We start from the raw sequence: 42221 nt of genomic DNA, 5'->3' as shown, positions 1-42221 counted from the left end.
ATAAATAGTCTTTAAAACCAAGCGTTGAAGCCCTCATCTCTAGCGAGGGACTTAAGTCCCTCGCTAGAGATAATTACCTGATTATTAATAATTTACAAACTTATGGGTAATCAGTAGGACTTAAGTCCCTCTCTATGGATGGATTTTTGATTTTCAAACAGTCTTATTCAGGCAAGTAAATTCACTTCATTAAAGCCCCTTACAGTTTTAGCAATATCTTTGATTAATTCTATCCGTTCTTCAATGGCATTGCCAACCACGATGATATCTGCACCCGCCCTTAAAGCATCGTGCGCTTTTTTAGCAGTATTTATTCCTCCTCCTACGATGAGGGGGACATCAACAGATTGCTGTACTGCGGCAATCATTTCTGGTGAAACTGCATTGTAAGCGCCCGAACCTGCATCCATATAGATTAACTTCAAGCCTAACATTTCGCCTGCCATAGCCGTACACGCAGCAATGCTTGGTTTGTCATGCGGAATGGGTGTGGTATTAGAAATATACGAAACTGTAGTTTGGCGACCGCTATCAATAATCATGTAACCCGTCGGTAATACTTCTATGCCACTTCTTTTCAGAATAGGCGCAGAAATTACTTGTTGGCCTATTAGGTAATCAGGGTTTCTACCCGAAATTAAGGACAGGAATAATACACCATCTACTTTATTATTAAGGTGCAGGCTATTGCCAGGGAATAGTACCACAGGTATATCGCTGTTTGCCTTAATATCCGTAATTACCTTTTCCATGATAGAGCTAGTAATTAAACTACCGCCCACAAAAAAGAAATCTACTGCTTGCTCTTTACTTAAGCTTATTAAATGCGAAAAGCTGTCTTCATTGACTTTGTCGGGGTCAATCAAGACAGCAAATGCTTTTTTGCCTTGAGCCTTCAGCTCATAAAATTTATTGAGAAGATTTCTCTGCATAATTTTCTTTTAAAATCGAAAGGGCTTCTATGATTTTATCTTTAGCAATGGCCATTAAAAATGACAACATGTACCCTTTGATTGATGAAACAAGCCACGATTCTTTCGCTTTTTCTTTTTTTACAATAACAGGTAAATTACCGTTTTCTGATATTTTGGCAGATACTTTTTTTTCATTATCCGAGGTCAAATAGCTAAATAGTAAATAACTAGTAGCTAAAACACCACCAATAATAAGGGCTCTCGTACCTATACGGGTAGCTTCTGATTTAAGGTTGCTAACCTGTCCATCAATCGTTTCTTTATATGCTTTCGCTTCTAAATGTAATTGTCGCTTACGTTCAGAGATTTTTTTGGGGCTAACTGTTGGAAACATAATCTTTACGTTATTCTGTTATTGTCCGAGTAAATTCATTGCACAAATCGCTGACACAATAACTGTGTATGTATGTAAAACTATTCAAAAGTAATAAAAATTGCTTTTTTGAGTAAAAATTTAAAGAAAGAATTATCTTTTAATTTTCTTGAAAAGTGGATTGAGTTTCTACTTCAATACTTTCTGTAATTGTATCGGGTTTTAGTAGTTTTTTTCCAAGATAAAAAACAAACGTTATTACAATGGCTAGTAACACTGTAACTACTAGAAAACCAAGGTATTCGCTTTTGAAAACATGGTTTAAAAATAATGCCAAAGTAAGAAGGAAGAATAAGAGAAGCAATAAGCCAGATAATACAAGTATTGCTCCGATAATCAACTTTTTAATCGTTTCCTGAACTCTTTCTTCTACTTCAAGTTTCGCAATTTCTACATACGTTTGTACATACTTATAGATGTTGTCAATCAATCCGTTTGTCTCTGGTATCTTCATGGCTTAGTTAATTTTGCAATACAAATAACTAAAAAATAGTATCCCAAAGCAAATATCCGTTTAATACAATGATGATAATTGCTACTATCCAAGAGCAAATTTTCATCAATTTGGAATTAACAAATTCGCCCATTTGGGTTTTATCATTTGTGAAAAGAATCAGAGGTACTACTGCAAAACTAAGCTGTAATGATAATATCACTTGGCTAAGCACCAATAATTCTCCCGTTCCTCTTTCTCCATAAAGTATCGTTACTATCAAAGCAGGAATCACTGCTATTAAGCGTGTTATTAGTCTTCTCAGCCAAGGCTTTAATCTCAAATTCAAAAAGCCTTCCATCACGATTTGCCCTGCTAAAGTTCCCGTTAACGTAGAGTTTTGTCCAGAAGCCAATAACGCTACAGCAAAAAATATTCCAGCAAACTTTACGCCCAAAACAGGGTCGAGCAAGTGATAAGCATCGTTGATATCTGCCACATTTTGATTTCCTGTATGATGGAACGTAGCCGCAGAAATAATTAAAATAGCAGCGTTGATAAAGAATGCTATTGATAATGATAAGTTTGAGTCTATCGTCGCAAAAAATATTGCGGAGCGTTTACCTTCACTATTTTTTTCAAAATTTCTGGTTTGTACAATACTAGAATGTAGGTATAAATTATGAGGCATTACCGTAGCCCCCAAAATACCAATGGCCACGTACAACATTTCAGGATTAGTCAGTATTTCGGGCTTAGGTAAAATATTCCCAAAAATTTCTTTGATGGAAGGTTGAGATACAAATATCTCATACCCAAAACAACAAAAAATCATAAAGATTAATCCTGCCACAATAGATTCTAGTGTCCTAAAGCCCTTTCCTTGGAAATATAACAGTACCAAGACATCTAAAACGGTAATCACTACTCCTACTGTGAGCGGTAAGCCAAAAAGCAAATTAATGGCTATGGCAGAGCCTATGACTTCTGCTAAATCGCAAGCGGCAATAGCAATTTCACACAAAACCCATAATGTTATGGCAACAGGTTTTGAATACGCATGTCTACAGGCCTGTGCTAGGTCTCGTCCTGTGGCAATTCCTAATTTTAAGGATAGATGCTGTAGGAGCATCGCAAAAATATTAGAAATAAGGATTACCGAAATGAGTGTATAGCCAAATTTTGCACCTCCAGCAATATCTGTTGCCCAGTTTCCAGGGTCCATATAACCTACTGCAACCATTAAGCCTGGCCCCGTAAAAGCCCAAAGTTTTTTGTAAAAAGAACCAGTTTTAGGCACCTGTATTGAACCATATACTTCTGGTAACGACTGATTTATAATTGTATTCTTAAGGTCCATGCTGAATATTGTATTAAATTGTAAGGTATGTCTCAGATATATGATGTAAATTTATTTTTTGTCAACTACAATTCAAAATATTTTTTTAGATTAATCTAAAATTTATTTTTTCGCTTATTAAATAATATCTTTGTCATAGAAACAACTACTATTATTGCCTTCAAAGAATATTCGTCATGACTTCATTTACGGAAGAAAACTACCTTAAAATAATTTATAAGCTTTCTGCGGAAACTGGCAGTGAAGTCAGCACCAATGCTGTGGCAGAACTGACGCTTACAAAGGCGGCATCTGTTTCGGATATGCTTAGAAAACTTTCTGAAAAACAATTGGTTAATTACCAAAAATATCAAGGTGTGAGGCTGACAGAGTTGGGCGAGGCCGTGGCATTAAAGGTGATTAGGAAACACCGTTTATGGGAAGTTTTTTTAGTTGAGAAATTGGGCTTTAATTGGGATGAAGTACACGAAATTGCCGAGCAGTTAGAACATATTGATTCTGAAGAGTTGGTTGAAAGACTTGACGAATTTTTAGGCTTTCCAAAGTTTGATCCACACGGTGACCCAATTCCAGATACTTTCGGAGTGATGCCTGAATTACGCTATCAAAATCTGTCCGAAATTGCAGTCGGACAGCATGTTGTAATGGTTGGTGTGTCTGAACACTCTCCTACTTTTTTACAGTACTTGGCCAAGATAGGGTTAACCTTAGGTTGCCATATTGTCGTAAAAGAATTGAATGAATTTGATAAATCGCTATGTGTTAGTCTTGGCGAAGCCTCTAGTCTTTTCATCAGCCACGAAGTAGCCAAGAATCTGTTAGTAAAGAGTATCAAAAATTGATTTTGAAGTAAAAACATAAAAAAAACCTAATAACGCCGCCACGTTATTAGGTTAAAAAATCTGCGTTCTAAGAACACATTACAAAGATAGAAAAAATGGAGTTTAAGTCAAGCATTTTTAAAGAAATCCTTGTATAAACTTATAAAATATTACACGAACCAAGAATATTTCTTTATGAACTCCACGAATTTGTTTACGAAACGCCAAAATCTTTCTACTTAAATTTTATAAATTAGTTTTTTTGATAATTAATTGCTAGCAAGCAACTCATCTTTACAAAACTATTTTTAGATTTAATATTATATTTTCTTGTTTGTAATATTAACCTATGTTAATTCATTAAAACAATCATGTTTATCTCTTTTTTTATCCCTTATTACCCGTCATAATTCTAGCTCCTACGCACCCCATAAAAATACTCAATTTTTTAAAGTATTTTATAATTAGCCATCTCGTCTTTTAGCTGTACACCGCTTATTTTTTTCCCTTTTATTTCATTTAACAAATAAAAAATCTTTTCTGAGGCTAACACATAGTTTAATCCTTCTGGACGAATATTAGAGACACAATTTCTACTTTCGTCGGTCAGTCCCACTTGAGGTTGGTAAGTAATATAAGCGCCCATACTATCTGCCGAAGTAAGCCCTGGGCGTTCGCCAATTAAAATAACTACGATACTTGCCTTTAATAAAAATCCTATTTCATCAGCAATGGCTACTCTCCCTTGTTCAACGATACAAATCGGTGCAATCTTCCAATTATCCGCTTGAAGTTTCGGAAGTAATAACTGTAAAAAAGGGAAAGAATGTTCATTAATGGCTTTCGCCGAGAGTCCATCGGCAATGACAAAACAAATGTCAGCTTCAGAAGCATCTTTTTTACTCAACGTTTCTCTGGATATTTGGCTGATAGTTCTTCCTAAGTCGGGACGTTGAAGATATTGTGAACGAGACTTTACTTCACTTTGCAAGGATAGGACTTCTATCTTAAAATTTGACATAAAAGCCTCTTGCAAACTGCTTATCTGAATTTCAGAATAAACGGCATCTCTTGCTTGAGCATGGTCAGATTGAAATTTCAATAATTCAGCCGTTGGCAAACTATGCCCAGCTCGCCCACGTGCGATGCGGGCAGGTGTATAGTTTTGTAAAAATTGCCATTGGTCGGCAGATACTGTTCTATTTATTTCCATTATCCTTCAATAAATCCAGTTACACTGCTGATTAATTGCTTATTTCCTGATTTTAAGCTCATTTTTTCATCAAAAATATTCATTTTCATGAGCCAAGCTTCAAACTCTGGGGCAGGTCTTAAACCCAACAAATGTCGGATATAAAGCGCATCGTGAAAAGATGTACTTTGGTAATGCAACATCACATCGTCGGCACCGGGAACGCCCATGATAAAATTACAGCCTGCTGCCCCTAACAGGGTCAATAACGTATCCATATCGTCTTGGTCGGCTTCGGCATGATTGGTATAGCAAACATCTACACCCATGGGTAGCCCTAACAGTTTTCCACAAAAATGGTCTTCAAGTCCTGCCCGTATAATCTGTTTGCCATTATACAAATACTCAGGGCCAATAAAGCCTACTACCGTATTGACCAATAAAGGATTGAAATGCCTTGCTACTGCATACGCACGGGTTTCGCAAGTTTGCTGGTCTAAGCCATGATGAGCATTTGCCGAAAGCGAACTCCCCTGTCCTGTTTCAAAGTACATTAAATTATTGCCTACTGTACCTCGTTTCAAGGAAAGCCCAGCCTCATATCCTTCTTGCAAAATATTCAAGTTTACACCAAACGAAGTATTGGTTGCTTCAGTGCCTCCGATAGATTGAAAGACTAAATCGACAGGAGCATTTTGTTCTATCGCTTGAATGGTCGTAGTGATATGGCTAAGAATACAAGACTGCATCGGAATATCAAAGCGTTGACGAACACCATCCAGCATTTCGAGCAAGCGAATCACGGTTGGAACATTATCAGTAGCAGGATTGATGCCAATGACGGCATCGCCACTGCCATAAAAAAGTCCGTCAATCATACTGGCGGCAATGCCTTTAAAATCGTCAGTGGGATGATTGGGTTGTAATCGCGTTGAGAAATGTCCTTTTAGACCGATGGTATTTCTGAACTGCGTAATTACTTCACATTTTGAAGCAACGGTCACCAAGTCTTGAATACGCATTAATTTGCTAACTGCCGCTACCATCTCTGGCGTTAATCCTCTTTGTAAAGCTTGGAGCACCTTAGTGTCGGTAGTTTCTTCCAACAAAAAATTCCTAAAATCTCCTACGGTTAAATGACTGATTGGACTGAACGCTTTTATATCATGGGTATCAATGATTAACCGTGTAATTTCATCTTGTTCGTAAGGGACTAGGTGTTCAGTCAAAAACGTTTTTAGAGGCATCTCTGCTAAGGCCATTTGTGCTGCCACCCGTTCTTCAGCTGAATAGGCAGCAACACCTGCTAGTTCATCTCCAGAACGCAAAGGACTGGCCTTTGCCATCAAGGTTTTTAGGGTTGCAAAGTGATAAAGATGGTTTCGAATACAGGCTTGATACATAGGTTATCATTTTTAGCTTAGTCAATACAAAGAAACGTTTTTTTATCATTCACCCCATGATAATTTTTTTATATCAACCCCGTTATTCTACATAGGTAATGCTATCTTGCATTTTTATTAACTCAATCGAGTTTGTATTTATTATTTGTATAACCCCAAAATACAATAAACATTAAACAAGCACCCTCTCTAAGGGGTTAAGAGAGTCCTCTATTGCCATGAAAAAAGTTACTACCCTTATCGCTGTGGTAGCACTGAGTTTTATCTCGGGCTTTACAGTGATGGCTCAAGAAGATTTGAGTAAAAAGCTTCTTCCAATGGACCCAAAAGTAAAAGTTGGAGTTCTTCCAAACGGACTTAAGTATTATATCATGAAAAACGCTGAGCCTAAAAATAGAGCACAGTTGCGTTTGATGGTAAAAGCGGGTTCTGTATTGGAAAATGATGAGCAACAAGGCCTTGCTCACTTTATGGAACACATGAATTTTAATGGAACGAAAAACTTTCCGAAAAACGAGTTAGTTGATTTCCTGCAAAAATCTGGTGTCCGTTTTGGGGCAGATTTGAATGCTTACACAAGTTTTGATGAAACGGTGTATATGTTACCCGTTCCAACAGATTCGATAGAAGTATTCAAAAAGGGAATTCAAATTCTGGAAGACTGGGCTCATAACGCTACCTTAGACCCTACCGAAATTGATAAAGAAAGAGGAGTTGTATTAGAAGAATCTCGTACAGGCAAAGGAGCTCAGGCACGTATGCGTGATAAATTCTTCCCTATCATTTTAAACAATTCGCAATATGCCAAACGCTTGCCTATTGGTAAAGATGATATTCTAAAGAACTTCAAGTATGATGTGCTGAAACAATTTCATCAAGATTTCTATCGTCCAGATTTAGAAGCTGTGGCCGTAGTGGGTGATGTAGATGTAGCGATGGTAGAAAAAATGATTATCGAAAAATTTAGCGGTATTCAAAATCCTGCCAATGAAAAACCAAGAACAAAGTATAAAATTGACTTGAACGGTAGTACAGATGTAGCCATCATCACCGACCCTGAGCAACCTAATACGATTGTTCAGATTATGAATAAGCAGGAAAAACGCAAAGACGTTACTTATCAAGACCGTCGTGAAGGAATGCTTCGTTCATTGTTCAATCAAATGCTTTCTGGACGTATCCAAGAGCTTACGCAAAAAGCTGACCCTCCTTTCCAATATGGTTATGCAGGTTATAGCGGTTTTTTAGGTAACCTAGATGCTTTCAACACCGTGGTTGTAGCCAAAGGTGGTAACGTAGAAAAAGGCTTAAAAGCCATATTAGAAGAAGTAGCTCGTGCTAAGAAATTCGGCTTTAATGCTTCTGAATTACAAAGAGCCAAAACTCAGTACATGGTAGGTCAGGAACAGGCTTATAAAGAAAAAGATAAGACTGATTCGGAACAATTGGTAGAAGGATTAGTAGGCGCTTTCTTGGAAGATGAAAACCTCACTTCAACTGAATTTGGGTATGAGTTTACCAAGCAATATTTGGAAGGTATAAAACTAGAAGAAGTGAATGCGTTGGGTAATTTATTGATTACAGATACCAACCGTGCCGTAATTTTGATGGCTCCTGAAAAAGACAAAGCTACCTTGCCTACAGAAGCTCAAATCAGAGAATGGTTAAATTCTGCTGGAAAAGATGTGACAGCATATATTGACCAAACTGTCAACAAACCTTTGATTGCTAAATTGCCGACGGGCTCTAAAGTAATTGCTACTAAACTAATTCCAGAAGTGGGTTTAACTGAATATACTTTTGCGAATGGTGTAAAGGCTGTTTTGAAACCAACAGATTTTAAAAATGATGAGATTTTGATTGGTGGTTATAGCTTTGGCGGGTCGAATTTATATGGTGCCAAAGATGCTGATAATGCTCGCGTAGCTTCTGCTATTGCTTCTATTGGTGGCTTGGGGGATTTCTCTACAGTAAATCTCCGTAAAGCCTTAACAGGCAAAGTAGCGAGGGTTAGTCCATTTGTTTCAGGAACGACTGAAGGCATCTCAGGCTCTAGTAATCCTAAAGACTTAGAAACAGCATTGCAGTTATTGTATAGCTATTTTACCCAGCCTCGTTTTGATGCTGATGTAGTAAAAGGTTTCTTGGCAAATCAGCGTGATGCTTTGGCGAGTCAACAAAAAACTTTGACGCCCGAGAAAGTATATAGTGACTCTTTGACAGCGATTTTAAGTAACTACGCTCCTCGTAATTTACCAATGACGGTAGAAAGATTGGAGAAGATTGATGCTACTCGTGCTTTCCAGATTTATAAAGAACGCTTTGCAGATGCTTCTGACTTTACGTTTTTCTTTGTTGGAAATTTTAAAAATGAAGAAGTTAAACCTTTATTAGAAAAATATTTAGGAGGCTTACCATCAACTAAACGCAAGGAAACTTATAAAGATTTAGGTATTCGCCCACCAAAAGGAAAGGTTGAAAAAACACTTTATAAAGGTACAGAACCTAAAGCACGTGTAACATTGGTATGGTCTGGTGACTTTGATGGTACTGCCGAAAGCGAAACACAGGTTGAAGCTTTATCAGAAGTATTGGAAATCAAATTGATTGAGAAATTAAGAGAGGAAGAATCAGGAGTATATGGCGTAGGTGTAAGTGGCAGTACTGCTAAGATTCCTGCTAAACGTTATAATTTCCGAATTGCTTTTGGCTGTGCTCCTGAAAACGTAGAGAAGTTGGTAGCTCGTACGTTGGCTGAAATTGAAAAAGTAAAAGAAAAAGGTGCTGAACAAACAGACATCGATAAGTTTAAGGTAGAAACGAAGCGTCAGACGGAAACACAATTGCGTGACAATGGCTTTTGGATGGGTTATTTACAATCTCAGTATCAAGAAGGTGACGATGTAAAATACATCTTGAAGGAAGAAGAAGCCCTTAAAAAAGTAACTGTTGAAAGTACTAAGACGGCTGCTAAAAAATACTTTGGTGATAATGTCATTAAAGTAATTATGCTACCAGAGAAAAAGTAGTTTTTGAAGACTAAAAGATTGTGAGACGTGAGGACAAAGGAAGAAATTCTTTTGTCCTCATTTTTTTGTTTTAGTCAATTAACAACGTAATCTAAACTCCGACCACGCAATGAATCAATCCCTACTCTTAATCAGTTTTCACATCTTTCAAAAACAAATCTATTTGCCATCTTAATGCTGGAATATGAGGCTGGATTGCATTGACTGTTATAAGGTTGCCATTAGCATCAATAATTATATATCTTGGTATCCATAAAGGCATTTTTTCACCAATCCTACGGGTTAATAAAAATTGAATGAATTTATCTGACTGGCCTATCCAATAACTTCCTGAGCCTTCTTGAGATACTTCATAACGTTTAGATGCTTTTAACCACGCCTGTTTCTTTTTATCTATGGACAATGCTATAAAAGTGATGGGTTTTCCTTTGTAAAACTTAATATGTTCATTTAGGGGTTTCATTAGCATCAAACAAGGTGGACACCAACTTGCCCACATATCTATAAAAATCAGTTTCCCTTTGTTTTTATTGAGTAGTTCAGCCCATGTAATTGTACTTTTATCATCTTTTAGCAAGGTCTTTTTTAATACATAATCTGGATAAACGAAGTCCTTGTCATCTAATTTATCTTTTACATATTTTAAAAAGTATTCGTTTTTACAGAGGTTATAAAATGTAGCTACATTATCATAAAAATTAGCAGGGTTATATGGCTTGTTTATTCTAAGGATATAGGCCATCAAGAAATTTCGCTGATCGCCCTTGAAATTTCTAACAGCAGAATTGAATTGTACTTGGAAATCATTTTTACCATTCAAAGAATCTCTGCACAAAAATTGATTATAGGAAAATAATGCTCTTTTATATTCTACTCCCGCAACTGTTGTATCTAATCCAAAAATCTCGTGTTTAAACTTTGTCAAACTATCAGCGTACCATGTAGGGAAAAATTTCCATGATGTATTTCCATAAATGAAAGGTGATAGTAACTCTACCAAAGTAAAACATTTTATTTCTTGTTCTGTCGCTTGATAAAGTATAGTATTGGTGCTGTCCCTATACCTAGATAATACATTTAATTGTCGATGCATTTTGTTGAAAATACTTCCAATCAAAATTTCATATTCACTTTTTAATACATCCTGAACCTTATAGCCAGAATGTATTGCAAGTTCTAAGCCTACCTCCTTTTCTAAGGCCGTAAGAACACCAACCAATGAGTCTGGTTTATTTACACATTCATAGGATGTTTTATCGGCTCTTTCTTTAAAAATTAAACTATCGTTTGGAAAAAGTAAAAAAGGTGTCAGTTTCCTTTCCCAACCTATATAAACTTGAGTTGGATAGGATATATTAAAAGTAAAATTATTGGAACGACCTTTCCCAAGCGTTGTTGACATTTCTTCAAGTAGGTCATCATAATAGCGAACCTTATGATTCGAAGAGGTGTCTTGAATGATAACCTTTGTTGATTGCCCTACACAATCTGATAGACTTAAAATAGCAAGAATACAGGCAATAATTCCCTGACTGAAAAGAGTAGATTTCATTGTGTTAAATTTGGTAGATATTAATTAGATGTATTGTAAATATATTAAAAATAAATTGTAATAATTAGTAGCACGAGTTTTCAACTCGTGAAGGGACATCCCCACGAGTTGAAAACTCGTGCTACTAATCATTCATAATTATTACTTCATAACACAATCAAACAAAGTAAAACTATCTTATCTTTGTTTAGCTAATTATTTATTCAACTAAGTTCTATAAAAACCACATTCTATGCTTGCAAAAACCTTCGGTAGTGCCGTTCATGGTGTTGATGCTACCATTATCACTGTTGAAGTGAGCGAAGGCCAAGGACAAAACTTCTTTATTGTTGGGCTTCCAGACGGAGCAGTTAAAGAATCTACTCATCGAGTGGAATCTGCTATCAAACAAACAGATTTTTTCTTTCCTCGTACCAAAGTTGTTGTAAACCTTGCTCCTGCTGATATCCGTAAAGAAGGTTCTGCTTATGATTTACCCATTGCTTTAGGGATTATCCATGCTTCTGGACAAAGTAATTTAAAAAGCCTTGAAGACTACGTAATTATGGGCGAATTAGCCTTAGATGGTGCTTTACGACCTATCAAAGGAGTTTTACCCATTGCTATTGAAGCCCGAAAAAAAGGCTTGAAGGGATTCATTCTTCCTATTGAAAATGCTTCAGAAGCTTCTATTGTTAATAATTTAGACATCATCGGTGTCAATACGTTAAGAGAAGCTGTTGATTTTTTGAAGGGAACACTTCAGATAGAACCTTTGATTACTGATACACGCGATATTTTCTTTAACTCTCAGAACGACTACGATGCAGACTTTTCGCACGTGCAAGGACAAGAAAATATTAAAAGAGCCTTAGAAATAGCAGCAGCTGGTGGGCATAATGTTATCATGATTGGTCCTCCCGGCGCTGGCAAAACCATGTTGGCAAAAAGGATTCCTTCTATCCTTCCTCCGCTTTCATTACAAGAAGCCTTGGAAACTACTAAGATACATTCTGTAGCAGGGAAACTAGGCACGAAAGCTTCCTTAATTTCTACACGGCCTTATCGTTCACCACATCATACTATTTCAGATGCAGCCTTGGTTGGTGGAGGAGGAAACCCACAGCCTGGAGAAATTTCATTAGCCCATAATGGCGTATTGTTTTTGGATGAATTACCAGAATTTAAACGCTCGGCTTTGGAAGTAATGCGTCAGCCTTTAGAAGAGCGAAAAGTATCTATTTCTAGGGCAAGATGGGCAGTAGAATTCCCTTCAAGTTTTATGTTGATTGCTTCGATGAATCCTTGCCCTTGTGGTTATTATAATCACCCCGAAAAAGAATGCGTTTGTGGACCAGGTGTAGTCCAAAAATACCTAAACAAAATATCGGGACCATTATTAGATAGAATAGACCTTCATGTAGAGGTTACACCCGTGAAGTTTGAACAATTATCGTCTAACAGAAAATCTGAAAGTTCTGCTGATATTCGAGAGAGGGTAATTAAAGCGAGAGAAATACAAACTGTTCGTTTTAAAGACCATCCTGCCATTTATTGTAATGCCATGATGCCTTCGCAAATGGTAAAAGAAGTATGCGAAATTAATACTGCTGGCGTTGCTTTATTGAAAAAAGCGATGGAAAGGTTACAACTTTCGGCACGTGCTTACGACCGTATTTTAAGAGTAGCCCGTACAATATCCGACTTAGCAGGCTCAGAAGACATTCGTGCCGAACATCTAGCCGAAGCGATACAGTATAGAAGTTTGGATAGAGAGAATTGGGCGGGATGATAAAAGGCAACGACTGTAGTGTATATGTCGTCATTTGCTTTCATTACATAATATCATTGTAAATCTCTTTGATATAAGACCATTTCCAGTCTTTTTTCGCTTGGCATAAACCTGCTTTAACAGGATTATTTAATACATAATTCAAAATTCGATGAAGTTCATCTCTATTACGTACCAGTCTATCATAACTTTCTCTTTGCCAAAACTGGCTGGTACGTTCTAAAATTTTATTACATTTAAAAGCCGAATAACGTTTGACGGAATGCATAAAATCTTCTAAATAAAATGGGGTGTCAATTTCTGATTCATCAAATAAACGAACTACAATATGGACATGATTGGACATGATACAATACGCATATAATTCTATCTTTTTATTATCCCAAAAATGTAAAGAGTCTGCGACTATTTGAGCCATAGCATGACTTTTTAGATAATGATTCCCCCCTTTATAAGTATCATAAAAGGTATCTCGTTTAGCAAAGTCTAGTCTTCCTAGTTTATCTAAATCCTCTTCATAATTTTTGGGAAATTGAATAATATTAGCTTTTGCCCTAGCATATTCTTCTTTCCATTGTTCTAATACTGATTGAGGTATACTCCCATAGAGATTGTAGGTAACGAAGTATGTTCCACCAAGAGGTTGTAAATGAGGTAGACTTCTTCTATAGAACTGTTTTTTCATATTCTTTGAGTAGAACTGTATCTGTAGCACGAGTTTCCAACTCGTGCACAAAATACTATAAAGTGCACGAGTTGAAAACTCGTGCTACAGAATTGTTATAAACCCTTCACCATTTTCACAAAGGCTTTGGTATCACTATCTAAATCTGTTGAATTACTTAGCATTTTAATAAAAGCACTACCTATAATAGCTCCTGCAGCGTGAGAAGAAGCCTTTTTAAAGGTTTCATTATCCGAAATACCAAACCCAATCAATCGTGGGTTATTTAAATTCATATTGTTTACCCGTTCAAAATACTCTTCTTGGACATCCGAAATGCCTGATTTTGCACCTGTAGTACTTGCCGACGAAACCATATAGATAAAACCGTGTGATACTTCGTCGATATGTCTGATTCTACTTTCGCTAGTTTGTGGCGTAATCAAGAAGATATTCAGAATACCATATTTATCAAAAATAGCTTTGTATTCTTCTTCATACACACTAGCAGGCATATCTGGCAAAATCAAGCCATCAACACCTACTTCTTGGCATTTTTGGCAAAAAGCTTCTACGCCAAACTGTAACACAGGATTGACATAACCCATTAATAAGATGGGTACAGTAATCCCTTCCTGACGGATACCGGCTAGTTGTTCAAACAAAAGCTTTACAGTCATTCCATTGTCGAGCGATACTTGGTTAGCTTGTTGAATAGTTTCGCCATCTGCCACAGGGTCTGAATAAGGCATCCCTATTTCTACTAAGTCCGCTCCGCTTTCTTGTAATGATTTCAAAATCAATTTAGTATCGTTGATTTTCGGAAAGCCTGCTGTAAAATAAACGTTAAGTAAATTATTCTTTTTTACTGAAAAAAGTGCTGAAATACGGTTCATGATATGGTTTACCTCCCCCCCTCTCCTTTAGCGTAGGATTATTAAGTTCTTGTGTTATCTACCCTATTTGAGAAAATACTATGTAAAAAATGAAATAATATTTTCTTAAAACGTGTGTTTTGATAATATAATTTTGAAAATCATTTACTATTAGCGGGTGACTTAAGTCACCCGCTAATAGTAAATGATTAGAACTTAATAACTATCCTTCAGAGATGAAATGAGGTGTTATTTTTTATTTTAAAATTCCTTGAGATAATTCTTTAAAATCAAGTCCATCGAAAGTCCCTGATGACATCATTAACAAATTACTGTTACGCCATCGCTCTGATAATAGGAAGTCGTTGAGGGAAGCATTATCTGTGAAAACTAATAAATTAGGGTTATTGAAATGGGTTTTAATATCCTCTGGCATAATAGCTGGTAGTTTTTTATGTGCTAGCGTTTTCGGGCTAAAATACACGATGGCAACATCTGCCGCATTCAATTTGTTGGCATATTCTCCTAAAAAATCTTTGTTCAAACTACTAAAAGTATGTAGTTCTAAACAGGCTACCAATTTACGATGAGGAAATTGTGCTTTTACGGCCTTGGTCGTTGCTTCTACTTTTGACGGCGCATGAGCAAAATCTTTATAGATAATCGTTTCCGAATTTTCAGCGACCAATTCTAAGCGTTTGGCAGCACCTTTGAAAGACGGAATAGCTTGATAAAATTCATCCTCTTCAATACCAATCTGTGAAAGCACTAACTTAGCTCCATTCAAATTTTTAAGGTTATGCTCTCCGAATACTTCAATGGCTAACTCTTTTTTATCGGGCAAAATCAACAATGTTTTGCCGTCTTTTACTTTGTGTGGATGGGCTTTATAAGGAAACTTCTTAACGCTTTCGTATTCTTTTTCTCCAATTTTATTGACCAACTTATCTGTTTCATCATAAATAAAACTACCTGCCTTGGGAAGCAAGTCTGCTAGTAATTCAAATTGATGTACATAATCGTTAAAATCTGGATAGACATTGATGTGGTCCCAAGCAATACCCGACATTAATACTACATGGGGGTGATAATGCAAAAATTTAGGCTGACGGTCGATAGGTGACGATAAGTATTCATCGCCCTCAATCACAATCACAGGTGCATCCGAAAGGCTTGCCATCGTATCAAAACCTTCTATTCTCGCACCTACCATATAGTCGAATTTGCGATGATGGTATTTCAGTACGTGCAATATCATCGAAGTAATGGTCGTTTTTCCATGACTCCCCGCAATAACTACTCTTTGTTTATGTAAACTTTGGCTATAAATAAATTCAGGATACGAATAAATTTTTATGCCTAATTCTTGGGCTTTAGCTAATTCTGGATTATCTGCCCGAGCGTGCATTCCTAAAATTACACAGTCTAAATCTCTCGTAATTTTATCAGGAAACCAGCCTATCTCGGCAGGAAGCAAACCTTTTTCCCCCAACAGGGTTCGCGAAGGCTCATAGATTTCATCATCCGAACCCGTAATATGATAGCCTTTATTATGTAAATCAATGGCTAAATTGTGCATCGCTGCACCTCCGATAGCAATAAAATGTATTTTTTTCATGAAACCTGTTTACGGAAAGTACTCCCCGTAGAAACTAATTCTAAAAACGGAACGTTAAATATAGAATAAATCCAATTTTTATGCTTGCAAAGGTCATACTTTTATTGCACTTTTGCACGCTTTTTATGTAGCAGTTTCGTTAATAGTAAACAACAAAAATTTACCTTTACTAAAAAAAACTTCTGAGATTAAGTTTCACGAAGATATAAGTATTTTTAATCAAAACCCCGCATTTATGCTTTTCGCAGTAGGATGAAAAATTACATTGACCTAATTGACCAAACCATTGAATTCCCAACCTTGGAATTCAACATTGACCAAGACAATGAACTTTTGTTCAATAATGTTCCACTTATGGACATTATCCAGCAATATGGTACACCCTTGAAAATTACGTACTTACCCAAAGTTGGCGAGCATATCGAAAATGCCAAAAGGATGTTTAAGAACGCCATCAAAAAGTACAACTATAAGGGAAATTATACTTATTGTTATTGTACAAAATCATCCCATTTTAAGTTTATTGTCGAGGAGGTTCTGAGTCACAATGTGCACCTCGAAACATCTTCTGCTTTCGACATTTCACTTATTCGTGATTTGTACAGAGAAAATAAGATTTCTAAGTCAACTTATATTCTTTGCAACGGATACAAGCTACCTCTTTATACGCAGTATATCAGCGAGTTAATTAACGAAGGCTTTAATTGTATTCCAATTTTAGACAATCTTAAAGAGATTGACTTTTACGACAAATTTGTAACGACTGAAACCGTAAATTTGGGTATCAGAATCGCAACGGATGAGGAACCAGACTTTGCTTTTTATACTTCTCGTTTGGGTTTACGCTATTCAGATGTAATGGAATTGTACAAAAACAAAATCCAAAATAGCGAGCGTTATAAATTAAAAATGTTACATTTCTTCATCAATACAGGTATTAAAGATAGTGCCTATTATTGGTCTGAATTGAGCCGTTTTATCTATAAATATTGCGAACTAAAAAAGGTTTGTCCTGAACTAGATTCTATCGATTTAGGGGGTGGTTTACCTATCCAAACTTCGTTACAATTCAACTACGATTATCAGGCGATGATTGATGAAATTGTAGAGTCTATCTCATGGATTTGTAATAAAAGTAACGTACCCGTACCAAACTTATTTACTGAATTTGGTTCTTATACTGTAGGTGAAAGTGGTGCTGTTTTATACGAAATCATCGACCAGAAGCTACAAAATGATAAAGAATTATGGTACATGATTAATGGTTCTTTTATTACGCAATTGCCAGATTCTTGGGGTATGAACCAAAAATACATCATGTTGCCTGTGAATAACTGGGGAAGTCCATACCAAAAAGTAAATTTAGGTGGACTTACTTGTGACTCGATGGATTTTTATAATACCGAAGCCCATAGTTCAGATTTGTATTTACCAATCTTTGAAGAAGGACAAGAACGCCAGTTTGTTGGGTTCTTCCATACGGGTGCTTATCAGGAATCTTTGGGGGGCTATGGTGGTATCCAACACTGTTTGATTCCAGCACCAAAGCACGTAATTGTAGACCGCCTAGAAAACGGAACCATTACTACTCGCCTCTTTGCTGACGAACAAGGTAAAGAAGGTATGATGACAATCTTGGGCTATGGCGAAAAAGCTAATGCAGAAGGAGAAGAAAAAGTTTTTATTCTTAGCCAAGATGAATTGACATTGGCCGAAAACCTTTCGATGGTTGAACAGTAGCTTTCTAAGTGATGAGTTTTGAATGTGGAATGAGGAGTTCTTTCTTATAGTAATTTCAAATTCATACAAGACAAAAATCTCTAACGAGGGAATTAATTCCCTCGTTAGGAATAACAAAGATTGGGGTTGGGTTCAAATCCGTAATCTGATGACCGAAATCCGATTACCATACTCAATCCTTTGAAAATTAATCATTTGCGAAACAATATTTATTCTTTTTTTTCGTAATTTAACGTAAGAGTACCTTTATGTACCACTTACATTCAAATATTAATCATGAAAAAAGCTACTATTATTATTGGTTTTATGGCAGTTTTGTCTTTAGCATCATGTGCAAGGAAAAATAATTGCCCCGCATATGGAAGCACAAGTATTGATAAACCAACTTATAAAGGACGAAATTAATACTTTCCGCTAACGCATTTGAAGCAACAGTAGAGGTTAATCTCTTTACTGTTGCTTTTTCATTTATTGAAACTTTGCTCAACTCAATAAATCGTGTTAAGTTTACACGATTTATTTTTTCATAAGGTTTTCCCTTCCAAAAACATTATAATTTACTGTAAAACAATACGTATGCAAGCATTCATTTTTGATATGGACGGCACAATGGTGGACAATATGATGGTACACCACCGTGCATGGCAACTAAAATTAAAGGAATTAGGACTTGATCTAACGCTTGAAGAAGTAAAAGAACGTTGTCATGGAAAGAACGAAGAAATCATAGAAAGACTCTTCCCTCATAGATTTACAACTGAAGAACGCTATCAAGTATCTTTTGAAAAAGAAGAACATTATCGTAAAGTATTCAAAGATGAGTTGAAATTGATAGACGGACTTGCGAATTTCTTAGAAGAAGCAAAGGCTGCTAACATTCCTATGGGTATTGGTAGTGCTGCTCCTGCCGAAAACGTCGATTTTGTATTAGATAATTTAGGTATTCGTCATTACTTCTCGTCAGTAATCCATTCTGGTTTAGTAGATAAAGGCAAGCCAGACCCCGAAGTTTTTGAAAAAGTAGCAAAAGAGTTAGGCATTTTACTAGATAAAAGCCTCGTATTTGAAGATTCGCCAACAGGTGCTAAAACTTCTGAAAATGCTGGTTGTACAACAATTATACTAACAACAACGCATGATGAAGCTGAATTTGAACAGTTTTCGAACATTAAATTATTTTTGAAAGATTACCAAAACCTCACGATTGAACAAGTAAAAAATCTTTTTAACAACCTTTAGCATTATTACCTCACATGAAAAAAAGTTTCTTTTTATTAGTACTCCTTTTTACAATTGTTTATTCAAAAACACAAGCTCAAGACAAACTTTTGCTGTTCTCTTACTTTGTGGATAACGGCCAAGATGGACTACATTTTGCGGCAAGTACAGATGGTTTAACATGGAAGACCCTAAAAGCTGGTAAATCGTTCTTAAAACCAAACGTTGGCAAAGATAAATTAATGCGTGACCCATGTATCATTCAAGGGGCTGATGGCGAATTTAAAATGGTTTGGACTAGTGGTTGGAACGATAGAATTATTGGCTACGCTTCGTCTAAAGACTTAATCAACTGGTCTGAACAACAAGCCATTCCAGTAATGGAACATGAGCCAACTGCCAAAAACTCTTGGGCTCCAGAGGTTTTTTATGATGATAAAACTAAGAATTATTTGATTTTTTGGGCAACTACTATCCCAGGAAGACATTCAGAAATTGGAGAAACTGAGCGTGAAAAAGGCTTAAATCACCGTATTTACTATGTAAAAACACGTGATTTCAAGACTTTTAGCGAAACTAAGTTATTTTTTAACCCTACTTTTAGTGCCATTGACGCTACTATTCTGAAAGATGGTAAATGGTATTATATGTTTGTGAAAAACGAAAATCCTAAGCCAGCAGAAAAGAATATCAGGATTACACGTTCTAAAAAAGCTGAAGGGCCATATCCTACCGAGGTATCAGCACCCATCACTGGAAAATATTGGGCAGAAGGACCTACAAGTGTAAAAATCGGTGAATATACTTATGTATATTTTGATAAATATACTGAGCATAAGTATGGTGCTATCCGTTCTAAAGATTACAAGACTTGGGAGGATGTTTCTGACCAAATGACTTTCCCTAAAGGGCTTCGTCATGGAACAATCGTTGAAGTATCAAAAGCTGTTTTTGAGAAATTACAAGCTGAGTAAATTTTCAGTCAAAGTATTTGACTTATACAGACTACTCACAACATTATAAACATCTAGTAATCAAACCCTTATCCATATCCATAGCGAGGGACTTAAGTTCCTCGCTATGGATATGGATAAGGGTTTGATTACCTCCGTAGTGATAAATCCTATCTTTACGGTTTAGCTTTCACAATATTAACTGCTTCCAATTCTTTAATTCTCTCGGTAGCTAAAGAAATATAATCGTTATTCTTTTTGTTTTTAGATACCATATACTGCTTATACAGTTTCAGAACTTTCGACTTATCAGTTGATTTCCAGTCATTTACTCGCGCTATCAAATATAAATAATCTGCCTTTCCAGAATATTCCAATGCTTTTTGATAAGCTTCTAGTGCATTGTTGTATCTAGCATTCTTCTCATCAATAAAGCCAATTCGTTCATAGTACTTTGGTAAATCATCTGACAATCCTGCATTAATTGCTTGTTGAAAATATTGAATGGCTAAATCTTCTTTTTTCAGTTTAGTATAACATAAGCCAAGATAAAAGAAAGCAGGCTCCGACTCCATCTCTACTTTCAATACTCGTTCAAAACAAGCTATTGTTTGCGGAATGCTATCCAGATAAAAATAAGCATATCCTAACAGTTGCTGATACCCAACAGAAGAATCACCTAAAGCCATTGCTTTTTTGATGGAAGATACAACAGGCTTAAATTTGTTTTCTCGATAATTTACTCTGGCATTCAACTGCCAAAGGGCAATATAAGTTGAATCTAAAAGAAGACCTTTTTTGATTAATACTTTGGCTTCTGACAAGCTATCGGTTTTTACAAAAAGTTTTCCTAGTTCTGCAATACTTTCAGCATCTGACGGACTAATAGAAATAGCCTTCTTGAAATATATTTTGGCAAGAGAATCTTCTGTTAGCTTTAAACAAAGCATCGCATAGCTTTTATAAACAAATGCATTAGTAGAATCTATATTAAGTAAAGACTGATAGCTTTTCTTGGCTTGGTATAATTTATTTGTTTTTTCGTAGAGATTTGCCAAGCTAATCATCGCCAAAGTATTGTTGGGTTCTTGGTCTAAAATAGCCTGATAATTTTCTATGGCTTCTTTTAACCTACCAACCTTTACCTGACAAAAAGCCAAGTCTAAACGACAAGCAAGTGATGAACAGTTTTTTAAGCTTATAATTGCTTTTTCAAATTGATATTGGCGAATCAAGTTTTGGCTCTCTATTTCGGCTTGAGCCAAAACAGTACTCAAATTTATCACCATTAATAATAATACTAAGTAGCATGTCTTCATATTCATCTTTTAAAAACATAGTTATACAACTATAAATATAGTTTATAGTTTTGTCTTTTCAAAGAGAAAACTAAATTTTAAGTTGGTTTTTATCCTAATTTTTCATTCATTAAATCAAAAAATAGAAAGTCAGATTAATTATCATAAACTGCTGAATTTCAATATATTATAATAATATACACTTTAATTAAAGCTTCTGAGAAATTGATAAAATAAAAATGATGGATATTGGTACACAAATTTTACATTCTCATTCGCTTATTTCTTACCCTAAAAAGAAAAAAGAGCCCGTTTTTATTTGCAATAACGTTGCATTGTATTACTTTTGCAACATGATTACAACAATGGAACATACACATCGTCATACTTTAAAAATAGAGAAGGTTGGTTTTTACCTTTCTATCCTTTGTGCGATACATTGCATAGCTACTCCTTTATTAATTACACTGATTCCGTTTTTGGGTGGAAGCCTATTGGCTGACCATACTTGGGAACTATGGTTTATTGGTGGGAGCCTTGTTCTAGCAAATATTATCTTGATGATAGATTATAAAAAACATTTGAATGCTATTCCACTTTTGCTTCTAATGTTAAGTTTACTGATAAAGCTTAGTGAAATAGTTTGGTTTGCCGACAAATACGAACTTATCACTGGTGGCTTGGGCGGTTTATTAATTGCTTCTGCTTATTACATCAACTGGAAAGCTAAAGAAAAATCTTGTGACTGTTGATTTTAGAATATCTCAAAAAAAATCCCTTTCAGTTTAACACTGAAAGGGATTTTTTTTGAGAAGATTATTGAACTTAGAAATTCACGCCAAACCTTACTGCCATTCTATTTAATTCATATTCTTTTGTTCTGCTAGAAGGGTAATCATCCGTACCTGTATTGGTAGTTGTAGTAAAAGCATTATGCTTATACCCGATACTCAATACAAAGTTTGCTTGCCCGCCCGTTGGAATCAGTAATCCTAGTACTGGACTAATAGCCAAACCTCCTTTAGCAGTTTGGTTATCGGATGAATCGTCATTGAGCCACGTAAAACCATATCCAGCATCAACGCCAATGTATGGTTTTACTTTTTTAGATGCAGTTTTTCCATAAGTATTTCTTATTCCTAACGATACAGGAACAATCTGCATAGCATGAAACCAGTCTACCCCAACCGTAACTCCTACTGAAAGTTTATCCGAAATTTTATATCCATTGTACGATTGAATAGTAAAATTAGTTCGTCCCTCAACGGGAGTAGAATAAGACATCTGTGTAATTTGATATGACTTACCAAACAACCCTCCTATTTCTGTATAGTTTACGTATTTATCTTTCAAGAAACTTTTGCTCTCTTTTTCTTGTGTATAAGCCACAGAAAAGATGAGGCAACCTATTATTGTTAGTATACTTTTCATGTTCTTCAGGGCTTATTAGTTTTCTCGTTTTACCAATATCTTACTCAACAATTTCAAATTATTGGCATCTTTATAATCATATTGATATAAACCGTCCTTGCCAATGAGCATTAAAGTACCATTCAAAGGAATTACATCATAAGTATTCATATCTGTAAAATGCTGTATTTGTTTAATATCCATTGAATTGGTAGCATTAAAAGTCTTTAGTCCTCCTTTACCCTCGCAGATAAATAATTTCTTGTTATCAATTCCTAAACCATAAGGGCTATCCATAGGATACGACTTCAACAGAACGGGCGTAGCTGGATTTGAAACATTGATAACATCTAATTGATTGGCAACAGCAGCACCACAACGACTAAAATTATTTACTGAACGAAGGGTAACATAAGCGATATCGTCTTCAACCACTACAGGGTCGCAAGCACGCACATGGTCTAAACGAGATAAAAACGTTGGATTACTAGGGTTTTCATTGTTCCAGATTTGCATTCCTGTTGTTGTGCCCAAGAACAATTTATTTTTATAAGGGAAGATAGTCTCGATACCAAAACCAAGTTTTATACTAGCATCTTTGGTCGGTTTTTCAGGATTAGCCAAGCTAAACAGTTTCATTTCATCTTGCGTAACAGCATAGAGGTGGTTATTCGCAATCGTGAATCTTGCTGTCGATCCTCCAACTCCTGCTCCTTTAGCTGCTGAACCAGTAGAACTACTTGATGAAAGGCTTGAATATAGTGACCAACTATTATAATACGCAATTGGATAATAAGAAGGGTCGCATGATACCTCTTGAGTAGTGCTATACCATTTCCATTTATAGTCATAGATAGTCTGATTATTCGCATTATAACTCCAACTAATCCCATCCGCTACTCCATAAGTAAATACTTCGTTTACTCTCGAAACCTCTTTAATAGCCGCAGGATTACTAATATCAAAAGCTACAAAATCGGTGTAACTATCGGCATACAGGATATTATCTTGCACGGCTATATCAATATTCCCTAATACTTGAATAAAAGCAATGGCTTTGGGTGATGCTGGATTTGAATTATCTATCACATGGAAACCTTTCTTTATTTCATTGATAAACAGATAGTTATCTTTGACATAAATTTTCCCAGGATTCACTAAGTCTTGTGCAGGCAAAGCTTTTACACTGTTCCTGAGTTCATTGAGTGAGATTAACACTGATTCAGTTCCTCTGTAGGTATTGGTTTCTTGACAATGGTCTTTACAAGAAACAAAAGCAATTAACAAAGCAATGAAGTGAATTGCTCGGAGTAAAGTTTTTTTCATGAGCAAAAAGCCTAAAAAGGCGTTAAGTAAGAGTGATAAGTTGGAATTTTTGAATTGCGAGTTGCGAATTCTGAATTTAAAATTGTGTATATCAACAATTTTAAATCAAAATCCACAACTCTTTTTATGAGGTTAAACAGCTTTACTCAATCAGATATTATTTAGTTGTACAAAGTCCGTTTACACAGTCCACGGTAGGCATAAGTATCATAGAACAGTCAGAAACCCTGTTGTATTTTACATTCAATTCTTTTTGAAAATCTGTATAGCTTTTCACTTTCTCGGTCAATACTTTCTCATCTGTTTTGGATAAAGAATACACAATAAACTGTGTAGGACCACCACAAGCTTTGGCTCCCATTGGCATCACTCTACAGTCATCGCCAGCACAAGCCTTGTTGATAGCGAAAGCTTCAATGTCTGATGCCATTTGTGCTAACTTTGCATTATCCTCCTCTTCATTACCAAATACATCTTTATTCTTGCAGGCATAAAATAGTACAAAAGCAAGAATCACATAAATCATTTTAGATAATTTCATGGCTATTATTTATATTTTATACTTGTATACGCTGGCCCTAGTATCTTACCATACTTAGATAAATAAGTCGGGAAAGTCTGATTATTAACATCTGTTTCTCTATAAAAAACGCTATCATCTACTCTCCAAGTTTTAATCGCTTTGCCTTTTTCTTTTCTTTGTATTAATAACATCCCTCCGTCGGCACAGCCTGGGCAACCGAATGTTGTACTTGCTTGATTAGCTAAGTCCGCTGGGAATTCAGTTATTACGTTTTTCACCTTAGCATACTCACTATCAGGCAATTGGTATCCTACAAAAGAATATTTCTCTTGGTCTTTACAGAAATTACCACTTGTATCAGCATATACTTTTCCGCTATTCGTTACCATATAAATAACTGATGCTCTGCAACCCCAGCCTAAACCAACATGGCTAAAAACTAGGTAGTCATCTAGCTTTTCGGCACTAACATTTTCAGGATTATTGAGTGTTTCTAGTCCATTTTCTGAACATGATAGCATCCCTAATGTCATTAGAGAAACTAATAATAATGTGAGTCTTTTCATGTTAATTATTGTTGATAGGTTCCTACTCCAACTGATACTTTTACATTTTTAAAAATTGACTTTTTAGGAGGTTTTGGTTTTGTTGGTTCATAATATGGTGTTGTCTCTACTGGCACAACAATATTAGGCTGTTGCCAGGCATGATTAGTGTTTTTTGTTGATAACGGCGTTATCGTCTCAATACTATCTGCCAGTTTGGTTCTTTCTATAGGTTCTTCTGGCAAATTTTCCAAAGGTTGTTCTTCCGATAATTCTATCGGAAGAGGTTTTGCTTTAACAGGTAATTGTGGGTCTAGAGGTTGAATTTTTCTTACCTCTTTTTCATTGATAGTAGGCGTAGGACTTTTCACCAATATTTGTTTTTCTAACTTAATTTGTTCCTGCACAGCAGGTTCAATGTCTTTGGTAATGTCAGTGTTGGCAATAAAAACCCAATATCCTATCCCTAGTAATGTTACTAGAACAGTACCTATGTAATAGAATGGAAAAGTATTTTTAGGGACTTGAGGAGTCGCTGGTGCAGCCTCAATGCTCAAGCCTTGCTCTATCTTATCCCAAACGGCGTCAGATGGAGTCAAAGAGGCATCTTCAAAGGCTTTTTGCCATTGTTCCTCAAATGAATTATTTGTAAAATCGTTCATCATTAGCTATTTACGGATAATTGACTTTGTAAAATGGCTCTTGCTCTTGCATATTGTGACTTTGATGTTCCTTCTGTAATCTTTAGCATCTCAGCGATTTCTTTGTGTTGATATCCTTCTATGGCATAAAGGTTAAAAACAGACTGACAGCCCTTTGGTAATTTTCGAATCATCTCAATTAATTCTTGAAAATTAATGCCTTCAATACCTGTAAGTCCATCGCTAAATTGATTTTCATATTCCTGTACATTATCCATTCCTTGAAAATGCTGTTGTGCACGAATATGATTGATGGCTACATTGATAACGATTCGCTTAATCCAAGCTCCTAATGTACTCTCACCTCTAAACTTACTTAAATTCTGAAATATCTTAATAAATGCCTCTTGCAATACATCCTCGGCCTCTTCTTTATTTTGCATATAACGAGCACAGACCACCAACATTCTACCAGCGTAAGCATTGTATAGCTTTCGTTGGGCGTTACGGTCATTTTGCAGACAGGCCTGTATGAGCTGTTCTTCGTTTTCCAAAATTTATTGTTAATTAAAGAGGCTTATGTGTATTTTATTGTTGTTGTTTTTTTAGCCGAGGCTGGTGTCTTCACCAGACCTCATATAGTCTGGCAAATTGCTTTCGCATTGGTGGGCTGGTCAAGAGACCAGCCACGGGTGAAACCTCATTACACAAACACTTATTCATCTTTAGCCGAGGCTGGTGTCTTCACCAGACCTCATTCAGTCTAGTAAATTGTTTTCGCATTGGTGGACTGATCAAAAGACCAGCCACTGTTAACCCGATAACCTCATCACACAAACACTTATTCTTCTACTTACTTTATAACTAAGTTTTATAGAGCTTTTGTATAAAGACGTTTATTCTTATTAAACGGTTGGAAAAGAACTAAAAAAAATTATATTTTTCTCTGTCACCACTTACTTATCTGTTCTAAAGCCACTAACTATTTGCTTTTTATTATCTTTGCATTCTAAAATTTGAAATTGTACCTTCTGTGAATCAAGAAATAAGAGATAAATACGAAGTCGTTATCGGCTTAGAAGTACACGCTCAGTTGCAAACTGAGAGTAAAATTTTTGCAGCTGATGCTGCGTCATTTGGTGCTTCACCTAATACCCATATTTCACCAATTACCCTTGGGCATCCGGGCACGCTACCAAAGCTTAATAAAAAAGCGGTAGAGTTTGCCATGAAAATGGGCATTGCTTGCCAGTCTGAAATAACTAATAATCAGTATTTTGACAGAAAAAACTACTTCTATCCAGATCTTCCAAAAGGTTACCAAATCACACAAGATAAAACCCCTATTTGCATGGGCGGTGGTGTGCATGTGAAACTCTCGACAGGCGAAAAAACAGTTCGTTTTCATCATATTCACTTAGAAGAAGATGCGGGAAAATCATTACATGCTGATGGTTCAAGCGATAGTTTATTAGACTATAACCGTGCAGGAACACCATTGATAGAAATGGTAACTGAACCAGAAATCAAGTCAGCCGAAGAAGCCGCTACTTTTATGACTGAAGTACGTAAGCTAGTGCGTTACCTTGGTATTTGTGATGGCAACATGGAAGAAGGCTCGCTCCGTTGCGATGTCAATATTTCGGTCATGCCAGTGGGTAGTAAAGTTTTCGGAACAAAAGTCGAAATCAAAAACATGAATTCAATGCGTTTTATCCAAAAAGCCATTGAATATGAAATTGTCAGACAAATAGATGCCGTTGAAAATAACGAAAAAATCATTCAGGAAACCCGCAGTTTCGACCCTGCCACTGGACGAACATCGGGTATGCGTGAAAAAGAATCAATGAACGATTATCGTTATTTTCCTGAGCCAGACCTTGTCCCTTTAGTAATTTCGGAAGAATGGCTTTCGTCAGTAAAAGCATCAATGCCAACTTTGCCTTGGGAGTTATTAGAGAAATTCACGAAGCAATACGGCCTGCCAGAATATGATGCCCATGTATTAACGGATACAAGAGAAGTAGCAGAATATTTTGAAGCAACGTGCCAATTTACCAAACATTATAAAGCAGTTTCAAATTGGATAATGGGTACGGTAAAATCTTATTTGAACGACCATAATCTAGAAATCGGGCAATTAAGTATTACGCCTGAACAATTGGCTAAATTAATACAATTGGTTGATGATGGTAAGGTGAGTAACACAACGGCTGCGCACCAGATTTTCCCAGAAATGATTGCCGATACCACTAAAACGCCATTACAAATTGCCGAAGCCAAGAATTTGCTTCAACAAAGCAATACAGATACACTTCAAACGTTAGTTGATGAGGTTTTAGCCAATAATCCAGCGAAAGTAAAAGAATACAAAAATGGCAAAAAAGGGCTTTTAAGTATGTTCATGGGTGAAATCATGAAGAAATCTAAAGGTTCGGCTGATCCTAAAGTAACCACTGCTTTATTGCAAAAAACTTTAGACAATTTATAACTAGCTTATAAATTGAGTTATCATTCACAAAACATGAAAAAAATATCAATCATCATTTTATTTGTACTGACGAGTATCTATACTTTTGCTCAGGATAAAGTGGTTAATATTACGGGGAAAGTAATGAATGTAGTGCCTGATAAAAAGGTATTACTACAGGTAATTAACGGCCGAGGAAATGCCATCACGGTAGATTCTGCGGTAGTAGCTGCTGACAAATCATTCAAGTTTAATAGCAAAATACCTGATGGTGGTGGTTATTATTTAATCAATTTCTTTGGCATGGAACTCAGCCAGAAAGTATTGCTGATTCTGGAAGGTGGCGAAACGGTTAACCTTATTGCTGATGGATTGGATACGCCTGCCAAAAGAGGGAGTTTTCAATTGACTGGAGATTCTAAGAATATTGAATATTTCAATAGAATTCTGAAGATTAGCCAAGAGTTACAAACCAAAGTAGAATCTTGGAATCTACAGGTAACAGCAGCAAAAGCCAAGAATGATGATGCTACTATCCAAAAAATTCAGAATGAATTTCAGGCAGCCCAAGAAGCGAACCTTAACAAAATAAAAGCCCTCCTTCCTGAAATGGGTACTCATTTGGTGGCTTTGTGGACAGCTGGCAATTTCTTAGATCCTGTGAACGATATGGAAACATTATTACAAGTAGCCGAAAAATTCAAGATTGAAAAAGGCAATTCTGCTAATGTTCATATCAAGACTTTCTTGCAACAAGTAATGCGGTTGAAAGGTGTCAGTGTAGGTTCGGAAGCACCAGAAATTGCGATGAAAACGCCGAATGATAAAGTGTTGGCTTTATCGTCTTTGCGAGGAAAATATGTATTACTTGACTTCTGGGCATCGTGGTGTGGGCCATGTCGCAGAGAAAATCCAAACGTTGTAAGGATATACTATAAATTCAAAGACAGAAACTTCGATATTTTTTCAGTAAGCTTAGACCAAGAAAAAACATCATGGCTGACTGCTATCGAAAAAGATGGTATGGCTTGGAATCATGTTTCTGATTTACAATATTGGAATTCAGCAGCAGCCGTAGCCTATGGCGTTCAGGGCATACCAGCTACATTTTTATTAGACAAAGAAGGAAAAGTAATTGCAAAAAACCTGAGAGGTGAAGAGCTTGAAAAGAAATTGGAAGAGATTCTAAAATAAGCAATTCTCAAAATATTATTCTGCATATTTCAATCCCTGACATTTTTTATAAAACTGTCAGGGATTTTTCATGTAATTTTGTTCTTCCAAACAATCAAAACAGAATGTTGAGAAAAATATCTCAGAGATTCTATCACACAATCAATTTTTTGAAATGAAAGTAGCCATCATAGGAGCAGGAAATATGGGAATGGCATTTGCCAAATCGTTTATCCAATATGATTTAGTAAAAAAGGAAGACCTTTTTCTGATTGAAAAAAACTCAGAACGTGCCGAAGCATTACGACTGGAAAAAGCAGGAGTTGTTATTGACACCATTTCTTCTAAAATCGGAGAGTATGATTTAATTATTTTATCCGTAAAACCACAAGATTTTCCGTCTTTACAAGAAGAACTTCGTGCCGTAATTCAGCCTAAGCAATTGGTATTAAGCATCATGGCGGGAATTTCTATTGAAAAAATCATTAGCACCCTTAACCACCCATTGGTAGTACGTGCTATGCCTAATACGCCTGCTTTGCTAGGAATGGGTATGACTGCTTTCTCGGCTGCTGGCGATATTACTTTAAGTCAATTAAAAAAGGTGGAAAACCTCATTAATTCAACGGGTAGAGCGGTTTTCTTAGAAGATGAAAGTTTATTAGATGCCGTAACGGCATTGAGTGGTAGCGGGCCCGCTTACTTTTTCTACTTAGTAAAAGCGATGATTGAAGCAGGAAAACAAATGGGCTTTGAAGAATCTATGTCCGCTTTGTTAGTAAAACAAACCATGTTGGGTTCATTCCATTTAATTAATAATGCTGAAAAAAGTTTAGATGAATTAATCAAAGCGGTGGCATCAAAAGGGGGTACTACAGAAGCTGCCTTGAAACGTTTTGAAGAAGGACTTTTAGCACAAAACTTACAAGAGGGAATTTACGCTGCTCAGAAAAGAGCAACGGAATTATCGAAATAGATTTAAGCTTTAGGCTGTAAGCAATAGGCTTTAGGCTTTTTTAAAAAACAGTAGGGACGAATTGCATTCGTCCTTATTTGTTTAACAATATTATTATCAAATCTTTTATTATCACTAGCGAGGGACTTAAGTCCCTCGCTAGTGATAAGGCTTGAATGTAAACGCTTTACTTAATGTATTAAACCATTAATGATGCTAAATGGTTAGTCTATTTCCAAGCATTCTCACATCACAATTCTCCACAGATTTTAAACGACTGATTTTCTCAAATATCCAAAAGTCTATTTCCTAATACCAAAATCTGATGTCCAAAAGCTGAAAGTTAAAAGCCTTCTTCAATTACTTTCACTTTTAAATAAACTATTTCAAGCAAAAATATAATTTTATAGCTATCCCCTTCATTTTAACACTAATTTTCGCTTTTTTTACATAAATCATAAAACTAACGTTCAATTTCAATCTATATGTCGATAAAAGTTGCCATTTCTCATAAGACGAAATACAAGTTTGATAGAAGCGTCAGTCTATCTCCACACATTTTTAGATTACGTCCTGCGCCACATTCACGAACAGTGATTGAGGGATACTCGTTCAAAATATTTCCTGAAAATCATTTCATCAATTGGCAACAAGACCCATTTGGTAATTATCAAGCCAGAGTAGTTTTTCCTGAAAAAACCACGGAATTACATGTAGAGGTAGAAGTTATTGCCAAATTACAGGTAATCAATCCTTTTGATTTTTTTGTAGAAGAATATGCTGAAAAGTTTCCCTTCAAATATGACGAACAGTTAAGAAGAGAACTAGGACCCTATTTTGAAGAAAGAGAGTCTGGCGAAAAATTATTGAATTGGATTGAAAACAATAGAGTTTATACAAACATTAATACGGTTGATTTTTTAGTACACCTCAACCAAAGAGTATTTAATGGCTTACACTATAACATTAGAATGGAAACAGGTGTACAAACCTGTGAAGAAACACTAACTTCTCTAAGCGGTTCTTGTCGAGATTCGTCTTGGTTGTTAGTCCAAATTCTAAGAAAACACGGCATTGCAGCTAGGTTTGTATCTGGTTATTTAGTCCAACTTACGTCAGATATTAAATCTTTGGATGGACCTTCTGGACCCGTAGCTGATTTTACCGATTTGCACGCTTGGGTAGAAGCATACATCCCTGGTGCTGGCTGGATTGGTCTTGACCCTACTTCTGGACTTTTTGCGGGCGAAGGACACATTCCTTTGTCGTGTACGCCAGACTATGCAAGTGCTGCCCCTGTAACAGGCGCTACCGATGTTTGTAATGTTACGTTTGAATTTGACAATAAAGTTACCAGAATCCATGAAGACCCAAGGGTAACGAAGCCTTATACTGACCAACAGTGGGAAGACATCATGCAAGTGGGTTATGATGTAGAAAAGGATTTACAAGAAGGCGATGTACGCATGACTATGGGAGGCGAACCTACCTTCGTTTCAGTAGATGATTATGAATCGCCAGAATGGAGTTCTACTGCGGATGGCCCTTTAAAACGAAAATTAGCCTATGATTTAGCATTACGCCTAAAAAATCGTTTTGCTCATGGTGGATTATTACACTTCGGACAAGGTAAGTGGTATCCAGGCGAATTGATTCCACGTTGGCAATATGCCCTTTACTGGAGAAAAGACGGACATACCATCTGGAAAAATGATGCATTGGTTGCCAAAGAAAACGACCAAAAACTTACATTCCATGATGCAGAGAGGTTCACCTTTGAACTTACCAAATACTTAGGCATTAATACCAATAATATTATTCCTGCTTATGAAGACCCTATTTATTGGGCTTTAGAAGAAGGTAAGATTCCCGTTAACATTGACCCATTAAAAGTAAATTTAAAAGATTCGGTAGAAAGACGCACCTTAGCCAAATTGTTGGAAAAAGGACTGAATAATCCTACTGGTTTCGTATTTCCTTTGAAGTGGGATAGCGGTATCAATACTTGGACAAGCTGTGCTTGGAGCTTCAGAAGGAATCATTGTTACCTGATTCCGGGTAATTCTCCGATTGGTTATCGTTTGCCATTGGACTCATTGCCTGCATTATCAGACGATAGAAAAGAGTTTCCTGCCGAACGTAGCCCCTTTGAAGATTTAGCACCATTAGGTGACTTTAGTGGAGTTGTGGAAAAACGTTATGGTGCTGTTGCTCCAGACTATGAACTCCCTCCTGCTAAAAAAGTGAGCGAGGGAGAAAAAGAAAAAGGGAACGAAAAGCAGATTATTTTCGAAGTTCCTACGTTCACTACGGCTTTAACAATTGAAGAGAGAGAAGGTATTTTATATGCATTCTTACCTCCTACTGAGTATTTAGAGCATTATTTAGACTTGATTGCTTGTATTGAAGCAACTTGTGAAAAGCTTCAACTGCCGATTAGGATTGAAGGTTATCCTCCTCCGTCTGATTACCGTTTAGAAAAACTAAATGTTACACCAGACCCTGGGGTAATTGAAGTAAATATTCATCCAGCCAAAAATTGGCAGGAGTTAGTTGACAACATCACTGCTCTATACGAAGAAGCTTTCTTTGCTCGCTTGGGTACAGAAAAATTCATGGTAGATGGCAAACATACAGGTACTGGCGGAGGTAACCACGTAACGATTGGAGGTGCCAAACCAGCGGATAGTCCAATCTTACGTCGTCCAGATTTATTGCGTAGCTTGATTACCTACTGGCAACATCACCCTGTATTAAGTTATTTATTCTCTGGTCCTTTTATTGGTCCAACGAGTCAAGCACCACGTTTTGACGAAGGTAGAGAAGAGCGATTGTATGAAATGGAGATTGCATTCGACCAAATTCCAGAGGGAGAAGAAGTGCCATTCTGGATGGTTGATAGAATTTTCAGAAACCTTTTGGTTGACGTGACGGGCAATACACACCGTACAGAATTCTGTATTGATAAAATGTATTCTCCTGATTCATCAACGGGTCGTTTAGGAATTTTAGAATTCAGAGGGTTCGATATGCCTCCTCATAAACACATGAGCTTGGTTCAAACCTTATTGATTAGGGCTTTGATTGCTAAATTCTGGAAAGAACCATATAAGAAAAAATTAGTGCGTTGGGGTACAGAATTACACGACCGTTTTCTTTTGCCACATTACGCTTATTTAGATATGCTTGATGTTGTGAATGATTTGAAGGATGCAGGGTACAATTTCGACATCTCTTGGTTTGATGCTTTCTTTGAATTCCGTTTCCCTTATTATGGTGGTATTACCGTTGATAATACTCAACTAGAAATCCGTTCGGGCATAGAGCCTTGGCACGTACTAGGCGAAGAATTGTCAAACTCTGGTACTGCTCGATTTGTAGATTCTTCTTTAGAGAAAATACAGGTAAAAGTAACTGGCTTTATAGAAGGTCGTCATATCCTAACTTGTAATGGTTGTAGAGTACCGTTAAGAAGTACAGGTGTAAAAAGCGAATTTGTAGCAGGTGTTCGTTACAAAGCATGGAACCCACCTTCGGCATTGCACCCAACTATTGGTGCAGATGCTCCTTTGGTATTTGATATATTAGACACTTGGAATAACAAAGTAATTGGTGGATGTACCTACTTTGTAGCACATCCGGGCGGTAGAAGTTTTGATACTTACCCAATCAATAGTTATGAGGCAGAATCAAGGATGATTAGCCGTTTCTGGGGTTTTGGGCATACACCAGATGCTGCTGAAACACAAGAAGCCGAACCAATCAGAAATACGCCTTCGATTTCGAGGTTTGTGGCAGAGAACAAAAAGGAACTTAAGGCCGATACGCCAATAGAAGTAATCAATCCAGAATATCCAAATACTTTAGATTTAAGAAAGTATTGGAAAAGAAGGTAATATAAATTTCATTTTTTCAATCCTTCTAAATATGACTAGCGAGGGACTTAAGTCCCTCGCTAGTCATATTTAGAAGGATTTGAATTTAATCATAAATTGATTTTCTTCAAAGCTAATTTTCATTTCAACAACTCCTGCACCGCAAAAGGATAATCAGTAATTAATATATCTACCTGCTTCGTTTTTAGAAATTCCGTATAATATCCTTTATCAAAAGCATCAGGATGTTTTTGAACATTTTCGCTAATATCACTTGTTAACACTATCCCATTTTTCTTGAGTTTTTCAATTAATGACACAGGGGTTTGAGCATTAATATAGGCTACCAAATTCCTGAAAGGTATATTCAAGGCTTTAATTCTTTCCCAATCTTTCTCACTACTAATTAATGTTGAAATAGTAATCGTAGACGAAAGCTGATATACTTTCTGTGTATTGATGGGTGAAAACGTCAGGATTAAGCATCGGTCTTCTAGTCTTTTTTTCTTTATCTTTTGCACTGTTTTTTGCCATAAATCATCTTTTACATCTACCATCAGATAAACGTTTTTATGGGCCGATAACCATTTTAAAACTCCATCAAAAGTTGGAATACGTTCTTGTGTGGGATCACCCTTTTGTGCTTTTAGGTATAAGCTCTCTAAATACGTTGATGCCAATTCCTTAATAACACCAACACCATTAGTCGTTCTATCAATGGTTTCATCATGCATGATAAACAAATCTCCATCAGCGCTTTGTCTGATGTCTAATTCTAACATTACAGCTGATTTTTTGAAGGCATTAGCAATCATATTAAAACGAGCAAGACTATTCTCAGGTAAATTACTATCAAATCCACCACGGTGTCCACTAATAAGTGGCCCATTCTTCCATGATTTTTTAAAATGTTGATTAACGTAAATCGATGTGTCTTTTTTCTGGGCATGAATATTGTTTATACAAACCATGAATAACAAAATGCTAGAAAATAATTGAATTGATAATTTCATTTGATGATGATGTTTAAAAGATGGTAATAGTTACCAATTTAACAATGTATTCTAATGCTTACAATTATGAATGATTAAATATTGATAAAGGATTATTTATCGAAAACAGTAATGTAAAGCCATTGAATTGGAAATATTACAGGATAATACTAATATTTTATGACATTTTTTTTATTACTTTTATTTTAATAATAACCATTACTAACTGCTAATAATAAAGATGATGAAAACTCCATCTCTTAAAAAGGTTGTTTTACTGGTAGGAAGAGACGATTGGCACAAGGACACTCATTTGAACCATATCTTAAGAAACTACCTAAAAAAGAACAACTACAAAATAATGTGGGAACACCCCGCAGGAAGCTTTATCTATAAACTTCAGTCCATTGAAAGTCATCTAAAATGGCTACCAAAATCTATCAAAGCATTCAACATTAAGCTTGTTAAACTGTTGTATTTGGTTACTCACTGGAGTTATGCAGTGTATTTATACAACCGTCCTAATGAGTTTATCGAATTTAGATGTCCCAGACTAAAAAAACGGATACAAAACCTGAGTGCTAACAATGAATTAATTGTTTTTTCAAGGTCATCAGGAGGAAGAGCTATTTCTCTCATCGCAGATGAATTGAATATTAAACACATTGTGTGTTTGGGGTATCCATTTCAAAATCCTAATAATGGTGTAGAACCAGAAAGGTATTTACATTTAGCACACCTACAAACGCCAATGTTAATTATTCAGGGAATTAATGATGAATATGGAGGTATTGAGATTAAGGAAAAGTATCATTTAAGCCCGCAAATCAACTTATTTTTTGTAGATACAGACCATAATTTTAATATCGGCGATAGCACTTGGAACACAGTATATGCTAAAATTGATGAAGTTATCAAATGAGTAGTGCAAGGTTTTCCTACAAAAGCCTTAATTTTAATAAATTTTAAAATACTTCATTTTCAACCAATGAGCGATGATTACAGAAAAATCACCTAATTTACTTCAAGCATATCAGCGAGAAATTAACTCTTATGATGAAATCTTGGGAGCAAACGGTCAAGTAAAACCTCATTGGCAAACACTTTTTTCTACTTTAGAAAAAATAGGCATGAAGGAACTCCATTCTCGAAATTTTGAAATTATCAACAAGCTTCGTGAAAATGGTGTTACTTATAATGTTTATGAAAATTCAGGAAGCTTAAATCGACCTTGGCAACTAGACCCTATTCCGTTTCTTATCGAACAAAAAGAATGGAACGTTGTTGCGAAAGGACTTAAACAAAGAGCATTAGTCTTAGATTTGATGTTGAGAGACATCTACGGTCGTCAACGGTTAATCAAAGAAAACATCCTACCCCCTGAATTAGTATATGGAAATAGAGGCTTTTTTAGGTCTTGTAATGATATAAAGCTCCCTTCTGAAAATCAATTAACACTATATGCTGCCGACATCGCTCGTGGGCCCGACGGCAGGATGTGGGTAATAGATAATAGGACACAAGCACCCTCTGGAACAGGATATGCCCTTGAAAACAGAAGTGTAATGAGTAAAATATTGCCTGAACTTACTAATGGAATGTATGTAAGTAGGCTTTCTCCTTTTTTTACCAGTCTTCAACAAACAGTAGCTTCTTTGGCCGTCAAAGCAAAAGATTATCCTAATATTGTTTACCTAACACCTGGCTCAAATAACGAAACTTATTTTGAACATGCTTATTTGGCGGCTTATTTGGGATACACTTTAGTCCAAGGTGATGATTTATTGGTGCGCGATGGTTTCGTTTGGTTAAAGTCTATCGATGGTTTAGAAAAAGTAGATGTTATCATAAGAAGGATTGATGATGAATGGTGCGACCCTCTGGAACTTAGGCAAGATTCTCGTTTAGGAATTCCGGGGCTATTACACGCCATTCGTTCAGGAAATGTTTCAGTGATTAATCCTCCTGGCTCAAGTGTACTCGAAAACAATGGTTTATTACCCTTTATGAATGCCGCTTCTAGGTTTTTTTTAGGTGAAAACCTGATTATGCCTTCAGTGGCTACTTGGTGGTGCGGACAGGCCAAAGAGATGAATCATGTATTGGCGAATCTGCCGAAATTGATTATAAAAAGTACTAATCGTAAACAAAAAATAAGGTCGGTTTATGGAAAGTCATTAACGGAAGCACAATTAAATGATCTCCGTAAGCTTATCATTGAAAATCCTACTGAATTCGTTGCCCAAGAAGAAGTAAGCCTTTCTACTACGCCAGCCTTGGTTGATGGAAAAATTGAACCTCGTTTTGCAGCATTACGTGCTTATTTGGTTTCAGATGGCAAAGATTATCATGTGATGGATGGCGGTTTAACCCGTAGTTCAGCCGTAAGAGACCGCTTTGAGATTTCGCATCAGTATGGTGGCTTTTCTAAAGACACTTGGATTGTATCTGATACCGTTTTAATGCCTCCTCCGCGGATTATCATTCCTACGGCAGCATCTGTTCATCATCATCCGTCGTTACCTAGCCGAAGTGCCGAAAACCTGTTTTGGGTAGGAAGGTATTGTGAAAGAACAATGGCTACGACAAAGTTTTTGAAAATTACAATTAATGCCTTGCAAGAAAATGTCAACTTTGGTGGTTCTATTAAATCAGAGCACATTGATGTATTGCTAAAGTCTCTTACACACCTTACCCTCAGTTATCCTGGATTTATTGACGATGATAATCCTGAATTATTGAAAAACCCTTATCCAGGCATTCATGATTTAGTTTTTAATGCTAAAAAAGCGGGAACAATAGCTTATAGTGTAGAGTATTTTTTGAGGGGCGTAATTACAGTAAGTGATAAATGGAGCCATGATACATGGAGAATCATTAATTTAATTGAAAATAGCTTAAAAAAGATTAAAAGCTCGGATCCTGATGCTAACAATCCGAACATGATTCAAAAGATTTTAGACAAGTTGCATACTCGTCTATTTACTTTCTATGGAATCATTTCAGAGTCTATGCCACGCGACAACGGTTTTTATTTATTAGAAGCTGGGAAACTAATTGAGAGAATTTTATCAAGAATTAGCATTATTCGTTCTACTTTTAGTTTTAAAAATGACCTTAACGTAGAAAATGATTTGGTTGAGGCCGTATTAATCAATCACCATTTATTAGTTCATTATCGTTTATTGTATAAATCGCATATAAGTTTAGAGGCCATGCTTGATATGGTTCTGTTGGAAGAAAGTTTGCCTTATTCACTCAGCTATCAATTGGATGCCTTAGCCGAATGTCTTTCTAAACTGCCTAAAACATCAAGCAATGAAAGGCTAACCAAAGCTGAAAAAGCGGTGTTGGAAGCTTCAACCAAAATTAAGCTAACAGATATTGCTACGCTTGGAACTTATGATGCAGAAACTTTATATCGAGAAAATTTAGATAACTTACTCGCTAATGTTTTTAGTTTGATTTCGTCTGTTACTGTTTGTCTGACAGATGTGTATTTTACTCATACTGTGATTCAACACTCATTAATGGAAAATCCAGAAAATAGTGATACCAATGAAATATAAACTCACTCACCAAACAAAATATAAATATCATGATTCTGTAAACAGCTATCATAGTTTAGTGTGTTTAAAACCCCTGAACATATCTACACAGATATGTCATAGTTTTTCGTTGTTAGTTAGTCCAAAGCCTTCTGAAATTGTAGAAAGAATCGACTTTTTTGGTAATACAATTCATTATTTTTCTATACAATCGGCTCATCAAGAATTGATTGTTAAGACTGAAAGTAAAGTAGAAACCTTTCCTAAGTTTTTAAATATTAATTTTTCGGTATCTTGTAAAGAAGCCCGCGAGGCATTTAAAACCAATAATGCTTTAAAAATAGAGTTGTTACAGTATTTATTACCTAGCCCGTTTATTCATTGGGACGAAGAAATCCATGCCTTTGCAGAAGCTTCTTTCCCTGAAAATCAATCACTTTACGAAAGCATCAAGAACCTTTGTCATAAAATATTCACAGAGTTCGACTTTGTTTCTAATTTTACCAATATCAATACGCCTATTAAAACTGTGTTGAAAGAACGCAAGGGCGTATGTCAGGATTTCTCTCATTTAGCCATTGCCTGTCTGAGAAGTATGGGTTTTGCTGCTCGATATGTAAGTGGCTATTTAGAAACCTTGCCTCCTCCGGGCAAGAAAAAACTGCAAGGCTCAGATGCCTCTCATGCTTGGATTTCAGTATTTATTCCCAACATTGGTTGGTGCGAATTTGACCCTACCAATGATTTAGTTCCTCAAGAAAGGCATATCATTACAGCCTATGGACGAGATTACAGCGATGTACCTCCGCTAAAAGGCATTATTTTTAGCTCAGGCAAACATACTTTATCTGTTTCTGTAGATGTAATACCCTTATTTGAACCATGATACATAAATATAGTATTATTGCTATTCCTGAGAATTCGGGTTGTTTTTGCGTATATTTGAGAAAAACATATTAATTGCTAAATGATTAAACCAAAACAATCTAAAGAACAAACTTTTCGCGATAGGATAAAAGAAGAAATTCTTGAGTTCTTTCGCCTAAATGAAGATACAGCTTGGTCGCTAAACCAAGTACATAAAGCCTTTGCCGTTCGTGACCGTAGTACAAAAACTTTATATGGAGAATTGCTTGAAGAGCTTCATAAAAACAAAAAAATCATTCGCCAACAAAACGGAAGTTATATAGTAGATACTGTCACAGAATTTGTAGTCGGTAGAATCGACCATGTAAATGCTCGTTTTGCTTTTGTAGTGGTTGAAGACAGAGAAGATGATATTTGGATTAATACCCGTGAACTAAACGGAGCCATAGATGGCGACACCGTAAAAGTATTGGTATTCCCCAAAAACAAAAAAGGAACAACTCGTGCGGAAGGCGAAGTAGTAGAAATTATTGAAAGAGGCAGAAAAGAATTAGTAGGTACTATCGAAATTTTACCAAACTATGCTTTTGTGACTCCTGATGCTAAGAAAATATTCCAAGACGTTTTTGTTTCAAAGTATGATACTAGCGATGCTCAGAACGGCGATAAAGTAATCGTGAAGATTACGAATTGGGCAGAAAAAGAGCGCAAAATGGAAGGCCAAGTAATAGAGGTCTTAGGAAAAGCTGGTGAGAATAATACTGAAATGCATGCTATTTTAGCAGAATTTGGCTTACCAATCAGTTTTCCTAAAAATATTGAAGAAGAAGCCGAAAACATTCCTGTAAAAATATCAGCAGCAGAAATCAAAAATCGTCGTGATTTTAGAGGAACTACAACTTTCACGATTGACCCCGTAGATGCCAAAGATTTTGATGATGCCCTCAGCTTTGCCTTCTTAGAAAATGGCAATTACGAAATTGGTGTACATATTGCAGATGTTACTCATTATGTGCTACCAGAATCTAATCTTGAAGCGGAGGCTTTTAAAAGAGCTACTTCGGTGTATTTGGTAGATAGGGTTGTTCCGATGTTACCTGAGAAGTTATCTAATGGGTTATGTTCTCTTCGCCCTAATGAAGATAAATTGACGTTCTCGGCTGTTTTTGAAATCACTCCCGATGCCAAAGTGGTTGGCGAGTGGTTTGGTAGAACTATTATCCATTCTGACAGAAGGTTCTCTTACGAAGAAGCCCAAGAGGTTTTAGATGCAGTAGAAGGTGGAAATATTGCTATAGAAGATGCAAAACCTGTTGAAATACCCGAAGAAGAACCTAAGAAAAAAGGGCGTAAAAAGAAAACGGACGACGTTGCTTCCTTACCGACTTTCCCAAAAGAACTTTTAACGCTGAATCAATTAGCACATAAACTTCGTGACGAACGTTTTGCAAAAGGAGCCGTAAATTTTGAAACTGTTGAAGTAAAATTCAATTTGGATGAAAACGGGAAACCGCTAGGGATTTATCAGAAAATCAGAAAGGATTCTCATAAGCTTATTGAAGAATTTATGCTATTGGCTAATAAGAAAGTAGCAGAATATGTATTCAATTTGCGTAAAACAGAACCTAGAAATACGATGGTGTATCGTACTCACGATGCCCCAGACCCAGAAAAACTGAAAAACTTCTCGACATTTGCCAAACGTTTTGGTTACAATGTGCAAACGGAAGTATCGCAGATAAGTACTTCGTTTAATGCTTTGATGCATGATGTAGAAGGAAAACCAGAACAGAATATTCTGGAGAACTTGGCAGTAAGAACTATGTCTAAAGCAAAATATAGCACCGACCCAATCGGTCACTTTGGTTTGGCATTTCGTTTTTACTCACATTTTACCAGCCCTATTCGTCGTTACCCAGATATGATGGCGCACCGAATGCTCCAACATTATTTAGATGGCGGACAGCCTTTAGAACGTGCACCTTGGGAAGCCCGTTGTAAGCATAGTTCTGAGATGGAGAAAATGGCGGCTGAAGCTGAACGTGCCTCTATTAAATACAAGCAAGTAGAATTTATGAGCTTGATGGAAGAAGGCAAAGTATGGGACGGTATCATTTCGGGCGTTACTGAATTCGGAATTTTTGTAGAGATTACCGAAACTGCTTCGGAAGGCTTAATCAGAATGAATGATTTGAAAGATGATTTCTATGATTTCGACCGCGATAACTACAGAATTGTTGGACAGAGAAATGGTAAAGTATTTACTTTTGGAGACAAATTACAAGTAAAAGTAAAAGAATGTAATTTAGGTCGCAGAAGTATGGATTTGACTTTAGTAGGCAATGACAGTGATGGTAAAAGAAAAACAAAGCCATCGCATCGTGGAGACTCAAGACATAAATCTAAAAATGCTAAATCAGCACCAAGAGGCGATAGACGCACAAAGGGTAGTGGAGGAGAAAGTAGAGATAGAAAGAAAAAACGATAAGATGATTGACAAAGCAAAGAGGCTGTCCAAAAAGTAATTGGCAGTCTTTTTTTGTTATGTTATTGATATTTAGTATTTTAGCTATGTAAATCTTCAATCATGGCAAAGGCACTTTTCAAACCTCTTCCGCTAAA

At 36.2% G+C, this 42221-nt stretch carries 33 protein-coding genes; 15 read left to right on the top strand and 18 right to left on the bottom strand.

Annotated features, from left to right (window positions below):
* Positions 1-167: 167 nt before the first annotated feature.
* The 4 genes from VB264_RS20565 to VB264_RS20550 all read right to left on the bottom strand — a co-directional run bounded on the left by VB264_RS20565 (position 168) and on the right by VB264_RS20550 (position 3140).
* Positions 168-932 (bottom strand): phosphoglycerol geranylgeranyltransferase, encoded by a 765-nt coding sequence (locus VB264_RS20565; RefSeq protein ID WP_323252496.1) that lies wholly within the window; start codon positions 930-932, stop codon positions 168-170.
* Positions 910-1308, bottom strand: a complete 399-nt coding sequence (locus VB264_RS20560; protein WP_309922968.1) for a hypothetical protein — start codon at positions 1306-1308, stop codon at positions 910-912. Before VB264_RS20560 ends, VB264_RS20565 begins: the two co-directional genes overlap by 23 nt.
* A 139-nt stretch (positions 1309-1447) precedes the next feature.
* Entirely contained in the window at positions 1448-1801 is a 354-nt protein-coding gene (locus tag VB264_RS20555; protein ID WP_309922970.1) for a phage holin family protein, read from the bottom strand.
* Positions 1802-1829: 28 nt separating this feature from the next.
* The gene (locus VB264_RS20550; RefSeq protein ID WP_323252493.1) at positions 1830-3140 is read right to left on the bottom strand and encodes an Nramp family divalent metal transporter; all 1311 of its coding nucleotides are present in this window, start codon (positions 3138-3140) and stop codon (positions 1830-1832) included.
* A 176-nt stretch (positions 3141-3316) separates the two neighbouring features.
* Between VB264_RS20550 and VB264_RS20545 the strand changes: the two genes are divergently transcribed.
* A complete protein-coding gene (locus VB264_RS20545) occupies positions 3317-3982 on the top strand; it encodes a metal-dependent transcriptional regulator (protein ID WP_323252491.1) in 666 nt (221 codons plus the stop codon).
* Between the two features lie 427 nt (positions 3983-4409).
* Here VB264_RS20545 and eutC read toward each other — a convergent pair whose 3' ends face one another.
* Positions 4410-5174, bottom strand: coding sequence for an ethanolamine ammonia-lyase subunit EutC (gene eutC / locus VB264_RS20540; RefSeq protein WP_323252489.1), 765 nt, complete (start codon positions 5172-5174; stop codon positions 4410-4412).
* On the bottom strand, positions 5174-6499 hold the full coding sequence (locus VB264_RS20535) for an ethanolamine ammonia-lyase subunit EutB (RefSeq protein ID WP_407654668.1): 1326 nt from the start codon (positions 6497-6499) through the stop codon (positions 5174-5176). The genes eutC and VB264_RS20535 overlap by 1 nt, the downstream gene beginning before the upstream one ends.
* A 275-nt stretch (positions 6500-6774) precedes the next feature.
* Between VB264_RS20535 and VB264_RS20530 the strand changes: the two genes are divergently transcribed.
* Positions 6775-9585: a M16 family metallopeptidase gene (locus VB264_RS20530; RefSeq protein WP_323252485.1), complete on the top strand. Its 2811-nt coding sequence runs from the start codon at positions 6775-6777 to the stop codon at positions 9583-9585.
* A 127-nt stretch (positions 9586-9712) separates the two neighbouring features.
* Here VB264_RS20530 and VB264_RS20525 read toward each other — a convergent pair whose 3' ends face one another.
* Positions 9713-11137, bottom strand: coding sequence for a TlpA family protein disulfide reductase (locus VB264_RS20525; protein WP_323252483.1), 1425 nt, complete (start codon positions 11135-11137; stop codon positions 9713-9715).
* A gap of 232 nt (positions 11138-11369) precedes the next feature.
* On the opposite strand from VB264_RS20525, the gene VB264_RS20520 reads away from it, so the two are divergent.
* On the top strand, positions 11370-12908 hold the full coding sequence (locus VB264_RS20520) for a YifB family Mg chelatase-like AAA ATPase (RefSeq protein ID WP_323252480.1): 1539 nt from the start codon (positions 11370-11372) through the stop codon (positions 12906-12908).
* A 43-nt stretch (positions 12909-12951) separates the two neighbouring features.
* On the opposite strand, the gene VB264_RS20515 is transcribed toward VB264_RS20520, so the two are convergent.
* The 3 genes from VB264_RS20515 to VB264_RS20505 all read right to left on the bottom strand — a co-directional run bounded on the left by VB264_RS20515 (position 12952) and on the right by VB264_RS20505 (position 16065).
* Positions 12952-13593: a transposase gene (locus VB264_RS20515; RefSeq protein ID WP_323252478.1), complete on the bottom strand. Its 642-nt coding sequence runs from the start codon at positions 13591-13593 to the stop codon at positions 12952-12954.
* Positions 13594-13688: 95 nt separating this feature from the next.
* Positions 13689-14468, bottom strand: coding sequence for a tryptophan synthase subunit alpha (gene trpA / locus VB264_RS20510; RefSeq protein ID WP_323252476.1), 780 nt, complete (start codon positions 14466-14468; stop codon positions 13689-13691).
* A gap of 235 nt (positions 14469-14703) precedes the next feature.
* A complete protein-coding gene (locus VB264_RS20505) occupies positions 14704-16065 on the bottom strand; it encodes a UDP-N-acetylmuramate--L-alanine ligase (RefSeq protein WP_323252474.1) in 1362 nt (453 codons plus the stop codon).
* A 252-nt stretch (positions 16066-16317) separates the two neighbouring features.
* On the opposite strand from VB264_RS20505, the gene VB264_RS20500 reads away from it, so the two are divergent.
* The 3 genes from VB264_RS20500 to VB264_RS20490 all read left to right on the top strand — a co-directional run bounded on the left by VB264_RS20500 (position 16318) and on the right by VB264_RS20490 (position 19997).
* Positions 16318-17805, top strand: a complete 1488-nt coding sequence (locus VB264_RS20500) for a type III PLP-dependent enzyme domain-containing protein (protein WP_309923000.1) — start codon at positions 16318-16320, stop codon at positions 17803-17805.
* A gap of 576 nt (positions 17806-18381) precedes the next feature.
* Complete coding sequence (locus VB264_RS20495) at positions 18382-19044, top strand: HAD family hydrolase (RefSeq protein WP_323252473.1); 663 nt, start codon at positions 18382-18384, stop codon at positions 19042-19044.
* A 14-nt stretch (positions 19045-19058) separates the two neighbouring features.
* Complete coding sequence (locus tag VB264_RS20490) at positions 19059-19997, top strand: glycoside hydrolase family 43 protein (protein WP_323252471.1); 939 nt, start codon at positions 19059-19061, stop codon at positions 19995-19997.
* A 155-nt stretch (positions 19998-20152) separates the two neighbouring features.
* Here VB264_RS20490 and VB264_RS20485 read toward each other — a convergent pair whose 3' ends face one another.
* A complete protein-coding gene (locus tag VB264_RS20485; RefSeq protein WP_323252469.1) occupies positions 20153-21295 on the bottom strand; it encodes a tetratricopeptide repeat protein in 1143 nt (380 codons plus the stop codon).
* Positions 21296-21639: 344 nt separating this feature from the next.
* On the opposite strand from VB264_RS20485, the gene VB264_RS20480 reads away from it, so the two are divergent.
* Positions 21640-22026: a MerC domain-containing protein gene (locus tag VB264_RS20480; protein WP_323252467.1), complete on the top strand. Its 387-nt coding sequence runs from the start codon at positions 21640-21642 to the stop codon at positions 22024-22026.
* A 73-nt stretch (positions 22027-22099) separates the two neighbouring features.
* On the opposite strand, the gene VB264_RS20475 is transcribed toward VB264_RS20480, so the two are convergent.
* From VB264_RS20475 to VB264_RS20450, 6 genes are all read right to left on the bottom strand, one after another.
* A complete protein-coding gene (locus tag VB264_RS20475) occupies positions 22100-22705 on the bottom strand; it encodes a hypothetical protein (RefSeq protein WP_323252465.1) in 606 nt (201 codons plus the stop codon).
* Positions 22706-22720: 15 nt separating this feature from the next.
* Positions 22721-24010 (bottom strand): LVIVD repeat-containing protein, encoded by a 1290-nt coding sequence (locus VB264_RS20470; protein ID WP_323252463.1) that lies wholly within the window; start codon positions 24008-24010, stop codon positions 22721-22723.
* Between the two features lie 157 nt (positions 24011-24167).
* Positions 24168-24551 carry a hypothetical protein gene (locus VB264_RS20465; RefSeq protein WP_323252461.1) on the bottom strand — a complete coding sequence of 128 codons (384 nt, stop codon included), beginning with the start codon at positions 24549-24551 and terminating at the stop codon, positions 24168-24170.
* Positions 24552-24556: 5 nt separating this feature from the next.
* On the bottom strand, positions 24557-25099 hold the full coding sequence (locus VB264_RS20460; protein ID WP_323252459.1) for a hypothetical protein: 543 nt from the start codon (positions 25097-25099) through the stop codon (positions 24557-24559).
* A 5-nt stretch (positions 25100-25104) separates the two neighbouring features.
* A complete protein-coding gene (locus VB264_RS20455; RefSeq protein WP_323252457.1) occupies positions 25105-25740 on the bottom strand; it encodes a hypothetical protein in 636 nt (211 codons plus the stop codon).
* 2 nt (positions 25741-25742) lie between these two features.
* Complete coding sequence (locus tag VB264_RS20450) at positions 25743-26273, bottom strand: RNA polymerase sigma factor (protein ID WP_323252455.1); 531 nt, start codon at positions 26271-26273, stop codon at positions 25743-25745.
* 479 nt (positions 26274-26752) lie between these two features.
* On the opposite strand from VB264_RS20450, the gene gatB reads away from it, so the two are divergent.
* From gatB to VB264_RS20430, 4 genes are all read left to right on the top strand, one after another.
* Positions 26753-28210 (top strand): Asp-tRNA(Asn)/Glu-tRNA(Gln) amidotransferase subunit GatB, encoded by a 1458-nt coding sequence (gene gatB / locus VB264_RS20445; RefSeq protein ID WP_323252453.1) that lies wholly within the window; start codon positions 26753-26755, stop codon positions 28208-28210.
* A gap of 33 nt (positions 28211-28243) precedes the next feature.
* Positions 28244-29383, top strand: coding sequence for a TlpA disulfide reductase family protein (locus tag VB264_RS20440; protein WP_323252451.1), 1140 nt, complete (start codon positions 28244-28246; stop codon positions 29381-29383).
* A gap of 154 nt (positions 29384-29537) precedes the next feature.
* Positions 29538-30338: a pyrroline-5-carboxylate reductase gene (gene proC, locus VB264_RS20435; protein WP_323252449.1), complete on the top strand. Its 801-nt coding sequence runs from the start codon at positions 29538-29540 to the stop codon at positions 30336-30338.
* Between the two features lie 464 nt (positions 30339-30802).
* Positions 30803-34213, top strand: a complete 3411-nt coding sequence (locus VB264_RS20430; RefSeq protein WP_323252447.1) for a transglutaminase family protein — start codon at positions 30803-30805, stop codon at positions 34211-34213.
* A gap of 119 nt (positions 34214-34332) precedes the next feature.
* Here the strand turns inward: VB264_RS20430 and VB264_RS20425 are convergent, their stop codons facing one another.
* A complete protein-coding gene (locus VB264_RS20425) occupies positions 34333-35205 on the bottom strand; it encodes a glycerophosphodiester phosphodiesterase family protein (RefSeq protein WP_323252445.1) in 873 nt (290 codons plus the stop codon).
* 223 nt (positions 35206-35428) lie between these two features.
* Here VB264_RS20425 and VB264_RS20420 point away from each other — a divergent pair, with 223 nt between their 5' ends.
* The 4 genes from VB264_RS20420 to VB264_RS20405 all read left to right on the top strand — a co-directional run bounded on the left by VB264_RS20420 (position 35429) and on the right by VB264_RS20405 (position 42087).
* Entirely contained in the window at positions 35429-36106 is a 678-nt protein-coding gene (locus tag VB264_RS20420; RefSeq protein WP_323252443.1) for an alpha/beta family hydrolase, read from the top strand.
* Positions 36107-36179: 73 nt separating this feature from the next.
* A complete protein-coding gene (locus VB264_RS20415; protein ID WP_323252441.1) occupies positions 36180-38753 on the top strand; it encodes a circularly permuted type 2 ATP-grasp protein in 2574 nt (857 codons plus the stop codon).
* Positions 38743-39618 carry a transglutaminase family protein gene (locus VB264_RS20410; RefSeq protein WP_323252439.1) on the top strand — a complete coding sequence of 292 codons (876 nt, stop codon included), beginning with the start codon at positions 38743-38745 and terminating at the stop codon, positions 39616-39618. The genes VB264_RS20415 and VB264_RS20410 overlap by 11 nt, the downstream gene beginning before the upstream one ends.
* A gap of 81 nt (positions 39619-39699) precedes the next feature.
* Positions 39700-42087: a ribonuclease R family protein gene (locus VB264_RS20405; protein WP_323252437.1), complete on the top strand. Its 2388-nt coding sequence runs from the start codon at positions 39700-39702 to the stop codon at positions 42085-42087.
* Positions 42088-42221: the final 134 nt, after the last annotated feature.

This window comes from Arcicella aquatica (assembly GCF_034928825.1).
Classification (GTDB): domain Bacteria; phylum Bacteroidota; class Bacteroidia; order Cytophagales; family Spirosomataceae; genus Arcicella; species Arcicella aquatica.
Note: the sequence above shows the minus strand (reverse complement) of the source record. Positions and strands in the feature narration are given on the sequence as shown.

Bases quoted from the DNA above. Each gene is read 5' to 3' on its own strand.
- VB264_RS20565 (WP_323252496.1), bottom strand. From the start codon at position 932: ATGCAGAGAAATCTTCTCAATAAATTTTATGAGCTGAAGGCTCAAGGC.
- VB264_RS20560 (WP_309922968.1), bottom strand. From the start codon at position 1,308: ATGTTTCCAACAGTTAGCCCCAAAAAAATCTCTGAACGTAAGCGACAA.
- VB264_RS20555 (WP_309922970.1), bottom strand. From the start codon at position 1,801: ATGAAGATACCAGAGACAAACGGATTGATTGACAACATCTATAAGTAT.
- VB264_RS20550 (WP_323252493.1), bottom strand. From the start codon at position 3,140: ATGGACCTTAAGAATACAATTATAAATCAGTCGTTACCAGAAGTATAT.
- VB264_RS20545 (WP_323252491.1), top strand. From the start codon at position 3,317: ATGACTTCATTTACGGAAGAAAACTACCTTAAAATAATTTATAAGCTT.
- eutC (WP_323252489.1), bottom strand. From the start codon at position 5,174: ATGGAAATAAATAGAACAGTATCTGCCGACCAATGGCAATTTTTACAA.
- VB264_RS20535 (WP_407654668.1), bottom strand. From the start codon at position 6,499: ATGGCAAAGGCCAGTCCTTTGCGTTCTGGAGATGAACTAGCAGGTGTT.
- VB264_RS20530 (WP_323252485.1), top strand. From the start codon at position 6,775: ATGAAAAAAGTTACTACCCTTATCGCTGTGGTAGCACTGAGTTTTATC.
- VB264_RS20525 (WP_323252483.1), bottom strand. From the start codon at position 11,137: ATGAAATCTACTCTTTTCAGTCAGGGAATTATTGCCTGTATTCTTGCT.
- VB264_RS20520 (WP_323252480.1), top strand. From the start codon at position 11,370: ATGCTTGCAAAAACCTTCGGTAGTGCCGTTCATGGTGTTGATGCTACC.
- VB264_RS20515 (WP_323252478.1), bottom strand. From the start codon at position 13,593: ATGAAAAAACAGTTCTATAGAAGAAGTCTACCTCATTTACAACCTCTT.
- trpA (WP_323252476.1), bottom strand. From the start codon at position 14,468: ATGAACCGTATTTCAGCACTTTTTTCAGTAAAAAAGAATAATTTACTT.
- VB264_RS20505 (WP_323252474.1), bottom strand. From the start codon at position 16,065: ATGAAAAAAATACATTTTATTGCTATCGGAGGTGCAGCGATGCACAAT.
- VB264_RS20500 (WP_309923000.1), top strand. From the start codon at position 16,318: ATGAAAAATTACATTGACCTAATTGACCAAACCATTGAATTCCCAACC.
- VB264_RS20495 (WP_323252473.1), top strand. From the start codon at position 18,382: ATGCAAGCATTCATTTTTGATATGGACGGCACAATGGTGGACAATATG.
- VB264_RS20490 (WP_323252471.1), top strand. From the start codon at position 19,059: ATGAAAAAAAGTTTCTTTTTATTAGTACTCCTTTTTACAATTGTTTAT.
- VB264_RS20485 (WP_323252469.1), bottom strand. From the start codon at position 21,295: ATGAAGACATGCTACTTAGTATTATTATTAATGGTGATAAATTTGAGT.
- VB264_RS20480 (WP_323252467.1), top strand. From the start codon at position 21,640: ATGGAACATACACATCGTCATACTTTAAAAATAGAGAAGGTTGGTTTT.
- VB264_RS20475 (WP_323252465.1), bottom strand. From the start codon at position 22,705: ATGAAAAGTATACTAACAATAATAGGTTGCCTCATCTTTTCTGTGGCT.
- VB264_RS20470 (WP_323252463.1), bottom strand. From the start codon at position 24,010: ATGAAAAAAACTTTACTCCGAGCAATTCACTTCATTGCTTTGTTAATT.
- VB264_RS20465 (WP_323252461.1), bottom strand. From the start codon at position 24,551: ATGAAATTATCTAAAATGATTTATGTGATTCTTGCTTTTGTACTATTT.
- VB264_RS20460 (WP_323252459.1), bottom strand. From the start codon at position 25,099: ATGAAAAGACTCACATTATTATTAGTTTCTCTAATGACATTAGGGATG.
- VB264_RS20455 (WP_323252457.1), bottom strand. From the start codon at position 25,740: ATGAACGATTTTACAAATAATTCATTTGAGGAACAATGGCAAAAAGCC.
- VB264_RS20440 (WP_323252451.1), top strand. From the start codon at position 28,244: ATGAAAAAAATATCAATCATCATTTTATTTGTACTGACGAGTATCTAT.
- proC (WP_323252449.1), top strand. From the start codon at position 29,538: ATGAAAGTAGCCATCATAGGAGCAGGAAATATGGGAATGGCATTTGCC.
- VB264_RS20430 (WP_323252447.1), top strand. From the start codon at position 30,803: ATGTCGATAAAAGTTGCCATTTCTCATAAGACGAAATACAAGTTTGAT.
- VB264_RS20425 (WP_323252445.1), bottom strand. From the start codon at position 35,205: ATGAAATTATCAATTCAATTATTTTCTAGCATTTTGTTATTCATGGTT.
- VB264_RS20420 (WP_323252443.1), top strand. From the start codon at position 35,429: ATGAAAACTCCATCTCTTAAAAAGGTTGTTTTACTGGTAGGAAGAGAC.
- VB264_RS20415 (WP_323252441.1), top strand. From the start codon at position 36,180: ATGATTACAGAAAAATCACCTAATTTACTTCAAGCATATCAGCGAGAA.
- VB264_RS20410 (WP_323252439.1), top strand. From the start codon at position 38,743: ATGAAATATAAACTCACTCACCAAACAAAATATAAATATCATGATTCT.
- VB264_RS20405 (WP_323252437.1), top strand. From the start codon at position 39,700: ATGATTAAACCAAAACAATCTAAAGAACAAACTTTTCGCGATAGGATA.